This is a genomic window from Rhizobium sp. Root1203, assembly GCF_001424945.1.
Lineage (GTDB): Bacteria > Pseudomonadota > Alphaproteobacteria > Rhizobiales > Rhizobiaceae > Rhizobium.
Genome location: NZ_LMCW01000027.1, coordinates 1 through 46308 on the forward strand (window position 1 = coordinate 1; position 46308 = coordinate 46308).

At 57.0% G+C, this 46308-nt stretch carries 41 protein-coding genes and 11 pseudogenes; 26 read left to right on the plus strand and 26 right to left on the minus strand.

Annotated features, from left to right (window positions below; translation table 11 throughout):
• Window positions 1-239: 239 nt before the first annotated feature.
• On the minus strand, window positions 240-656 hold the full coding sequence (locus tag ASC97_RS33270) for a DUF2000 domain-containing protein (protein ID WP_082530107.1): 417 nt from the start codon (window positions 654-656) through the stop codon (window positions 240-242).
• A 141-nt stretch (window positions 657-797) separates the two neighbouring features.
• Between ASC97_RS33270 and ASC97_RS22775 the strand changes: the two genes are divergently transcribed.
• A complete protein-coding gene (locus tag ASC97_RS22775) occupies window positions 798-1271 on the plus strand; it encodes an Lrp/AsnC family transcriptional regulator (RefSeq protein WP_057470634.1) in 474 nt (157 codons plus the stop codon).
• Window positions 1272-1406: 135 nt separating this feature from the next.
• Here ASC97_RS22775 and ASC97_RS33275 read toward each other — a convergent pair whose 3' ends face one another.
• The gene (locus tag ASC97_RS33275) at window positions 1407-1748 is read right to left on the minus strand and encodes an ArsR/SmtB family transcription factor (protein WP_082530108.1); all 342 of its coding nucleotides are present in this window, start codon (window positions 1746-1748) and stop codon (window positions 1407-1409) included.
• A gap of 21 nt (window positions 1749-1769) precedes the next feature.
• On the opposite strand from ASC97_RS33275, the gene ASC97_RS33280 reads away from it, so the two are divergent.
• A complete protein-coding gene (locus ASC97_RS33280; protein WP_274534167.1) occupies window positions 1770-2231 on the plus strand; it encodes a helix-turn-helix domain-containing protein in 462 nt (153 codons plus the stop codon).
• Here the strand turns inward: ASC97_RS33280 and ASC97_RS22785 are convergent.
• From ASC97_RS22785 to ASC97_RS22795, 3 genes are all read right to left on the minus strand, one after another.
• Entirely contained in the window at window positions 2156-3085 is a 930-nt protein-coding gene (locus ASC97_RS22785) for an NADP-dependent oxidoreductase (RefSeq protein ID WP_057470636.1), read from the minus strand. The two genes, ASC97_RS33280 and ASC97_RS22785, sit on opposite strands and share 76 nt — an antisense overlap.
• A gap of 90 nt (window positions 3086-3175) precedes the next feature.
• Window positions 3176-3445 (minus strand): DUF2798 domain-containing protein, encoded by a 270-nt coding sequence (locus ASC97_RS22790; RefSeq protein WP_057470637.1) that lies wholly within the window; start codon window positions 3443-3445, stop codon window positions 3176-3178.
• The gene (locus tag ASC97_RS22795) at window positions 3438-4349 is read right to left on the minus strand and encodes an NmrA/HSCARG family protein (protein WP_057470638.1); all 912 of its coding nucleotides are present in this window, start codon (window positions 4347-4349) and stop codon (window positions 3438-3440) included. Before ASC97_RS22795 ends, ASC97_RS22790 begins: the two co-directional genes overlap by 8 nt.
• Before the next feature lie 120 nt (window positions 4350-4469).
• On the opposite strand from ASC97_RS22795, the gene ASC97_RS22800 reads away from it, so the two are divergent.
• Window positions 4470-5345 (plus strand): LysR family transcriptional regulator, encoded by an 876-nt coding sequence (locus ASC97_RS22800; RefSeq protein WP_274534169.1) that lies wholly within the window; start codon window positions 4470-4472, stop codon window positions 5343-5345.
• A 154-nt stretch (window positions 5346-5499) separates the two neighbouring features.
• Here the strand turns inward: ASC97_RS22800 and ASC97_RS34155 are convergent.
• Window positions 5500-5601, minus strand: a pseudogene (locus tag ASC97_RS34155) (IS5/IS1182 family transposase); the annotation flags it as partial.
• Between the two features lie 1050 nt (window positions 5602-6651).
• Between ASC97_RS34155 and ASC97_RS22810 the strand changes: the two are divergent.
• Window positions 6652-7017 carry a helix-turn-helix domain-containing protein gene (locus tag ASC97_RS22810; RefSeq protein ID WP_082530110.1) on the plus strand — a complete coding sequence of 122 codons (366 nt, stop codon included), beginning with the start codon at window positions 6652-6654 and terminating at the stop codon, window positions 7015-7017.
• A 489-nt stretch (window positions 7018-7506) separates the two neighbouring features.
• On the opposite strand, the gene ASC97_RS22815 is transcribed toward ASC97_RS22810, so the two are convergent.
• The gene (locus tag ASC97_RS22815) at window positions 7507-9054 is read right to left on the minus strand and encodes a hypothetical protein (protein WP_082530111.1); all 1548 of its coding nucleotides are present in this window, start codon (window positions 9052-9054) and stop codon (window positions 7507-7509) included.
• Between the two features lie 447 nt (window positions 9055-9501).
• Window positions 9502-9883 (minus strand): annotated as a pseudogene (locus ASC97_RS33290) (hypothetical protein); the annotation flags it as partial.
• A gap of 75 nt (window positions 9884-9958) precedes the next feature.
• Between ASC97_RS33290 and ASC97_RS35515 the strand changes: the two are divergent.
• The 5 genes and pseudogenes from ASC97_RS35515 to ASC97_RS34465 all read left to right on the plus strand — a co-directional run.
• Window positions 9959-10908, plus strand: a 950-nt coding sequence (locus ASC97_RS35515) for an ABC transporter permease (protein ID WP_443216767.1), incomplete at its 3' end; no start/stop codon positions are given.
• 4 nt (window positions 10909-10912) lie between these two features.
• On the plus strand, window positions 10913-11240 hold a 328-nt coding region (locus ASC97_RS35520), incomplete at its 3' end, for an FtsX-like permease family protein (RefSeq protein WP_443216768.1).
• A gap of 1 nt (window position 11241) precedes the next feature.
• A pseudogene (locus ASC97_RS35525) lies at window positions 11242-11443 on the plus strand (FtsX-like permease family protein); the annotation flags it as partial.
• A 118-nt stretch (window positions 11444-11561) separates the two neighbouring features.
• Window positions 11562-11814: pseudogene (locus tag ASC97_RS33295) on the plus strand (Tn3 family transposase); the annotation flags it as partial.
• A gap of 157 nt (window positions 11815-11971) precedes the next feature.
• Window positions 11972-12256, plus strand: coding sequence for a hypothetical protein (locus ASC97_RS34465; protein WP_162246709.1), 285 nt, complete (start codon window positions 11972-11974; stop codon window positions 12254-12256).
• Window positions 12257-12330: 74 nt separating this feature from the next.
• Here the strand turns inward: ASC97_RS34465 and ASC97_RS34925 are convergent.
• On the minus strand, window positions 12331-12542 hold a 212-nt coding region (locus ASC97_RS34925), incomplete at its 5' end, for a DDE-type integrase/transposase/recombinase (RefSeq protein WP_443216769.1).
• Between the two features lies 1 nt (window position 12543).
• Window positions 12544-12892: pseudogene (locus ASC97_RS34930) on the minus strand (IS6 family transposase); the annotation flags it as partial.
• Window positions 12893-12899: 7 nt separating this feature from the next.
• On the opposite strand from ASC97_RS34930, the pseudogene ASC97_RS34760 reads away from it, so the two are divergent.
• The 3 pseudogenes from ASC97_RS34760 to ASC97_RS34470 all read left to right on the plus strand — a co-directional run.
• Window positions 12900-13304 (plus strand): annotated as a pseudogene (locus tag ASC97_RS34760) (transposase); the annotation flags it as partial.
• Between the two features lie 355 nt (window positions 13305-13659).
• Window positions 13660-14107: pseudogene (locus ASC97_RS35535) on the plus strand (ISL3 family transposase); the annotation flags it as partial.
• A 1-nt stretch (window position 14108) separates the two neighbouring features.
• A pseudogene (locus ASC97_RS34470) lies at window positions 14109-14537 on the plus strand (transposase); the annotation flags it as partial.
• 370 nt (window positions 14538-14907) lie between these two features.
• Here the strand turns inward: ASC97_RS34470 and ASC97_RS22855 are convergent.
• Window positions 14908-15948 carry a LacI family DNA-binding transcriptional regulator gene (locus ASC97_RS22855; RefSeq protein WP_057470648.1) on the minus strand — a complete coding sequence of 347 codons (1041 nt, stop codon included), beginning with the start codon at window positions 15946-15948 and terminating at the stop codon, window positions 14908-14910.
• Between the two features lie 144 nt (window positions 15949-16092).
• On the opposite strand from ASC97_RS22855, the gene ASC97_RS22860 reads away from it, so the two are divergent.
• From ASC97_RS22860 to ASC97_RS22875, 4 genes are all read left to right on the plus strand, one after another.
• Entirely contained in the window at window positions 16093-17529 is a 1437-nt protein-coding gene (locus ASC97_RS22860; RefSeq protein ID WP_057470649.1) for a sulfatase family protein, read from the plus strand.
• A 121-nt stretch (window positions 17530-17650) separates the two neighbouring features.
• The gene (locus ASC97_RS22865) at window positions 17651-18385 is read left to right on the plus strand and encodes an ABC transporter permease (RefSeq protein WP_162246710.1); all 735 of its coding nucleotides are present in this window, start codon (window positions 17651-17653) and stop codon (window positions 18383-18385) included.
• Complete coding sequence (locus ASC97_RS22870; protein ID WP_057470650.1) at window positions 18382-19152, plus strand: ABC transporter ATP-binding protein; 771 nt, start codon at window positions 18382-18384, stop codon at window positions 19150-19152. Before ASC97_RS22865 ends, ASC97_RS22870 begins: the two co-directional genes overlap by 4 nt.
• Window positions 19153-19192: 40 nt before the next feature.
• Window positions 19193-20167 (plus strand): aliphatic sulfonate ABC transporter substrate-binding protein, encoded by a 975-nt coding sequence (locus ASC97_RS22875; RefSeq protein WP_156390430.1) that lies wholly within the window; start codon window positions 19193-19195, stop codon window positions 20165-20167.
• A 307-nt stretch (window positions 20168-20474) separates the two neighbouring features.
• Here the strand turns inward: ASC97_RS22875 and ASC97_RS22880 are convergent, their stop codons facing one another.
• A complete protein-coding gene (locus ASC97_RS22880) occupies window positions 20475-21791 on the minus strand; it encodes an MFS transporter (RefSeq protein ID WP_057470651.1) in 1317 nt (438 codons plus the stop codon).
• 192 nt (window positions 21792-21983) lie between these two features.
• On the opposite strand from ASC97_RS22880, the gene ASC97_RS22885 reads away from it, so the two are divergent.
• Complete coding sequence (locus ASC97_RS22885) at window positions 21984-22883, plus strand: LysR family transcriptional regulator (protein ID WP_057470675.1); 900 nt, start codon at window positions 21984-21986, stop codon at window positions 22881-22883.
• A 241-nt stretch (window positions 22884-23124) separates the two neighbouring features.
• Window positions 23125-23721 (plus strand): annotated as a pseudogene (locus tag ASC97_RS22890) (amino acid ABC transporter substrate-binding protein); the annotation flags it as partial.
• Here ASC97_RS22890 and ASC97_RS35540 read toward each other — a convergent pair.
• Window positions 23700-24569 (minus strand): ATP-binding protein, encoded by an 870-nt coding sequence (locus ASC97_RS35540; protein ID WP_274534168.1) that lies wholly within the window; start codon window positions 24567-24569, stop codon window positions 23700-23702. The pseudogene ASC97_RS22890 and the gene ASC97_RS35540 sit on opposite strands and share 22 nt — an antisense overlap.
• Window positions 24570-24957: 388 nt before the next feature.
• Between ASC97_RS35540 and ASC97_RS22900 the strand changes: the two genes are divergently transcribed.
• Complete coding sequence (locus tag ASC97_RS22900) at window positions 24958-27696, plus strand: ATP-binding protein (protein ID WP_057470653.1); 2739 nt, start codon at window positions 24958-24960, stop codon at window positions 27694-27696.
• A 10-nt stretch (window positions 27697-27706) separates the two neighbouring features.
• On the opposite strand, the gene ASC97_RS22905 is transcribed toward ASC97_RS22900, so the two are convergent.
• Genes ASC97_RS22905 through ASC97_RS22925 form a run of 5 tightly spaced genes read right to left on the minus strand, consistent with a single transcriptional unit; the run spans window position 27707 to window position 31731 of the window.
• On the minus strand, window positions 27707-28336 hold the full coding sequence (locus ASC97_RS22905; protein WP_057470654.1) for a pyridoxamine 5'-phosphate oxidase family protein: 630 nt from the start codon (window positions 28334-28336) through the stop codon (window positions 27707-27709).
• A gap of 51 nt (window positions 28337-28387) precedes the next feature.
• Window positions 28388-29065: an isochorismatase family protein gene (locus tag ASC97_RS22910; RefSeq protein WP_057470655.1), complete on the minus strand. Its 678-nt coding sequence runs from the start codon at window positions 29063-29065 to the stop codon at window positions 28388-28390.
• Window positions 29066-29089: 24 nt separating this feature from the next.
• Window positions 29090-29962, minus strand: a complete 873-nt coding sequence (locus ASC97_RS22915; RefSeq protein ID WP_057470656.1) for an alpha/beta fold hydrolase — start codon at window positions 29960-29962, stop codon at window positions 29090-29092.
• Entirely contained in the window at window positions 29959-30699 is a 741-nt protein-coding gene (locus ASC97_RS22920; RefSeq protein WP_057470657.1) for an alpha/beta hydrolase, read from the minus strand. Before ASC97_RS22920 ends, ASC97_RS22915 begins: the two co-directional genes overlap by 4 nt.
• A 60-nt stretch (window positions 30700-30759) precedes the next feature.
• The gene (locus tag ASC97_RS22925; protein WP_057470658.1) at window positions 30760-31731 is read right to left on the minus strand and encodes an alpha/beta fold hydrolase; all 972 of its coding nucleotides are present in this window, start codon (window positions 31729-31731) and stop codon (window positions 30760-30762) included.
• 231 nt (window positions 31732-31962) lie between these two features.
• On the opposite strand from ASC97_RS22925, the gene ASC97_RS22935 reads away from it, so the two are divergent.
• From ASC97_RS22935 to ASC97_RS22940, 3 genes and pseudogenes are all read left to right on the plus strand, one after another.
• A complete protein-coding gene (locus tag ASC97_RS22935) occupies window positions 31963-32700 on the plus strand; it encodes an FUSC family protein (protein WP_338012533.1) in 738 nt (245 codons plus the stop codon).
• Window positions 32672-32782: pseudogene (locus ASC97_RS35545) on the plus strand (AraC family transcriptional regulator); the annotation flags it as partial. The gene ASC97_RS22935 and the pseudogene ASC97_RS35545, both read left to right, overlap by 29 nt.
• Window positions 32783-32824: 42 nt before the next feature.
• Entirely contained in the window at window positions 32825-33226 is a 402-nt protein-coding gene (locus ASC97_RS22940) for a VOC family protein (protein WP_057470660.1), read from the plus strand.
• A 59-nt stretch (window positions 33227-33285) separates the two neighbouring features.
• Here the strand turns inward: ASC97_RS22940 and ASC97_RS22945 are convergent, their stop codons facing one another.
• The 6 genes from ASC97_RS22945 to ASC97_RS22970 form a co-directional block, all read right to left on the minus strand.
• A complete protein-coding gene (locus ASC97_RS22945; protein ID WP_057470661.1) occupies window positions 33286-34053 on the minus strand; it encodes a ribonuclease activity regulator RraA in 768 nt (255 codons plus the stop codon).
• 22 nt (window positions 34054-34075) lie between these two features.
• Window positions 34076-35239 (minus strand): mandelate racemase/muconate lactonizing enzyme family protein, encoded by a 1164-nt coding sequence (locus tag ASC97_RS22950; RefSeq protein ID WP_057470662.1) that lies wholly within the window; start codon window positions 35237-35239, stop codon window positions 34076-34078.
• 33 nt (window positions 35240-35272) lie between these two features.
• A complete protein-coding gene (locus tag ASC97_RS22955; RefSeq protein ID WP_057470663.1) occupies window positions 35273-36370 on the minus strand; it encodes an ABC transporter ATP-binding protein in 1098 nt (365 codons plus the stop codon).
• A gap of 10 nt (window positions 36371-36380) precedes the next feature.
• Entirely contained in the window at window positions 36381-37271 is an 891-nt protein-coding gene (locus tag ASC97_RS22960) for a carbohydrate ABC transporter permease (protein ID WP_057470664.1), read from the minus strand.
• The gene (locus ASC97_RS22965) at window positions 37268-38230 is read right to left on the minus strand and encodes a carbohydrate ABC transporter permease (protein ID WP_057470665.1); all 963 of its coding nucleotides are present in this window, start codon (window positions 38228-38230) and stop codon (window positions 37268-37270) included. The genes ASC97_RS22960 and ASC97_RS22965 overlap by 4 nt, the downstream gene beginning before the upstream one ends.
• A gap of 73 nt (window positions 38231-38303) precedes the next feature.
• Window positions 38304-39782 carry an ABC transporter substrate-binding protein gene (locus ASC97_RS22970; RefSeq protein WP_057470666.1) on the minus strand — a complete coding sequence of 493 codons (1479 nt, stop codon included), beginning with the start codon at window positions 39780-39782 and terminating at the stop codon, window positions 38304-38306.
• A gap of 213 nt (window positions 39783-39995) precedes the next feature.
• Here ASC97_RS22970 and ASC97_RS22975 point away from each other — a divergent pair, with 213 nt between their 5' ends.
• The 4 genes from ASC97_RS22975 to ASC97_RS22990 all read left to right on the plus strand — a co-directional run bounded on the left by ASC97_RS22975 (window position 39996) and on the right by ASC97_RS22990 (window position 44565).
• A complete protein-coding gene (locus ASC97_RS22975; RefSeq protein ID WP_443216770.1) occupies window positions 39996-40700 on the plus strand; it encodes a GntR family transcriptional regulator in 705 nt (234 codons plus the stop codon).
• Window positions 40701-40754: 54 nt separating this feature from the next.
• The gene (locus tag ASC97_RS22980; RefSeq protein WP_057470667.1) at window positions 40755-41921 is read left to right on the plus strand and encodes a mandelate racemase/muconate lactonizing enzyme family protein; all 1167 of its coding nucleotides are present in this window, start codon (window positions 40755-40757) and stop codon (window positions 41919-41921) included.
• A 68-nt stretch (window positions 41922-41989) separates the two neighbouring features.
• Complete coding sequence (locus ASC97_RS22985) at window positions 41990-43351, plus strand: mandelate racemase/muconate lactonizing enzyme family protein (protein WP_057470668.1); 1362 nt, start codon at window positions 41990-41992, stop codon at window positions 43349-43351.
• Between the two features lie 14 nt (window positions 43352-43365).
• Window positions 43366-44565 (plus strand): mandelate racemase/muconate lactonizing enzyme family protein, encoded by a 1200-nt coding sequence (locus ASC97_RS22990; RefSeq protein WP_057470669.1) that lies wholly within the window; start codon window positions 43366-43368, stop codon window positions 44563-44565.
• A gap of 204 nt (window positions 44566-44769) precedes the next feature.
• On the opposite strand, the gene ASC97_RS22995 is transcribed toward ASC97_RS22990, so the two are convergent.
• Both ASC97_RS22995 and ASC97_RS35550 read right to left on the minus strand, forming a co-directional pair.
• The gene (locus ASC97_RS22995) at window positions 44770-45063 is read right to left on the minus strand and encodes a hypothetical protein (protein ID WP_244481552.1); all 294 of its coding nucleotides are present in this window, start codon (window positions 45061-45063) and stop codon (window positions 44770-44772) included.
• A 456-nt stretch (window positions 45064-45519) separates the two neighbouring features.
• A pseudogene (locus ASC97_RS35550) lies at window positions 45520-45869 on the minus strand (aminoacyl--tRNA ligase-related protein); the annotation flags it as partial.
• Window positions 45870-46308 lie beyond the last annotated feature (439 nt).

Sequence of the window (46308 nt, forward strand, 5' to 3'; positions counted from 1 at the left end):
GGATTTGGGGTTCGCTAAATCTGCTCGTCTTCATCAAAATCTCCTCGATCATAAAGCCCGAGAAAATTCTACTTTTGAAGCCCGTTAATTTGCGGGGGGATTACCAAGCACCACTCGTTGGGATACGATCCGAATTGAAAAACGCGACCATCCGACACCAAATTTGAACTAAGTTGCCAGTGTCGCCGGGACAGCTCGAATCTCTGTGCGTTGGAAGATAGCCGCAAATCCCCGAGGTCTCACCGCAACAATTTAAGTGATCCCGTGAGCGATTTGACCCATTTCGATGGGCCAGCGATTCCAAGACCATCGATGGTTTCCTCTGCCAAGTCACGGCTCGGAAAGACAGCTTCATAGTCTGCATAGTCGTGTAGCGATCGCGCGAAAGAAGGAAATGGAACGACCGTGTGATCATCCGCCTGAGCAATAGCTTTCAACAACAGGCGAGCCATTTCCTCATATGTCGCCTGAAGGATGGGCACCGGGCGGTTCGAGCTGACGTTGATCGTCCGACCCCTCAGATCGGTTAGTTTGCTTCCACCGAGTCCGGGTCGTTTTGCTCCGAGCCCAATTGAAACCGCGCCAATAGTGTTTGCCATAAGCCCAATTGGCAAATGGGGATTAACGATAATGGCAACACGTACTTCTTCTTTCACATTTCCACCAGAAACTGGAACGCCGTTGCATAGGAGATTAATCGATCCTGGCAGGTAAATCCTGCCTTATTTACCTCGCAATAACCTATATTCGGTAAAGTCTACCTCCATAATCATTTTTGTTGGAAGGGTGCACCATCTTTGGACCTCGAACCGATTGACAAGCGAATCCTCAACACCTTGCAAGAGGATGGAAGGTTGACCAACCAGTCATTGGCCGCCGACGTGGGCCTTTCCACTTCGCCGTGCTGGCGTCGTGTCCGACAATTGGAGGAACGAGGTGTCATCAAAGGATACAAAGCCATACTAGACAGACGTCAAATCGGTCTCGGTGTCCTGGCTTTCGTACGCATCAAAATCGACAGTCATAGCGAGGCAGAGGCTGATGAATTCTCCCACGGCATCACGAAGCTTGCGGAGGTCGTGGCATGCTACTCGATAGCTGGAGATGCGGACTTTATGTTGCACGTCGTCGCACGCGACCTCGATACGTATGCTGAATTTGCAATGACTGTCATCCGACGGCTGCCTCGCATCAAGGAAATGCAAACGACCTTTGTGCTAAAGGAGATCAAACCGTTCAACGGCTTTCCACTTGATTTCGTCAGGACATAAAAGCGCCGGCGCTTCAATGCGCAATGTCGAAGCAGGAAACGCGAGCGGGTCAGGCGAGGAAGTGCTGCTGAGGACGCCCTCTTGGGCGTGGTTCAAACCACGCACCAAGAATTCGACCCGAGAAGTGTGTTTTTCTTACTTATGGCTAACGTGTCTCGGCTCTACGACATGGCCGTCGCCCGAATATTTTACAGCATGGTTGGGGAATATTTCGGCCAAAGTGGACACGATTTTCACGACCCCGGCATCATCGCAGGAGTAGTAAATCGCCTGTGCATCGCGACGGGTTGTGACCAGTCCTTGCTCTCGCAGCTTGGAGAGGTGTTGAGACAGAGCTGATTGAGAGAGCCCTACTTGCTCCGCCAACGAGCCGACGGACATCTCCCGCCGAAGAAGGTTTTTTAACATTTCTAGTCGGTGGTTATTCGAAATTGTTTTCAGAAACTCTTCCTGTCGCTTTGCCAATATTTGAGACATGGTTACCCCTCTTGGTAGATGATGTCTTTCATTGCTGAGCACGCCGAGCCAGCGAGGCGTTGGACGCTCCTCGAGCTGGCCAAACTTGCTGGAATGTCGCGGACTACCTTCGCCGAACGATTCCGAGAGGTAGTAGGACAGACGCCGCTCGACTATCTCGCCAGCTGGCGGATGCGCCTAGAGGCTGAGCGCCTGCACCGCACCGACGACAGCGTCGCCAGTATTGGCTTCTCGGTCGGTTCTGAGTCGGAAGCGGAATTCAGTACCGCGTTTCGTCGCGAGACCGGCTGTTCGCCAATGCAGTGCTGGCGTAAAGGTCCAAATGGGTACCCTGCCGACCTTGGCGGCCCTGCGCGCGACGACCGCAAAAGCCGCAAGACGGCGCCCGCTCGCGTAATGTGTGCTAACTATTGGGCTACGCGCAGTATTGTGCGACCACTCAGGCGTGCTCCTTCTCCACGCTCATGCACGCCCGCCGCTTGAGATAAATCGTAAGAGCGGATCGCAAGAGGCTTCACCACGCCAACATCGATCAAACTCGCGATCCTCGCGAGGGTCTCGCCGCTTGGCTGCGTGAAGATGAACTCGGCTTTGACGCCGTGGGTTGCAGCCTGTTCATGTGACGGCGGTTCTGTGAGCGCGACCAAGGTTCTACCCCGCATAAGCGTCTTCCAAGAAGCTTCCTGCACATTACCGCCGACGGTGTCGATCACGGCGTCCATATTGCCGGTGAGCGATGAGAAATCGGTTGTCTGGTAGTCAATCACAAAGTGAGCGCCAAGTTCTTCTACCAGCGTCTTGTCTTTGGTGGCGGCCGTGGTCGTAATGTGGGCACCGAGCCGCTTGGCAAATTGAATAGCCAGGGATCCGACGCCGCCGCCACCGCCATGGACCAGCACCTGCCGCCCGGGCTTAAGCTGCGCCGCCTCAACTGCGTTCCACGCCGCCAAGGCTGTCAGAGGCATCGATGCAGCTTCGTTGAACGACAGCGATGTCGGCATCAACGCGACCCGAGAAGCGTCGACGGCGACATACGCCGCATAAGTCCCGGTATGGTCAAAGCCCACCATCGTGTAGACAGCGTCACCTGCCTTGAACGCTGTGACGTCCTTGCCGACGGCATCTACTATCCCCGCACATTCCTGACCCAGAATCAGGGGCATATGATATCGAAGGACCTGCGACAGAAACCCAGCCCGTATCTTCCAGTCGATTGGGTTGACGCCACAGGCGGCGACGCGGATGAGTATATCGTTGTCACCACAAGTCGGCATTGGAGCCTCCTCGAGTTTCATCTCACTTGCCGCGCCATAGCTGTGGATACGGATTGCTTTCATCCGCGTTTCTCCCCTTTGTCGATCGTCAAAGTATTGTCCATGGAAGAAATCCGAGGCAAACAGAGTTCTCAGCTTCCTATAGTGCCTGGATCAGCCAGCGGGTTGCTCGACGATCGCGGATACAATCCTTCGGACGATCGGCAGAAGAAGCAAAAGGCTGGGGAACGCGATGATCCACGACGCCCCCCAAGCACCGGGCCAATTGTTTAGAAATTCAGCACCGAGCCCAACGCCTTTTATCGTGACAACGGCCGAGACGATCCCCGACATGAAAACGGACAAGACGAAAGGCGTAACAAAACGCCCCGAAGCCGGCGGAAGCCTTCTAAATCTCGCACGTGGATAGTTTCCTTCATGCATTGTTGTGGTCCTTTAGTTTGGTTCCCTCTTCAGCAAGCGTTTGACGCGCGAGCTCTGCGATATACTGAGACATTGAGCGTGGTTCGCGACCAAGGGCCGCCGCTAACGAAAGGCTGTTGCCTCCTAACCCAAATTCTCGGTAGTGCTCATGGACTTTCGACAGCAGATGGATCTGCTGATCATTGTACGGAAGAGGGGTATTCTTTGCCCATTGTTCAAAGGTGGGCTCGCGAGCGGCGATCGGACGCCCGAGTTCCTTTGTGAGAATTGATACTATCTCGAGACGACTGAACATACCGGCGCAGAGCTCCAATGTAGCGAAGTCCAGTTTTGCCTCCGTTAAGGCGATTGCGGCGACTTCGGCGACATCGCGATAATCCACTCGTGCAATCTTAGTTTCCTTCGGAAACGGCTCGGCAAATTCCCCGGTTCGCAGGATCGAAGACCACGTCAAACCGATGTTCTGCATGAAATTTGCGGGGTGCAGAATGGTGTAGTTGAGCCGAGAGGAATAAAGTGCCTCTTCCACTGGAATTTTGCTGGCGTGGTTCTTTAGGCGCGTATTCGTCGGCTGGATTACCGAAGAGAATACGAACTTACGAACACCGCCGCGCGTAGCCGCCTCAATCAGCGCGATCCCCATTGCCGCCTCGTCTGGAGCAAACGCCGGACCGATGTGAAAAATGCCATCGACGCCTTCGACAGCTCTTTTCAAGCTGTCGGGGTTTCGCAGATCGCCGATTGCAATTTGAGTTGTGCCCCAGGATCGCGCGAGGTCGCCGCGTTCGGCGTTTCTTACAAGCCCGCGAACAGTAGAATTTCGTCGGAGTAGTTCAGGGATCAGTAACCGCGCAAATTTACCCGCGGCCCCGACGACGAGAAAAATGGATTTCGAGTCTGTCATGCCTTTTATCCTTCAATCATTTCACGACTGATGATATATTTTCGCGATTATCGTAACAATCTGCGTTGATTGTGATACTCTCTCTTGATTTGCGAGATAGTTTTGAGCCGCTTGGAAGACTTGGAAGCTTTTTTGTCCGTGGTAGACCACGGGAGCCTGACGGAGGCAGCAGTCCAACTGGGGCGCTCGTTGCAAGCCATTAGCCGCTCTCTGGCTTCGGTAGAAGAAGACATTGGCGTGGTCCTTATCCACAGGACGACGAGACACTGTCAGCCCAGCGAGGCGGGCGCTGTCTTTTACGAAAGGATCAAGCCTGCAATTGGGGAGATCCGGGAAGCCAGGGAGCAAGTGGCCAATCGGCGATCGGAGCCCTCGGGGGTATTGCGAGTTGGGGCTCCCATTTTGTTTGGACCTAAGTTTCTGGTTCCGATCATTGCCGAATATATGACATCGTTTCCCCAGACGGAGATTGACCTTCAACTTTCGGACGAATTCAGTGATCTCGCGACTGAAAAGCTCGATCTAGTAATTCGGATCGCCGACCTCCCTGATTCCGGACTGCAGAGCAGGCAGCTGGGCTCTCTGCGACGAGTGGTCTTCGGTGCGCCGTCTTATTTCGCAAAAAGCGGTTGGCCAGGACATCCCCGAGATTTACGGCATCACAATTGCCTTGTTCGGACGGTCGATCGCCAGCCCGGGCAGTGGTCGTTTCAGATTGACGGGAGAGTTCGCCTCATAAAGGTGCAAGGTTCGTTTCGATCAAATTCGATGACAGCTATCTATTCTGCGGCAAGTAGCGGTTTGGGGCTCGGATATTCTCCGCTGTGGCAGATAAATCATCTCGTCGCGACATCAAAGGTACAGCTGGTTCTAGAAAATTTCGAACCCAAACCTGTTCCAATTCACGCTCTCTGGCAGGAACATAGACTCGCTCCAGCAAAGGTGCGGGCGTTCATAGATTTGCTAGCTTTGCGCTTAAAACTGAATGGTCTCTAGAAAAATCACGGAAGGTCTCGCGAGACTGTCCTGGATTTCCGACGTCTAGGAGTTCAATTGACTGCAAGCGCCTGCTCTCTGACACAAGTCAATCCTAGATAGCGTTGCTGCAGCGATCAGCAAATTTGCGGAATCTGGTTTTTGATGGGTCCGCTTATTTGGTTGCTCCCGTCGAGGCTTGGCAGCGACCGGATTTCGGGCGTCCGCAGTCGAGCATTCGGTTAAGGATGGCCACGCCGATCGCTGCCTCTGTCTGTTAAGATACCATGCCCAGCATCAGCAGACGATCCGAGATCAGGTTATCGCAAGGCCCGCAGAACACATGCGGTTCGACGAGTTGCACTGCGCCGTTATGTTGCATGAGCATCTGTTCGGCCAATCCCGAACCCTTATCCTCCACCCGGCCGTTGTGCGCACTACCAGGAGGGCCTGATACTGCTGCGAGGTAACTCCGGCCCCAGCAAGCGCGGCTTCGCTGAACGAAAGGAATCGGCGCATCGCCAGCCGGAACCCCGCCAAAGGTCGTAGACTTCGTCACTCAGCGCATAAGTCCGGCGCCCTGAACGAGGCATCAGATTAGTCCTTATAATGTCGTGATGGATATTGGTTGCGAAGCGACACCTCAGGAATGGATCGCGCGTAGCCTTGCCGGGACACGTCGTTCACTGGCGTTGGCTGCGCAGCTTATCTTCCCTTTACTCACTAGCAACTGTGTCTAAGTTGGGCTTTGATGGCTCCACGAGGCGCCATTTTTGAGGATGGCGTTCCGCAGCGGCGAATGCGGCCTGATACAAGACATGGCGAAGTGAAGTTACAGATTCTCAGGACGTTGACAACACGCCGGGCACGTATCACAACCCCGTTCTGAAATCAGTCGCACAACGAGACGGAGCAGCACGCATCGACAAGACGCTATGCTCTCGTGTTCGCGTGGCACTACGAACAGCCGGTGCTCACACGGAGGCCGAAGAAGCGCTAACAACGTTGCCGCGTCGCGTCCGACGGCTGTCCTCGCAGATCATCATCTTGGATCGCTTGGTTTTTGGCCTGCCGCACCGAACACAAATGCGCATGCCAGACGTGACTTCGGTGCGAAAATCGTGCTTGCCGCCCAACCGGCGACCGACGACGCTGTCAGAGTTCATTTCCATGAACCTCCTCAACAATAGACAATGAAAGGTAGTGGACAGGTCAATTTAAAAGTGCACTAAAATCATGAATATTAAAAGCTCAAAATTCTGCGCAGGGTGAGTGCGGCGAACGTTCGCATTGAATTCACGTCACTGGTTCAGCACGGAGGATGGAAATGCCGGCAGCGAAAAAGGGATCAGCAGATATCGAAAGAGCAATAGGGGGGCGCCTGCGCGAAATCCGCCTCATCCGCGGGATGAGCCAGACCGTCCTTGGAAAATCGGCACAGATTTCGTTTCAGCAGGTACAAAAGTACGAGAAAGGGATAAACCGCCTGTCAGTTTCGACATTGATTGGCTTTTGCAAAGTGCTGAGTGTCACGCCGACGGAGATGCTTGGCAATTTTTTCGATGATGGCACTTGCAGCACTCCTGTTGATCTCGTTCACCGGCTCTCGGACGCCGAAGCCCGCCTCAAGGCGATAGGGAAGCTTCTAAAGGGAGGGGTAGTTTCTGAAGCCAAACCGACTGAGCCGGACTAAGAAACATCTCGAGACGGTCTTCCCGCGGGGATCCGGTTCGATGCCCCCGCGGCGGCAACTACTTCAACCGCTACGGCTGGCGACGAAATGTGGTACCAATAGCGCTGCCCTTTTGCTGGATTCCGCCTAGTCTGCCCGCGGGATATGCAGGCGTCTGCCTCGAGCTCCATTTGGAGGGCATCCCCGCGGACCTAAAGGCGCACGGGTGGATGCCCCCGCGTCGCAGCTTCGGCCACATAGAGCAGACAGGTTCGGAAGTGCAACCACTCCAACCTGACGCTCCCCTGACATGCATTACATTTTTCCACTTCGTCTCTCACCGCTGACCACTGAGGTACTGGCAGAGGAAGGTCGGGACGAAGATTCGTCCCGGCCTCGTTTGTCACGGGTGTGGTTGCAACACCCGGAGAGGGTCGAGTTATCTACTCGGCAGCAACACTACAAACTATTCGACCACCGACCAGCAGCACAGAACTCTGTGGCTTCAAATTACACTACCCGAGCAAAGCCAATATCGTCACCAATAACTGTGGTTGGCCCGATCGGCAGCGGCTCAGGGTTGGCAATGTTGAGTTTTTTAAACTCAATCTTGTCTTTCCACACCTTTCTCAGGAAGTCCTCGAAGGCCTGAATGGTCAATTGCTCGCCCGGACAACGACGGTAACCGAACCCAAATGGTGCAAAGCCGGCGTAGTCGCAGACGGGTAGCATCTTGCCATCTGCCTCTCCAAACACAGTTCCAAAGCCGCTGTTGTGAAGCGAAGCCTTACGCCCGTCTTTTACGTCAAACGACGTCAAGTCGAACGGACACTTGGCGAAGCCAATCTGTTTCGCCCTAGCCTCGTCAATATCGGAACTTGTCGGGGCGTTAGCATATCGGGACGGATCGAATTTCTCCGGGTTTGTCCAATGCACTGGGTCGAGGCTCGTCGAGGTGTGCGGACTGATGATGTAACCGTGACGATCGAACCGCGGTGACTGAGTTTCTCCGAGTGCGGAAATACTGCCGCCATTCGGGGAGATCAGGCGGAACAACTCCATGACAAACGCCTCCAGGGGCGTAAAGGGGGCACCGGTTGCATTATCAGGATTGCCTTCCATAGTTTGCTTGAAGGAAGCTTTTATCTCCGGATCACCCACGCCGTTGGCCAGCCGGAGCATGATGTTGTAGATCGTGTTGCCCCACTGGCTGAACGCCACGAAGTTATGGAAGCATTCGAAGACCACGTCCTTGTGATTGAAATACTGACTGTTTTCGCCGTTCTTTATCCAATAAAAGGCGAAGGTCTTTTCGGGGTCTTTTGTCTTCCCGGACTCAATATCGGCGAGTTTTTCATCGATCCATGACTTCAAAAAATCGAGGTGGGATCGCACGGTCATATAGTTTTCATATACAATGCGTTGAGTGGGATCACGATAGGCAAGAACCGTATTGAAACTCGCGCCGATCTGGCGAACGCGCTCGGGTATCTCGTCATGTGAGACACCTAAGTGCAGGTCCCAATACAGGTCCCAAAACGAATCCAAGTATTTCCGCATCAATGGCCGTCCGGCGTTGGAATCGGACAGAAGTTGGTCGAAAAAACCTTTGACCTTATCGCCGTATTTTTCCCGGTAAAGATCCGGCGTTACCGCCGACATGTAAATGCGCTTTCGGCGATTGTCTGGTCCCCGCTTCTCCAACCCCTGAAGGAACACTGTCACCCCATCTTCAGGAGCGGGCCGCCAGGTTTGGCTGAGAAGACCCCACAAATCGTTAGGCAGAGCGTTCTCTTTGGTGAGTGCGAGATCAATCATAGGAAGAAAGGACCGCTCACCCTCGAAAACACTAACCAAAAAATGTGGGACGATTACATTTTCAATATAGGCGGGCTCGAAATCTTTCATGAATTGTTCACGCAACCGGGCCGCGGTCGCCGCCAATTCGCCCGGTGCTGGCGGATCATTTAGCGGGGGATTGTAGTGCGCCAAGGCCGGCTGCACAGATAGTGCGGCCACTGAGGTAGCGCTTCCAGTGAGAAAAGTCCTGCGTTTCATGGCAAAATTCTCCTTGCTCGCGGAAGTCGGTCACCATATTGGACGGTTGGTTGTGGATGGCGGTCGCGACTGGAAAAGTCGATCCTATTTTCCGCTGGCTCAGCTTAGCCCAAACAAGCCTTCATTTCCTTGTGCGTCAGTCCTATTTTTCAGCCGTTAGTTTTTTTAGAGCCTGCATCTCTAGCATCCGACGTATACTCTCCCCGACTCCTCTGTCGGAGCTTCTTTTTGATGCGCCAGCACCTGGCCCATCGCCGAATCCTCGATCTTCTCCTCTCAGGAATACACCTCGATACTGGGCCGGCCGCGATACACAAACGAGCCGAAAAATCTCGCCGTCAGCCCTGCTGGAACTCCGGCAGGGCTACGCCCTCCCTACGTTCCAGAAGGGCTGACAGATTCTCATCTTGATTGACGTGCATTCTCATCCTGATTGTCGCGCCGCAGCCGCGCAGAGGCGCTGTAGAGATCGGCAGGCACCTTCATGCCGATCGCCTCATGTGGCCTCTCGCGATTGAATTCACTGACGAATTCGTCGAAGCGTGCCTGCTGCTGAAGAAACGTCCGTCCGGGTGGTCGGGTTGTTTCCTTCTTCAGTGTCAGATGCATGCGCTCATGCCGGCCGTTCTGCTGCGGATGGCCGGGCTTGATGCGTTCGAGGTGTCAGATGCATGCGCTCATGCCGGCCGTTCTGCTGCGGATGGCCGGGCTTGATGCGTTCGAGCGTGATTCCGAGCCTGAGCCAGAAGACCGAGAGCTTGGAGAGATTGTAGAGCCCGTTGGGGCTGGCGAACGGCAGGCCGTTGTCGGAGCGGATCGCCTTGGGCAAGCGTTCTTGCTTTAAGATTTGGGTTCACTAATCGCCGTAATGTAACGGTCATCTAGAAGCATCAGGCTGAACTTTATGACAGAACAAGTAGCAACCGCTCCATCAGGCTCAAAGCCGTTTTCCGCCTATGAGCGCATGATCGCCTGGCGCTATCTGCGTGGCCGGCGCAAGGAAACGTTTATCTCGGTTATCGCCGGTTTCTCGTTCACGGGAATCATGCTTGGCGTGGCGACACTCATCATCGTCATGGCGGTGCTGAATGGTTTCCGGGCTGAGCTTTTGACCCGCATTCTCGGAATCAACGGCCATGTCATCATGCAGCCAATGGACGGGCCAATGGATGATTTCGACGCAGTCATCAAACGCGTCGATGCTGTGCCAGGCGTATCCTTCGCGATCCCTGTCGTCGAGGGTCAGGTTCTGGCAAAAGGCAATGTCGGGGCAGGGTCGGGTGCGCTCGTTCGCGGTTTGCGTGAAGACGACATCGCCAAGCTACAACTTGTGTCAAAGAATGTGCGGCAGGGCACATTTCAGGGCTTTAACACCGCAGGCGGCGTAGCAATAGGCACGCGCATGGCGGAAAACATGGGCTTGGGTCTCGGTGACAGGTTGATGCTGATTTCACCCGATGGCGATGTAACGCAGCTCGGGATGGCGCCGAGGGTCAAATCCTATCCGGTTACCGCCATTTTCGAGATTGGCTTGTCAGAATATGACGCCTCCATTGTGTTCATGCCGCTTGAGGAATCACAGCTCTATTTCAATCAGGACAATAAGGTTCAATCAATCGAGATATTCGCCGATAGACCGGACGATGTCGATGCATTGAAGAAGCCGATTGAAGAAGCGACGCAACGCTCGGTCATGTTGACGGACTGGGGTCAACGAAATCAGACATTTTTTTCCGCCCTGCAAGTGCAGCGTAATGTCATGTTCATGATTCTGACGCTGATCGTGCTTGTTGCGGCGCTGAACATCATCTCCGGTCTCATTATGCTTGTGAAAGACAAGGGCCGCGATATCGCNGTCATGTTCATGATTCTGACGCTGATCGTGCTTGTTGCGGCGCTGAACATCATCTCCGGTCTCATTATGCTTGTGAAAGACAAGGGCCGCGATATCGCCATCCTTCGAACCATGGGCGCAACGCGAAAATCCATTCTCCGGATATTCCTGATGACTGGGGCTGCTATCGGAGTTGCTGGCACCATTGCAGGTGTTGCCTTCGGCATCGTTATTTGCCTGAACGTCGAGCGCATCCGGCAATTCTTTTCGTGGCTGTCCGGCACAACTATATTCGATCCGAAGCTATATTTCCTGAACACACTGCCAGCCAAGATGGATCTCAGCGCAACCTNCCGGCAATTCTTTTCGTGGCTGTCCGGCACAACTATATTCGATCCGAAGCTATATTTCCTGAACACACTGCCAGCCAAGATGGATCTCAGCGCAACCTTATTGGTTATATCGATGGCGCTCGTCCTGTCATTTCTGGCGACGCTTTTCCCCGCTTGGCGCGCTGCCAAACTCGATCCTGTTGAAGCTCTGAGGTATGAATAATGGGCTCTAGGATTTGCGCAAACTGGTCGGTGGCAAGATCCGCGAGGAGTTGATCATCGCGAACTGGCCCGACCTGTTCCGCCGCGCCGCGACCATGGCCCCCGGCAAGATCAAGCCGAGCCAATAGCTTCGCAAGCTTGCCTCCTATCCACGCCAGAACGATCTGGCGGTTGCGCTGCGGGAAGTTGGCCGGTGGAGCGTACACTCTTTATTATAGAGTGGATCCTCGACATCGACATGCAGCAGCCGCAGAGCGCCGGAATGACGGACTTGATGTGCCGCCCGAACTTCTGGCGCATATCTCTCCGCTGGGTTGGGCACATATATTACTGACTGGCGAATATCTCTGGCCCAAGGAAGCAAGGGCTTAGAGTGTCATTTCGCACCCAGCCGGAACCGACCCCTGGGTTGCAAGACTGCCAGTGAGGATGGATGAGCGATCGGACAACCGGTCGTGGCTGAGCCATTCTACTTTATGTCCCTCCACCCAAGTCGGTTTGATATCACTTCCTCGATGGGAAGGGCAAAATGGTTGAGGCTTCCGGTGGTGCGATCCGTCACGGTATCACGCAGCTTGTGGCCTATGACCTCAGCATTTCTGGAAAACCATACTGGGGGCAAGGCGGTAAGATTTTCTATGTCGCCGGCCTTCATAGTGAATTCTACGCTCAGGAGGTCGGATTTGCTGCGCACGGCAGAGTCGACGATCAGCTGCAGGGCGTTGGCAAGAACTGTCGGCTCCGAGATCGGCAAGTTCTTGTCCAGCGGCTCTTCCCGGCTCCATCCCTTGGCCGAATACAGCTTAAAAAGTGATGTCGCATGGTCTGCGGGGATGATATCCAGATCCGAAGGTTCTGTCGCAAGTTTTTGGAAAGGCCGCAGAACGGCTATCGCTGGACACACTTATGCAGCGAGTGCGGCGAATTGCTGAAATGCCGATTGGCCACTGGTTGAAAATGCCGATTGCGGATCATGTGAGCTACCTCGATACCATCTAGTGTTGCTGACGCAGACTGAAAAGATTTGAAGCCCTTCATGGGGCGGGTCAGCTTCTTGATAAACCGGTGGTCCTGCTCAATCATGTTGTTGAGGTATTTGANTGAAGCCCTTCATGGGGCGGGTCAGCTTCTTGATAAACCGGTGGTCCTGCTCAATCATGTTGTTGAGGTATTTGACCTGCAGGATCTCGATCAGCCAGAACCATCCATGCAACAGCAGTAGCCAGTTGATGTTGTGTAATCCTTCCAGGTTCGCGCCGCTCTTGTCGAGGACGACCTTTTCGGGCCAGCCATTGTTCTTAATCGCGCGGGCGAAGAAGGCGCTGGCTGCGGCCTCATCGCGGTGCTCAGACAGCATGAAATCAAGGGTTTTGCCGAATTTATCGACAGCGCGGTAGAAATAGGTCCACTTGCCTTTGACCTGGATATAGGTCTCGTCCATCCGCCAGGAGCAGCGGCACCCGTCTATTGAGGTCGTCAGCCTAGATCGATGCGGGCTCTACGCGCAGGCCGCTCGTGAAGGTGCCCCACCAGCGTCTCAGGTGGCAGACCGCTTTCATCTCATCCAGAATCTTCGTCTTGCAATCGAGGAACAGATGAGCCTCTCCGGCCGAGCTACAGGCCGGCCACTGCTACCAGACGAGGACATCGAGAACGATCCCGACGATCGGGCTTTGCATGAGGGGACGCCTGAGACTCCTTGGCGCAATCAGCTTCGTCGGGCGCATCGACAGTCTCGGAAGGATGTGTTCGAAACAGTACACGCCTTGAGCAAAGAAGGCCTGACTCATCGGGTCCTGCAGGTTCGAGCCGCCGTCGCCGACGGCCGTCTCAAAAATGCAAAGCTCGACCTGGCAGCGTGACCCCCGGCTTTTTCCCGCTCTCGACGACACCATCCTTCGGCACTTGAAGCGCAGTGCTTCACGGGTCGACGCCCCCCCAGCGCGGATCATCGGAATCGACGACTGGAGTTGGAGGAAATCGTGGCGCTACGGCACGATCATCGTTGTGTTCGAAACAGTACACGCCTTGAGCAAAGAAGGCCTGACCTGCTYGGACATTGCACGTCGCACAGGATATGGCCGACGAAGCATCACGAAATGGCTGACGTTCGAAACCCCACCCGATCGACGCAGGGGCACGCTACAGCCGACATCTCCTCTATACTTCGAAGCGTTCCTCACCCAGTGTTGGAAGGATGGCAACCGCCGTGGTCGNCCCACCCGATCGACGCAGGGGCACGCTACAGCCGACATCTCCTCTATACTTCGAAGCGTTCCTCACCCAGTGTTGGAAGGATGGCAACCGCCGTGGTCGCCATTTGTTTCATGACCTAAAGCACCGMGGATACACCGGCAGCTTTTCTAATCTTGAACGTCTCCTGGCAACATGGCGCCGTGCCGAGAGGTCGCAAACGGATGAGGATAAGGATGATGCGGCGTCGGCCCGAACTGGGCTCTCGGACAGAGTACMTGACAATTTGCTTGTCCGTGATCCGCAAACCGGTCATTTGATATCACCCATTGTCGCCGCTACTCTCTGCATCAAGCCGCGCGGCGCACTGACAATCAATCAGGCGCGGAAAGTCGATGCCCTCAAACAGGGATCACGGACGTTTGCTGTATTGCGCTCTTCAGGTGATCGATCTTATTCCGCGGCCACTTTCNATCCGCAAACCGGTCATTTGATATCACCCATTGTCGCCGCTACTCTCTGCATCAAGCCGCGCGGCGCACTGACAATCAATCAGGCGCGGAAAGTCGATACCCTCAAACAGGGATCACGGACGTTTGCTGTATTGCGCAGCTTCGCCATGCGATTTCGCGGCATATTTCGTGGCCGAACGTCGGCGAAACTTGCCCATGGATCGAGGATGCCATTCATTCTGGGTTCGCTTTCTTAGCCCGTTTTGCCCGTGTACTTCGCCGTGATATCGACGCAGTCTCGCCATCGACTTGCCCTGGAGCAACGGTCAGGCAGAAGGCCAGATAAACCGACTGAAGACCATCAAGCGCGCAATGTACGGCAGGGCGGGACCAGAGCTTCTCAGAGCGCGGATGATGCCAATCAAATTGACCGATCTCCACACAAATTGAGGAAGACCCGGTTAATTGCAAACCGACAGCAGTCCAGGCGCTAACATCCTGTTAACCACACAAAGTGAGGAAGAGCCACAGAAGCAGTAAAATGCCAAGGGTTATTCCGCCTGCAATTGGTGCGGTCAGGAGCAGCAACTTGTTTTCGATCGGCGACGAACTCAGCCAGGACCCGAAGGGAATCTGAAAAATCAGGCTATGAAGCATCTTCGACACCCAGCTCATGGCGCTGACTGAGCAGCCGGCGGCGATACCCACGAGACAACCGCAGACGATGAGAATGACTTCGCTCAAGGGAGGCGGGATTGTTCATGTTTCTGTTGCTTAGGGAGAATCGTCCGTCAATCGGTGGAAGTGGCTATTCGTCTGGTCATCTCGTCTCCTTGCGAATGGCGCTTTCACGCACGACGAGCTTCCAGTCCACGAGAGTGATGCTGGGCGGCACGCCGTTAATCCGCGCGAATATTGCTTCGGCAGTCAGCTTGCCGATTGTCTCACGGTTCGGGCGGATCGTCGTGAGCGCCGGGCTGACACAACTGGCTGCTTCATTGTCGCCGAACCCGACAACGCCGATATCCTCCGGCACGCGCTTGCCAAGCTTCTTCAACGCGCGAAGCACGCCGAAGGCGACCACGTCGCTGTTGCAGGCGATCGCATCGATTTCCGGGTGGTACTCGAGAAGTTCATGTGCAAGTCGTTCTCCGAGTTCGGAGCTGCCGCCCTGCTGGTCCGTGTGCGTGACAATCCTCGGGAGACCGGCGAGGGCCGCTCCATCCTCCAGCCCCCTCAAGCGCTTCTGCGCGCGCTTGTCGTTCTCGCGGACGCTGCCGACAAAAGCCAGCCGCCGATACCCTCCCGCGATCAAGTGGTCGGCTTGCGCGGCGCCAACAGCGGTGTGATCGAACCCGACGGCCGTATCGATCACCTCACCGCCCGTGTCCCACATTTCGATGATTGGAATGCCGGATGCCTTGAGGAGTTCGACCACTTTTGGAGGGTGATCGACGCCGATGATGGCCACCGCCGTCGGACGCCAGCTGAGAAGCGAGCGAACAAGCCGCTGTTCCTGGTCGGCATCGTACCTCGTATTGGCGAGCATGACCTGCATGTCCCGCTCCAGGAGAGCGGATTGCAGGGAATCGACGATGCTCGCGAATTCCGAATAATAAAGCGAAGTCACGACGACGGCGACAATATCGGAACGCGTGCTCGAGAGCCCGCCGGCAAGGCGGTTCGGCACGTAGTTCAGCTCCTCCATTGCAGAATTGATACGGCGGCGAAGTTCCGGCCTGACCGTGTTTGGCGCGCGTAATGCACGCGAAACCGTGTTGACGGAAACGCCCACCTTCTCGGCGATGGAAGCAAGTGTCGGCGCGTTGCGCCCTCCCTTTTCGACAGTATTGAGGTCCATTGCCAAAAATGCGCCAAAGTGATCGTTGCGTTATCGATAACTTTATGTTTTTTTTGATAGAGAGGCAAGCGGAGAGGGACGACGCCTGCTTGTTTGAACGCGAAAGAAGTCCACGCCGGAGATCGGCGTGGCGGAGGAGAAGGCATGGCTGAAAGGCCGAATATTATTCTGATCATGACGGACCAGCAACGCTACGATTCCATTGCGGCGCTCGGTTTCCCTTATGCCGTGACCCCGAATATCGACGCACTCGTTGAAAAAGGCGTGGCGCTGACCAACTGCCACATCACCGCGCCGAGCTGCGTTCCCTCACGTGCGAGCCTCTTTACCGGCTACTACCCGCATACGACCGGCGTGCTAGCGAATGGGCAGAAATGGCAGCGAACATGGGTCGAGCAATTGCGGGAGGCGGGTTATCGCTGCGTCAATGTCGGCAAGATGCACACAATACCCTACAATTCCGATTCAGGTTTCCACGAGCGTTACGTCGTGGAAAACAAAGACCGCTACATGGAAGGCCGCTGGTACTTTGATGAGTGGGACAAGGCGCTTGCCGCTAACGGCCTCGTCAAGCAGCAGCGCGAATCCTACCGTACGCTTGACGATTATCGCGAGCGGCTCGGTTGCTTCGATTGGGAACTTCCCGACGCGCTGCACGCGGACGCCTTTGTCGGAAACATGGCCAAGTGGTGGGTCAATACCTATCCGCCGACCGAACCGCTATTCCTGCAGGTTGGCTTCCCGGGACCGCACCCGCCTTTCGATCCGCCGGCGCGCTACTCTGAAGCTTATATGAAGCGCAACGACCTGCCGTTACCGAAGCCCACTCCGGAGGAATTGCAATCACTGCACCAGGAACTGAAGGACAAGCGGGAGCACGACGTCGAGGTCGATCACGATTCCGTCGTCTGGAGCCTTGATCCGACACCGGACCAGATGCACCGGCTCTGGGCACACTATCTCGGAAACGTCACCTTGATCGACGAAAAGGTCGGCGAGCTTCTCTCGGCACTGAAGGATCGAGGCTATCTGGAGGACGCAATCGTCATTTTCACCTCCGACCATGGCGAGTGCCTGGGCGAGCACGGGCTGATCCAGAAGTGGTCGATGTATGACATCGTCACCCGTGTGCCGACGGTCATCTGGTCGACCGCCGGCCGCTTCGAAGGCGGCCGATCGATCGACGGACTTTGCCAACTTTTCGATCTCGGTCCGACAATCCTCGAATATGCCGGCATCGCGCCTCCGAAAACATTCGAGGCGAGGAGCCTCAAGCCGGCGCTGGAAGGCAACGACTGGAAACCCCGCGCCCATGTCTTCTGCGAGCAGATCGGCGATGTCGCAATGGCCGGAGGCGTTGAATTCATGACCGGAGTCAGAAGCGACAGGTGGAAGCTTGTCCACTTCAAGGGGTCGACGGACGGACAGCTATTTGATCTCGAGAACGATCCCAAGGAGGTGAACAACCTCTGGGGCCATCCCGATTACGCTCAACAGAAGCAGCAGCTCTTCGACGTGATGCGAGACTGGCTGATCGAGTCGAACTTCAAGACGCGCGATGTCATGGCGGACGCCCGATGACCAATCGAAACCCGCAATTCCGACAGGCTTTCGCGAGGGAGGCATGACTTTGTCGATTGCAACACATGAAGAAAATCCTGAGCCTGCGGCACGGCCATCTCTGCTGTCCGGCTCGGTGGGCATGCTGGCGATTAATATCGTTGCAGTCCTCGTCGGAATTGCGGTCTGGGCTCTGGTGACGACCCAGGGTGTCGTCGGCTTGCCGACACCGCTCGCGGTTGCGAGGCAGGCGGTCATCCAGGCGCAGAATGGGCTTTTGTGGTCCGATGCCTTGGCAAGCCTTTGCCGCGTCTTCACTGGATTTGCACTTGGCATTATCGTGGCCATCCCCGTCGGCTTCCTGATGGGCTGGTACCGGATTGCTCGCGGCATCGTCGAGCCATACGTCCAGTTTTTCCGCACGATCCCGCCGCTCGCCATCATTCCCCTGGCGATTGTGACCATGGGCATAGACGAAATGCCGAAGATCTTCGTTATCTTTCTGGCGTCGTTCTTGACGAGCGTGGTTGCTACCAATCAGGGCGTCGTCAATGTGGACAAGACGCTAATCAATGCCGCCCGTGTGCTTGGCGCTAACGACTTCACCATCTTCCGCCGCGTGATCGTGCCGGCCTCGCTGCCCTATATCATGGTCGGCATCCGCATTGGTCTCGGTTCGTCCTGGGCAACGGTTGTGGCCGCCGAGCTTATCGCGGCACAATCGGGCCTGGGTTTCCGCATGCAGCAGGCCCAACTCTACTACGATCTTCCAACGATTTTCGTCAGCCTCATCGCCATCGGCGTGCTCGGTCTCATCATGGACCGGATCGTCATCGCGATCGATGGTGTACTGACCGCATGGCAGGAAAAGCTATGAGCACGAAGATTTCGTTTCAGAACGTCAACAAGACGTTCAGCCTTGCCGGACAGACATCTTTCACTGCGCTGAAGGGTCTCAGTCTGGACATCGAGGACGGGGAGTTCATCACCGTCGTTGGCCCATCCGGTTGCGGTAAGTCGACCGCAATGAACATCGCAGCAGGCCTTACTGTCCCCTCATCCGGGCAGGTCTTGGTGGACAACGTGGCGGTAAAAGGACCAGGGCCCGAACGTGGCGTTATCTTCCAGCAATATGCACTCTTTCCCTGGTTGACGGTCCGGGAGAATGTCGAGTTCGGTCTGAAGATAGCCGGACTTGCGAAAGGAGAGCGCCACAAGATCGCCGAACATTTCATCGCTCTCGTTGGGCTCAGTGATTTTGCTGATTCCCTCCCAAAGACGCTTTCCGGCGGCATGAAGCAACGTTGCGCGATTGCGCGGGCCTATGCCGTAAACCCGAAGATCCTGCTCATGGACGAACCTTTCGGCGCCTTGGATGCTCTGACCCGGGTTCAGCTTCAGGATCAGCTCCTTGCTACATGGAGCAAGGAGCGCCGCACCGTCATGTTCATCACCCACGATGTCGACGAAGCGGTGTATCTGGCGAGCCGCGTTGTGGTCATGGCGGCACGGCCCGGCAGGCTTCACAGGATCATACCGGTCGATCTGCCTTATCCGCGCACCGAGGAGATGCGCCTTTCGCCGGAATTTTCGACATTGCGCAACGAGGTCTGGCGATCGGTTTACCATCCGGCCGCTGCTTGATCTCGCGTTCATCATCGGCTGTCACAAGGAGGAAATGAACATGCTGACGAGACGTAACCTGATGAAGACCACTGCTGCCGTGGCAGCGGTGAGTGCATTTTCGATCGGAAAAGCAGCCGCACAATCGGTCGACATGACGATCGGCTATATTCCGGATTTCCCGAATGCTAGCGTGTTGGCAATTGCTGAAGATCAGAAACTTTGGGAAGCCGAAGGCGTTACGCCCTCCATCAAGGTCTTCACCAACGGTCCGATCCAGATCCAGGCGATGGGCGCGGGCAGCCTGAATTTCGGCACAATCGGCCCGGGTGCTTTGTGGCTTCCGGCTAGCGGCAAGGCAAAGGTGCTGGGCGTCAACGATATCGGCTTCTCCGACCGCGTCATCGCTCAAGCCGGTATAGGCTCGATCCAAGGTCTGAAGGGCAAAAAGGTTGGTGTTCCCCAGGGCACGTCCGGCGACATGATTTTGCGCATGGCGCTGACCAAAGCCGGTATGACGATCGGCGATATTCAGGTCGTGCCGATGGATCCGTCGACGGTGGTTGCCGCCTTCACGTCGAAACAAATCGATGGTGCCGGCATCTGGTATCCGCTGATCGACGCGATCAAGCCACGAGTTCCCGACATGAAGGAACTGGCATCCAACCAGGACTTCTATCCCCAGACGTCGTTCATCAACACCTTCGTCGCCCGCAACGAGATCGTCGAACAAAATCCCGAACTCGTGAAGAAATTCCTCCGCGTCATGAAAAAGGCGATGGATTATCGTGCGGCAAACCTGGACCGTTCCATAGAGATCACGACAGCCTTCATCGCTGCTCCGGCAGACGCGACGGAGAAGGTCGCGCGCAGCCGGAAGATCCTGACCAGCAAGGAACTCGACGCTTTCACTAAGGATGGCACCGTCAACAAGTGGCTGTCGGATTTTAATAAGATGTTCGCGGAATTCGGTACGGTGAAGGATCCGCTGCCGCCCGAGCAGTATTTCACCAGCGATCTTTTTGTGAATGCCTGACATCGGCCGGCCGGTGCAAATCGGCCGGTTTCTTTTAATTTGCAAAAACCTATGGACGGCGGCGAAAGAGCCGGGATGGTCCATGCTTAACCGCATAATTCCTTTTGAGCCCTCTGTCGTCGGCTTAATATGACAGTCGCCGGTTCGCATCCTACCAAGGCGAGGGATATGGCGGTTTGTCATACGAGCCGGCCGGCTCAGTGGGTCCCTCGTTGATGTTTACCCCGTGGCGGCTGGACGCCGAAGACGTTCAACGCCTGCTTTCGATAGAACGCCTTCTGTCCCAAGACGGCCACGACCCGTGCCATTAAGCAGTTCGAGGTTGTCCCGCCACCTCGTAGCGAGCCCGGCTCAGGCTGACTAGGCTTGCTATTGCCGCGCAAACGCTGGCAATGACGACCGCAGATTCGAGCGCAGCCGACAACGGCAGTATTGCGAAGCTGATCGACATGCATATCCCGCCAAGGGTTTGGCCGAGAAGCCGCGCTGTGCCTTGCATGGCGCCCGCCGCGCCACTTCTGGCTTTCGGTGCAGACAGAAGTAGAATTCGGTTGTTGGGAGTCTGAAACAGTCCGAAACCGAGGCCTGCGATCACCGTTCCGCCGACGAATGCGATGCCTCTCGGGTCGGGTGGGGCGAGACCGACTACCAAGAGGCCCAGAGCCAGCAGTGCCCCGCCGATGGCGCAGAGCCATGCCGTTTTGAAGCGATTTGCCAAGCGTCCCGAAACCGGCGCAATGATGGCGGTCGCGGCGGGCCAGGGCATCATGTAGAGACCCGCCAGGATCGGCGTCATGTGGTAGGTGTGCTGAAGGTAGAAAGGCAGTGCGATGTAGCTCAGCATCTGGCCACAGAAGCAGAATACCGATGCGATCACCGCCACGCGGAATGCCGGCGCCGCAAGCAGGTCCGTCGGGACGATCGGGGCGTCGCTATTCTCTTCGACGCGCAGCAGGACGAAGAGGCAGACCAGCGCGGTGGCGATAAGAACGCTGCCGCTCATTGGTGCGGTCGCGATACGGTCTGCCCCGCAGAAGAACAAAATGAACATCAGTGTGTTGGCGAGCAAGGCCTTCGCGTTCAACTTTCGCTTGGCGCCCTCGATTTTCCCAAGCAGAGCTCCGCCGATGAGAACGATGGCGCCGAGCGGCAGATTGACCGCAAACAGCCAGGGCCAGTTCGTCACAGAGAGGATTGCGCCGGCAATGCCTGGACCGGCAGCCGCCGAGATGGCAATGACCATGGCATTGATGCCGATGATCGGTCCCAGCATTTGCTGCGGCACGGCTGTGCGCAGGTTCATCATGCCAAGCGCCATGATCGCGCCGCCCCCCAAGCCCTGCGCGAAACGGGCGAGGATCAGCAGCGGAAGGTTACCCGCCAAAGCGCACGCCGCGGAGGCTGCGGTGAATAGCGCAACGCCGACCAAAAAGACTAGCCGTGCGCCGTAGATTTCACCCAGCGCGCCACAAGGAAGAATGGCGACGAGCACGGCCAACTGATAGGCCGAGACGACCCATACGGTACTACCCGCGTGCGCGCGAAGCGAAAGCGCAATCGAGGGCAAGGCAACATTGGCGATGGCTCCGTCCAAGACGACAAGAACGATCGTCAGAAGGATCATCGCAACAGCCAGGTGCCTTCGAGGCGACGCCAGGCCATCTTGCAAAACGGGTGCGGGGGAGGTGAGGGACATTGGCAACTCCTAATCTCTGTCAATGGCTGACTGGTTAGGCTTTGTTGATTGCCTGCGCCAGACGCAACAAAGTCAAACAATCGTTGCGTCTGGCGCCATGTCTGAAGTAGAGTGGACATCATGTCTGATCTCGATCTCAACCTCTTGGTAGCTCTGGATGCCTTGCTGCGCGAGCAGAGCGTGTCGGCAGCTGCTCGCCGGCTTGGGCTGAGCACATCTGCCATGAGCCGGACGCTGTCACGGTTGAGGACCGCGCTTGGTGATCCGATCCTCGTGCCGGCCGGGCGCGGCATGGTTTCGACGCCGCATGCCTTGGCAATTGCCGAGGAGGTGCATTTGTTGAAAGAAGCTGTGAAAACGGTGCTCAGTCCACCGTCGCCGGTGGAAATCCGCAATGTGCAGCGCCACTTCACGATCCGCGCCAATGAGGCGTTCGTGCTCCTATATGCCGCAGGTTTGAGCGCCGCTGTGACGAACACTGCGCCGGGGATAAGGCTTCGCTTTGCGCCGAGATCGGATAAGGACGTTCAGCCTTTGAGGGACGCGGCGGTCGATCTGGATATTGGTGTCCTGCCGGCGGATAGCGGCGAGCTGCGTTGCCAAACCCTTTTCGAAGATCGGCATGTCGGCCTCGCCAGGGTGGGGCACCCGATCTTCGATGCAGATCAGATTACGGCTGAGCGCTATACCGCCTGGGGTCACGTCCTGTTCTCAATGCAAGCGGACTTTGCCGGTCCCGTCGACAGGGCACTCGCCGAACGGGGCGCTTATCGTGATGTGAGGCTGATCGTGCCAAGCTTTCCGGCGGTGATCGCAGTTGCGGCCGCAACCGATCTGATCGGCTCTGTTCCAAAGTCCTATTGCAAATCTTGCGCGGCAAGCCAGATCAAGACCTTTGACCTGCCGGTTGCCGTGTCGGGTTTCAAAATCGTACAGGCCTGGCACCCCAGAATGGACGCAGATCCCGTTCATCGCTGGTTGAGGTCGCTGATTTTTGAGACATTCCGCTCAATGGCCTAAGCAAGCGCGGTGCTGCAGTCGCTGTTTGTAGGCACCCGACTGCATCCTTGAGCAGGTTCGCCTTCTCGATGGTCAGTAGGCCCGCATTTAACTATTTGGGAATGCGGTTCAGGTTCTGACTGGCACCCGCCAGCAAAACGAACCAACTCTGGGGGCTATCGGTTTGGCCCTGAAAAAGGTATCGCCTTAGGTGCTGGAGGCGATGTTGTTGAGGTGTCGTCAACAGTTCGGTATTTAGCTCTGCGGCGCAGAGCCTGTGACGCTTACCCGCAGACAGGAAGTCTCCTTTTCGATACCGATCTTTCCAAGTGGTACCGGGGCCGTCGTCAGCACAAGCGCTCCAATCGCGCTACGCGAGGTGCTGGAGTACGGCCAACCGGCAAGCAGGCCGATCTGGCGCGGATCGCCCGCACGAACGGTCCTCGAGCACAAGACGTTCTCTTCGATAGCGGGAACGAGCAGTGATCGCTGGCTAACCGAGCGAATCAAGACGTTCCAGTTGTCCGCGACGTCCGTCCCGGTTGGAAGCTACCAGGAAGGAATCCAGCGCGTGCTGGATGGAAGCTCCGCGGCCGTGTTCGGCGATATCTCGCTCCTGATGGATGCCGCCGCTCGAAGCGACGCATCGGGCAACCTCATCGTCCTAAATCGATATTTTGCGTACCAGCCGCTTGCGCTGACGCCGGCGCGCAACGACGAGGAATCCCGGCTCGTCGTCGACCGCGTGCTTAGCCAATCCTACGCGTCAGCAGAGTTTCGGGAGTTCTTCACGACATGGTTCGGCCCCCCGGATGAGACTATCGTGACATTCTTCCGTCAGACTGCGCTGCCGCAGTAGATGGAAAGCGTGTCAGGAGTCGAATCTTGGAATAGGACGGGGACAAGAGCACCGGACTTGTTTTCGAGCCTGCGATCATACGCGAACAGCTCGCGCGAGTGCTTGCCAGCAGCGAATTCAGATCGAGGATCGCGACGCGTTGTCAAGCGAAGCGAAGAATTGACCCCGCATTGCCTCACGTTGATTGCTACCGATAAGGTCCCCATCCCGAGGGGATGAAGCACGTTGTTGTCATCCTGGTTCCGAGGACGGATTCGAGACGGGTTAGCATGGCGCACGGTCGGAATTGGTCGAAGCGATTGTCGGACATCAGCGCGCTCGTCAACGACCTTGAGAGCCGCGACTGGTCCATCTACTGCAATCACGTTATAGCCGAGTTCTTCCAGCATCCGAGTGTGGATCTCACGGACACTGGCGTCGTCCTCCACAAGCAGGACGACTTCGCTCGCGGTTCCGCGAGGCACGCTTTCGTCCTTCACGTGGGTCGCGATATCGTTCGTGCCATGGTCACGCGGCAGGTAGATCTTCATCGTCGTGCCGGTTCCGACCTCTGAATAGATCTTCAGATGTCCGCCAGACTGCCTGACGAAACCAAAAACCTGGCTGAGGCCAAGGCCGGTGCCCTTGCCGACAGGCTTGCTGGTGAAGAACGGGTCGAACGCCTTCTTGATGATCTCCGGCGACATGCCGCAGCCGGTATCCGTGACCGCAATCATCACATATTGACCGGGCGATCGATGGCTATGCGTCCGACATCGCTTATATCGAAGAAGCTTACGCCATTGGCACCGCGCTCTAAGCTGAACGCGCCGAATAGATATCTGCGCGAGATGAGCGCCCGCTATCACAGCGAGAGAGATCGTGCATCCACCATTTATGGAAACGCATTCGAATCGTTCCTCGTCCGCTAATAGGCTGTGGGCGGCGTTATGCAGATCGGTGAAAGCTTTGGCCTCAATGGCGTCCTCTCTTGTACGAAAGGGATTCTCAGAAGAATAGGTATCCAAGGGAGGCTCCTACGGCAGATTTTCGCCGAGAGCGGAGAATTAAAAACACAAAAATCGGAGTGCGGCCTTCCTGGTTTTTGTCCGCGCGCGGAATGCCTGCGACGCAGTGCATGAGGTTACGTACTATCCATCATCTCCGGGCGACAGAGGTGGGACCGTTGCCCACAGGTATTGAAAATTGGCCGGTGCGGTGTAACGTCGGTCTTTTTTAATGAATTGTGAGAGCAAAGTGTCACACGATGGCGTGTCCCAGGCCTTGTCGAAGCAAACGGCCTACCAGTTCGGCGACTTCCGGTTGTTACCAGAGGCCCAAGCCCTCCTGTACAAGGGGCAGTCCGTCGCGCTGGGTGGACGAGGGTTCGATATACTAACCCTGCTCGTGACGCGGGCTGGTGAGGTCGTCAGTAAGGCTGATCTGTTCTCGCACGTATGGCCTGACTATATTGTCCACGACCATAATTTGAAGGTCAACGTCGGAAACCTTCGACGATCGCTGGCCGAACTCGATCCCACCGCGGAATACATCGCAACGATCGCTGGCCGCGGTTACAAATTTGTCGCTGCGGTGGAGAATGACCGGCCAGCCGCGGCACGGCACATTGCTTCGAGCACAAGTCATCATACTGCCCCACCGAAAGTGCGGGAGCTCCTCGGCCGCGATGACGCGATCCTGCAAATCTCCGAACAACTTGATCAACCGGGTTATGTCACCATCGTCGGGCCGGGTGGAGCCGGAAAAACGTCACTGGCGGTCACAGTTGCTCAACAGTCTCGCGGCGAAGAACAAGCCGTTGCCTTTGTCGATCTGTCGACAGTCACAGATCCCCGGTTTGTCGTGCCCGCGATTGCTTCCGCTCTTGGCATCTCGCTTGGATTGGACGATCCGATCGCGGGCGTGATTGACGTCCTTCGAAGCAACAAATTGTTTCTCATCATCGACAATTGCGAGCACGTCATTGCAATGGCAGCGACGGTTGTCGAGCGGATCTCGGCAGAGGTACCGCGTGCCCGTATCCTCGTGACCAGCCGCGAGCCACTTCGGACGAGACAAGAGCAGATCCATTTTCTCTCCGGGCTCGCTTATCCGGACCAGACGACTGTGCTCTCCACGACCGACGCAATGCAGTTTCCCGCGGTCCAGCTTTTCATCTCAAAGGCACGTGGCGCCGAAGTTACGGAACCAACGGAAGACTACATTCGCAGTGCCGTCTCGATCTGCGCACGACTTGACGGGCTGGCACTCGCGATCGAATTGGCCGCCGGCACGGCGAGTGTCCTTGCTCCCTTATCACTTGAAGGCCTGTTCAAAGATGGCTTTGACGCGATGGGTCGTGGAGCACGGGATGCGCCTTTGCGTCACCAGTCGCTGGAGGCCACGCTGGACTGGAGCTACCGGCTGCTTCCCGATCGGGAGGCTATCTTGCTCGGCCTGCTTTCGGTGTTTTCGGGGCGTTTCAGCGCCGACGACGCAGAAGCGATGTATTCTGCAGGGGCCCTGGAACCGATGGCCGGACGTGATGCCTTGTCACAGCTGGTGGCCAAATCACTGCTCTCCGCGCAACACGATAGCGGCTCTATGCATTACAGGATGGCAGAGAGCACCGGCACTTATGCTGCGCGGCGCCTCTTTGGTTCACCTTACAGAGAAAAAGCCAAGCGACAATTTGCCATCCGGACTAGGGATAAGCTGCAGATCGCCGAACGGGAATGGATCTCACAGACCTCTCGCGAATGGCTGGGAAAATATCGCAGCCAGATCGACGATGTCCGTGCTGCGATCGGCTGGGCGTTTGATCCTGCCGGTGACGCTGAACTGGGGGTCGAGCTGGTGGTCAGTGCATTGCCCCTGTGGCAAGAACTCTCGGCGTTCAGGGAAATGTTGGCCGCTATCGACACCGCAAGCTCAAACAGCGCGGCGCTATCAGCCCTCGCACCGCTCGGCCGGGCAAAACTTTCCACGGCGCAGGCCTGGGCCATGACGCTGGCGCGCCACATGCACCCGCAAACCAGTGATGCCTGGCGCGAAAGCATCCTTCACGCAAGCGGGTCGCGAGACGCCGAGTTTCAAATACGTTCGGTGTGCGGGCAGGCCGTTTTCCTGGCGTATTCCGGCCGGCCGCGCAACGCGTTGCGCAGCATGAACGAATTTGCCGCAGCAAAAGGTTTGGACTGGGCAACTGCTCCCGACGGCAAGCGTCTGTTGGCGCATATCAAGATCTACGCCGGCGAGTTGGAGTCGGCGTCGCACCATTTACACGCGCTGATGAACGATTGGGGTCACCTGGAAGAGGGGCATGGATTGTCTCGGTTTCAGGTCGACCTGCCCGTTGCTATTCGTCTGTCTCAGGCTTTCCTATCCTGGTTACAGGGTGACCCGGAGCGTGCCTCCAGTCTGGCCAGCCGTGCCATCGATCGAGCCGCCGATCTCGATCATATGATTTCCCTGGGGAATGCGATCTCGCTCGCGGCTCTGCCGATCGCTTTCGTGGAGGGCGATCTGGAAACCGCTTCGCAGCTTCAGCGGCAGCTGACTGAGGTCAGCCGCCGTGAAAGCGTCGGCATTTACGAGGGGACAGCCACGTTTTTTGCCGGTGCCATCCAGTCAGCCCGAGGTGACAGCGCTGGTGTCACCATGATGCAAGACAGTATCACCGGACTGCTCCGGGGCGGCTGGCGTGCTCGCGTCCCATTCTACCGCAGTCTGATGGCGGAGGCGCATATTGCTGCAGGAGAAATGCAGCTGGCGGAGGATAGTCTGCGCGCGGTGCTTGGCGAAATCGGGATTCGTGAGGAACGTTGGTGGCATCCTGATCTCTGGCGTGTGGCGGGAATGATCGAAGCCCGTAACGCCCGTCCACACCAAGCTAGGCGTTATTTCCAGAAGTCTTTGGATAGCGGGATCGCCATGGGCGCAGGTGCCGCGATCAAACGCACCCAGCTTGCCATGGCTGCGGTGGACGTGCGCTGACCTTGGCACTTCAATCTTTTCTTCGCGTGTCGAGGCGCTCCCGCAGCGACGCATTTTCGCGCTCAAGCTGAGCAATCTTGTCGATTAGGTGCTGTGAGGCTGAAAGAAATTCGGCTTCAGTGTAGCGTGGCTCGATGTGCTGCGGACAGTTCCAATCGAACGCCTCGAGCCTGAGCCTGAAAATGCGTTCAGCCTTGGCACCATAATCACCATCGGTGATTTTCGCTGTGAGCACTGGATCCGCATCGAGTGCCAGCTTCTCGGCACGGGCGTAGATCTTCAGACGTGTGCGTGCGGGATAGTCCATCAGAAACAGGCACGTCCGGTCGTTCTCTGCCAGATTGCCGGTGCTGATATACTGGCGATTGCCGCGGTAATCGACGAAGGCAAGCGTCCGATCGTCGAGCACTTTGAGAAAGCCTGGAGGTCCGCCGCGGTGCTGGACATAGGGCCAGCCGGTCTCCGAAACCGAGGCCATGTAGAAACTGTCGCGCTGTGCGATAAACGCGGTTTCTCTTACCGAGAACTGGTCGAATTCGCGGTGCCCCTTGAAGTCCGACCACAGACGATCCGCTCCCATTTCCGCTTGCGCCCTGCGAACTGACGGAGTGATCGCGATATCCATAAAGCCATAGGTCACATCGTGTCTCCTCACTGTATTGTCGGTTCGCAGGGCATTGGGAATGCCAGGCTAAATTGCCTCTCGCGCGGCCTGTTGCGCGCGGGCATAACTTTCGGCCACAGCAGCATAGTTGGGAGCGATGACTCCATAGAGCTTGCCGAGTTCGGCAGCCTCGGGCCGTGCCCAGGTCCGGTGAAGCTCGGACAGCAACGCATTGGTCGAGGTCGGCTTGACGCCGCCCTGCACGAAGCGGGCGAGCGAAATGCGGGATGCCATTTCGCTTGGATCTCCCGATGCATCGAGAACAGCATAGACGTCGTAGCCGGCGGCGCGGGCGTCGAGAGCCGGAAACATCACGCAAACACTGGTCCAGACGCCTGCCATGATAAGAGTGTTGCGGCCGGTCGAGCGAACCATTGCGACGAAATCGTCATTGTCCCATGCATTCACTTCGCCCTTACGCGGCACATAGACTGCATGCGGAGCCAGTTCGTGGATCTCTGGCATCAGCGGACCATTGGTCCCGGCAGGTTCCGAGGCCGTGGTGATGACAGGGATATTCAAGAGGGTGGCGAGCTTGGAGATCACCTCGACATTTCGGCGCAGATCGGCGACCGGTATGTCCTTAACAGTCTGAAACAGTCCCGACTGGTGATCGAGCAGCAGGATCAGGACGTCGGAGGGATCGATGAGAGCTGCGCCGCCACCGGTCGGAAGCACACTTGGCTTGGATTTGCTGTTGTACATGGTCGGTCCTTCTTTGAGTTTCAGTTACTGAGTGAGGTTTCGCGCGAGGAAATCGCGCATCGCGGGGATCATCTCGTCCGCCTTGTCCTCGAGGGCGAAATGTCCGGTGTCGAAGAAATGCAGCTCGGCATCGGGAAGGTCGCGGAGGTAGGCGCGCGCACCGTCGGGCAGGAAGATGGGATCATTCTTGCCCCACAGGATCAGGGCGGGCGGCTGGTGCTCGCGGAAATAGGCTTGAAAAGCGGGATAGAGCGCGACGTTGGTCTGGTAGTCGTAGATGATGTCTAGCTGGATTTCGACGCTGCCCGGACGGTCGAGGAAAAGCTGGTCGTACAGCCACGACGCGGGATCGATCCGTGCCTCGTCCTTTGTGCCGGCGAGATACTGGAAGCGTGTGCCGTCGAGCGACAGAAATGGTCGCATCGCATCCCGGTTCGCCGGACCGTTGTCGGCCCAGTAAGCACGCGTCGGCGCCCAAAAGTCTCCCATGCCCTCTTCATAGGCATTGCCGTTCTGAATGATCAGAGCGGTCACTCGCTCGGGGTGCGAGAGAGCCAAGCGAAACCCGGTCGGCGCGCCATAATCCATGACATAGACAGCGTACCGCTCAACACCTAGCTGTTCGAGAAGACTGGCGACGATGGTTGAGAACGCAGCGAAGCCATATTCAAAGTCGCTAGACGAAGGCATTTCCGACAGACCGAACCCCGGAAGGTCTGGCGCAATCACACGATAGCGGTCGGCGAGCGCCGGAATGAGATTGCGGTACATGTGCGAAGAGCTTGGAAAGGCGTGCAGCAATACCACCACGGGTGCGCTGCGCTGTCCCGCTTCGCGGTAGAAGATGTTCAGGCCGCCAACGCTGATGGTTCTGTGGTAGGTGACGGGCCGGGTCATTGTCCGGCTCCCGAAATAGTGCTCACGGCTGCTGCCGCGATGAACGCTGCGACGTCCTGCGGATGCGACATCATCACGGCGTGACTGCTATCGATTTCAGTGATCGCTGCGCCTGCGCGCCGAGCCATCCGGCGCTGCGCACTCGGAGGCACCATCCTGTCGGCGGAAGCGACGAGATAGAAGCTGGGTTTGGTCTTCCACGCGGGATGCGTGAGGGGCGCAATGACCGCCGCGAGACCCCAGGGTAGCTGCGCCGCCGCCAGGAACCGCGTGGTCGCGGGATCGACATCGGCAGCAAACGCTTCCGGAAACTGGGCCGGGTCGACAACGAGGTAACCATCCTTCGGAGCCAACAACGGGGCCTTCGTTTCGCCGGGCTCTTCTGCCGCTTCATTCAGCGTTGCGACGGACTCGCCGATATCCGGCACGAAAGCTGCGATGTAGGCCAATGACTTGACCTTGGGATTGGCACCGGCTTCGGTGATGACGGCTCCGCCGTAGCTGTGGCCGACTAGCAGCACCGAATGGCGAGCCGATGCGATAAGACGCTCGATAGCGGCAACGTCACTCTCAAGTGAGGTCGTCGCGTGTTGGGCGACAAGAACTTCGAACCCGCGGCCTACAAGTTTGCCATGGACTTGTTGCCATCCGGAGCCATCGACAAAAGCGCCGTGTACGAGGACGATCGAAAGGGCTGGCGCCCCAGTTGCCTGGGTGCCCGAAAGAGGATTGGTCATGATCTTTTCCTTTGGGGTGGGGCCGCGGAGCCGTTGGCCCCCGCGGAGGGCCTGAGTGGATTAGTTGCAAACCTTGCGGTCGAGGAAGTCGCGGATGAGCGGCGCCATCACGTCGAGCTTGTCCTCAAGGGCGAAATGGCCGCTGTCGAGAATATGCATTTCGGCATTCGGGAGATCGCGAAGGTAGGGGTGTGCGCCAGGCTCGGGGAAGATCTTGTCGTTCTTGCCCCAGACGATCAGCGTCGGTGGCTGACGGTCGCGGAAGAAGGCCTGAAACTGCGGGTAAAGCGGGACGTTGCTGCCGTAGTCGCCCAGCATATCCAGCTGGATGTCCTTGTTGCCCGGTCGATCGAGCAGGGCCTGATCGACGACCCAGTTGTCGGGGCTGATATGCGCAACATCGCCCATGCCATCGGTGTACTGGAACTTCGTGGTTTCGAGCGTGACCAGGCCGGCCAGTGCTTCCCGGCGCTCCGGCGTTCTCTCGGCCCAATAGGCCTTGATCGGATCCCAGAAGGCGGCGAGGCCTTCGGTATAGGCATTGCCGTTCTGCACGATCAGCGTTTCGACCCGCTCGGGATGCTTGAGCGCTAGCCGGTATCCGATCGGTGCGCCGTAATCCATGACGTACATGCTGTAGCGGTTGGCTCCGACCTTTTCGGTCAGCTTGTCGACGATGTTGGTCATGTTCTCGAATGTGTAGGAAAACTTGGTGTGGTCGGGAGTATCACTCTGGCCATAGCCGGGATAATCGGGGGCAATCACCCGGTAGCGGTCGGCCAGCAGCGGAATAAGGTTGCGGAACATGTGCGACGAGGTCGGAAATCCGTGCAGAAGCAGGAGGACCGGTGCGTCCTTGGGGCCGGCTTCACGGTAGAAGACGTTCACGCCATCGATCACCGTGTTCTTGTACTGGATGACAGGAACTGCTTTCGCAGCGATGACTGTGCTGGCCGGCACGCAGCGGGCTTCGGCTGCAACGGGCGTGATCGCCATAAGAATTGCGACAGTGGCAAGAAGGTGCTTTTTCATGATGCTTTCCCTTTTCCAGATTGGGTGCCGATCCACATCAGCGCCTCTGGAGAAAGGATTAGCATCGCCGGTCTTCGGCCCTGGGATAAATAAGGGTAAAAAGTTGAACACCTGGCCGTGGGCGACGCGCAATGAGGAGCAACAACTGCTCAATCCCAATGAAAGCCATTCCATCAAGTCAGCGCGCCTCGATCATGGGAAAATCTGCTTCTTCCCAATGTTGCGCGGAACCTGCGGGATGTTGTTGAGGTTTCTCGCGCGTGTCAGTCCCTTCGGGACGCATTGAAGACAGAGAATGCAGCAAGATCCGCTCACCGCATTGCGTCTCCCCATCGTATTCCTGCACCGCATCGTGACATCGGCATGGCATCGCTATCGGCGTTGACGGTCGCAATCTGCCTGGCATCCTCCACGTTCTTCTGGATTGCAAGCGGCTGGATCGACGGGACGACATTTGCACAGATCTCGGGCGTGTTGTGCTGCCTTCTTGCGACCATGGACGATCCGGTGCCAGCCATGCGCAAATTCGTCGACGTGACGACCGGATCCGTCATCGCTGCGTTCGCGTACGGTTTCGCGATCCTTCCGATGATCGGTTTCGAGCCGCTTGTCGCCGCGCTCGGCCTATTCTTGATCCCTGCAGGGATATGCCTTGCCGTGCCTTTGCTCGCAATCGTTGGCATGGGGCTCTGCATAAACTTTCCGCTTCTTCTCACGCTCCAGGGACATCAGAGCAGCGACTTCATGACGTTTGCGAACTCAGGTGTGGCGACCGTTCTTGCGATCATCTGGTCTACCGTTGTATGTGGCATCTTCCGATCCGTGATGGCTGAGACGAATGCCAGAAGGCTTGTGTCCGTAGCCCAGAGGCATGTCGCCGGGATCGCGGCCTGCCGGCACGCCGAAGCACATGTCACTCGCTATCGCGTCATCGATGTGGCAGCCAGTTTCGGGCAAGCTCGGGTATGAATCTGTTTCTGCGTTCATTACGATGTTCAAGAAAGCACTCGGCACATCGCCGGCGCAATATTTACGGAAGTTTGAGCGTTAAAGGTCAGGGACCGTTACAGAAGCATCCAGCTGGAGAAGAGGCATGTTTACCCACGTCATGGTCGGCAGCAACGACCTAGAGCGCGCCAGGCGCTTCTACGACGCCACCTTTGTTGCACTGGGAGGCAATCCTGGGGAGTTTGATGCGAGAGGCCGACTTATCTACGTCCACGAGGGTGGTCGACTAATGATCACGAAACCGATCGATGGTAAGCCAGCGACAGCTGCCAACGGTGGGACGATCGGTATCGCCGCCGCGGGCCGCGACCATGTTCTTGCGTGGCATGCCGCTGGTACAGCGCACGGTGGCACTGCAATCGAGAGCCCGCCTGCGGAGCGTCCGAACGGGGCATTCGTTGCATATCTTCGCGACCCTGATGGAAACAAGCTGAGCGCACGGTCTCATCCGACGAATGAGATAGGCATGCGCAGCGGAAGAGATTGAGCTTTTTGAAAGGCACAACGGTTCTCAACGCGGCGTAGTCGGCGGGCGTCTGTCCTAAGTCACCTCGGATCGTCCATCGGCGAGCTTGTTCCCAGGTGGTTTATTTTGCGCCACTCTTCGTATTCTCCGCGGGCATCATCATGCAGCGGATAGTAGCGCTGCAACGATCCACCACCCATAAGCTTCACCCGAGAGAACTCCTCCCAATCGTGATGCTTTTGCGCTTCTTCGATTACCGTCGAGGCCATTGCGACTGGAAGCACGACCACCCCATCATCGTCGGCGACGATGATATCTCCGGGGATGACTGTTACACCGCCGCAGGCTATTGGAACGTTGACGGCGTTGGGGTAGATCCCAGTCTGCACGTGATAGTTGGGCGTCCAACCGCGCAGCCATAGAGAGAGATCTAGCTTCTCTACATTGGGCCGATCGCGCATGCACCCATCGATCACGATACCAGCGCCGCCTCTGCCTTTGAAATAAGTCGACATCATATCGCCAAAGACGCCGGAGCTCATGTCGCCGCGCGCGTCGACCACAACGACATCTCCCTCTTCCAAGCTGTAAAGCACATGCCGATGCAGCTGCGTCTCCGGATCTGCATATTCTCCCTCACTGAAGAGATCCGGTCGCTGCGGGAGAAACTGAAGTGTCAGGGCCGGACCGACGATCGACTTTCCGCGGTTCTGTGCCGTTGGACCGACCAGGTGCGGATTGCGGAAGCCCATATGCCCAAGAGTACCTGCAACAGTCGCAGCGCCAATTTCCTTCAGCGCCTCGATCAACTCTTTGGGCGGTCGCGTTATCTCGGACGTATACGTCATTTTAAGCTCCGTGGATTGAAAACTACCAATTGGTGACAGAACCGTCGCGCCGTCTTAGGTGTGGCGCTTCCCAGAAGCGAAAGCTCTGCGCCTTTACCGCCTCTTCGTTGACCTCGACGCCAAGCCCCGGCAGATCGCTGACCGGATAGTCGGAGCCGTCGAGCCGTGGTTGCACGGGAAAGAAGTCGGAATTATCGAAGCCGAGCTTTGCCTCGGGCGCCCTGGTCTCAAGCCAAGCGAAATTCGGCACTGCGGCGGCGAGATGGATGGTCGCGGCCGTGCAGACTGGGCCAAGGGGATTGTGCGGCATAAGGTCCACGTAGTGCGCCTCGCTCCAGCCAGCGATCTTCATCGCTTCAGTGAGCCCGCCAACGTTGCAGATATCGAGCCGGTTGAACTGATGGATGCCACGCTCGATGTAAGGAAGAAACTGCCACTTGCTAGCAAACTCCTCGCCGATGGCGAACGGGATGTCGGTCATGGTGCGAAGGGATTCGTATGCCTCGGGTGTCTCGTCTCTGATCGGCTCCTCGAGGAAATCAAGAACGCCGCGGCCTAGTTTGTTGCAGAAGCTCGCTGTCTCTGCCACCGACAACCGATGATGATAGTCTATGCCGAGGACGACGTCCTCGCCCAGTACATCGCGCGCCTTGTTCAGCATGCGTGCGGTCGCGCCGATGGACTCCCGCGGCTCGAAGATGTCGTTGCTGCTTTGTCCGATGGGGAAGAAGCGGATCGCCTGCCATCCTTGTGCGTGCAGTTCACGGGCGCGCTCGATGGCAACGTCGCCCTCGGCCTCGTCACCGGTCGATGCAAAGGTGGGAACTCTGTCGCGCTGTTTACCGCCCAGGAGCTCGTAGACAGGCACTCCCAGCGCCTTGCCCTTGATGTCATGGAGCGCGATATCGATCGCCGAGATCGCCGCCTGCAGGACGCGCCCGCCTTCGAAATACTGGCTGCGATACATCTCTTGCCAGATCCGGCCGATCTGCATTGAGTCGCTGCCGATGAGAAACTCTCGATAGTGTTCGATCACGCCCGCCACAGCCTTTTCGCGACCGCTCAAGCCGCTCTCACCCCAACCGAAGATGCCGGCATCGGTCTCGACCTTTACCAGCATCTGGTTTCGGGTTCCGACCCATACCGGATAGGGCTTGATCGCTGTAATTTTTAGTTCCGTCTTCATCCACGTTCTCATTTTTTGAGCTAGCAAATGGGCTCAGTCGGCCTTGAGGGCCATTTCAGTCTCGCCGTCGAACAGATGCATCCGTTCCTGATCGAACTCTAGCCAGATCTGCTCGTCGGGCATGACGTCAACGGTGGGGGGCACGCTGACGTTGACGATTGCACCGGATAGCAGAGCTTGAACGAAGGTAACGTCGCCTGTCGGCTCTACCGTGTAGGCCCTTGCGGGAACGCTACCAGGCATCGCACTCTTGTGTAGCTTGATGGTCGAGTGCCGTGCGCCCAGCACCACTTTCTTGGTCGACGCTTGCGTGACCTTTCGGACGTTGTTGGGCGAGAGATCCAGACGCCAGCCTTCTGCACTCGTCAGTACGGTATTGCCGCCGGCGGTTGACGCTTCCAGCGGAACGAGGCTCATTGCCGGGCTGCCGACGAAGCTCGCGACGAACATATTCACCGGATGGGCAAAAACCTGAGCCGGGGAATCGTATTGCTGCAGGTAACCGCCGTTCATCACCGCCATCCTGTCGGCCATGGTCACCGCCTCGAGTTGGTCGTGGGTGACGTAAATGATGGTCGCCTTCAGGTCCTGGTGGAAACGCTTGATCTCGGAGCGCATCTGCACACGCAGCTTAGCATCGAGGTTGGAGAGTGGTTCATCCATGAGGAATACCGCGGGATCGCGAACAAGCGCGCGGCCCAACGCCACGCGCTGCTGTTGCCCCCCCGAAAGTTCGCGTGGTTTGCGCTCGAGCAATTGCGTCATGTCGAGCACCCGCGCTGCTTCCCTGACCTTCTTGTCGATCTCATCCCTCGGCAGCTTGCGCATTTGCAGCGGGAACGCCAGATTTTTGTAGACCGATTTCTGCGGATAGAGTGCGTAGTTCTGGAACACCATTGCGATGTCACGGTCCTTCGGGTCGAGGTCGTTGACCACCCTGTCACCAATGGCGATATCGCCCGACGTGACGGATGTGAGCCCCGCTACAAGATTGAGCGTGGTCGTCTTACCGCAGCCCGAAGGCCCGACGAGCGCCACGAATTCGCCGTCGTTGACCGTCAGCGAAACGTTCTTCACAGCTTTGAAGCTGCCATAGTACTTGACTAGATCTCTTAGGACCACATGGGCCACAGGCAACTCCCTAGTGCTTGACTGCGCCTTCGGTGAGGGCGCGTACGAAGTATCGTTGCAGTACGAGAAAGAGGACCACGACAGGCACGCTCATCATGAAGCTTGCTGCCATTAGACCTGGAAAGTCGGTTGTATTTTCTGAAAAGAAGCGCTGGATGCCGACCGGCAATGTCAACTGCTCGTTCTTTGAGAGGAAGGTATAGGCGTAGATGTATTCGTTCCACGCGCCAATGAAGGAATAGATCGCCGTGGCGATGATGCCTGGCGCTGAGAGTGGCATTACAATCAACAAGAAAGCCTGGAACCTCGTTGCCCCGTCGATACGCGCCGCCTGCTCGAGTTGCACTGGGATGTTGTCGTAGAAACCCTTGAGCAGCCAGATGGCAAGCGGCAAGCCGAACGTCAGGTAGGTAAGGATCAGCGACCCATGGGTGTTCACCAACCCTATCGCACGCATCAGGATGAAGAGCGGCACGAGAAAGATCACTGCAGGGAACATGTTTCGAAGCAAGACGGCGAAGAACAGGAAGTTTCGGCCCGGGAAGGTAAACCGCGAAAACGCGTAGGCCGCGGGAACTGCCACGATCACCGAAAGGATGGTTGTCGCGGTGGAAACGTAGAGGCTGTTCCAGAAGAAGCGCAGGAAGTCCTGGCCGACGCTGTTTTGAGGATCGAGCAGCTTCTGGTAGCTGGCGAGGGTGGGCTGGTCGGGCCACCACTGCGGCGGGAATTGCATGGCCGCAAAGCCGGACTTGATCGAGGTGATCAGCATCCAGATCATCGGCAATGCAGTGTAGAGTAACATGAACACAAGCAAGATGCGGCCACCCCAACGCCACCCATCGACGGCCATACGACGACGCGGCTGGGCGTCACGAGCAGCGTTGGCGATTGCGGTCATTCGCTTCCGTCCTTCTGTTCGTTGCCGCTTAGTGCACGGACGTAAAAATAGCCGAACGACATAAGGATGAGGAAAAGGAGCACGGAATAGGCAGACGCCACCCCCCATCGTTGACGGCCAAAGGCGAGTTCATAAATGTGGGTGATCCAGATGTGCGATGCATTCGAAGGCCCGCCGGCGGTCATGATCCAGGGGATAATAAAAGAGTTGAAGTTTGCCACTGCCAAGAGAAGGATCGTAACTATCGATACGTTTTTCACGTGCGGAAAGGTAACGTGCCAGAACCGCTGCCACGCGCTTGCTCCATCGACCTTTGCGGCGCGCAGCAACTGTTCGGGAACCGTCTGCAGCCCAGCCATCATCATGATCATGGCAAACGGAAATTCCCGCCAGATATTGACGACGATCAGCGAAGGCAGCACCGTGCTGACGTTGTCGATGAAATTCGGTGGGTGGTCGGCCAAACCGAGGCCGACCAGCACCGCGCCGATGATCCCGAAGTCCGAATGATAGATCCACTTCCAAATATAGGACGCGGCGACCGCGCTGATGACCCATGGAATAATTAAGATAGCGCGCAGGATTGCTCGCCCGAGAAAGTCACGATGGAGTGCAAGCGCGCAAGCAAATCCCAGGACAAACGAAATGAAAGTCGATCCGACGGTCCAAATGAGCGTGTTCTTGGTCACCGTCCAAAACACCGGACTTTTGAGGATGGAGGTGTAATTGTCGAAGCCGACAAAGATCTTGTCGCGAAGCTGCAGGCCAGGAGGCGTATTAAAGAATGACAGCTCGATGGTGTAGTAGATTGGGTAGGCGATCACGATGAGCATCACCGCGATGGCCGGTAGCACGTAAGCGTAGTCAGCGCGATGCACCCAGACTTTTTGCAGCACGCCCGTCCTGTCGGGTTGTAGTCTTCGGCGCGTCTCGGCGGCCTTGCCAGTCACGATCGTCACTTTACCTTGCCCTTCTTCGTAGGAAGAAACCGGCTGCAACCGAGGCGCAGCCGGTCAGCTCGTCAAGCTTGGACTAGAGCCCGCCATCCGTTAGCTCTTTAACCTTCTTAGCTGCGTCATCCGCGGCTTGGTCGACGGTCATGGCTCCGGTGAGGGCATTTTGCAGCATGTCCGGGATGATAATGTTCATGATCTCGGGAGATTGTGGCAACGCCGGGAACGGGATGCCGTATGGCAGCATCGAGGTCGTGACATCTAGGAACTTGATACTGTCGAGGCGTTCCTTCATCCATTTGGTTTTGAAGCCGTTAAGGTTTCCTGGGTTCGAACCTGCATAAGCCATCTTCAGCGACCACTCCGGGCTCGCCCACATGCAGCCGAGTGCCTTTGCAGCAGGCTCGTCGACCTTGCCACCCTCTACATATTCGGGCTTCAGGATGTGTATGTTCGAGCCGCCAAATACGACGGCACGCTTGCCGTCTGGGCCAGTCGGTATCAGACCGTAGCGCATGTTATCGATTACGGTCTGTGCCTTGTCCTTGTCGCTGCCCGTCGTTTTCTTTTGGAGGTCCAGCATGACGTTATAGTCAGAAGGGTGTGAGACCATCATGGCAAGCTGGCCAGCGAGGAAAAGGGGCTGATTGTCCGCCTGTTGGTTGGTGAGCGCCGACACCGGAACCGACTTGTCGCGAACATACATGTCGTAGGATGCTTGCAATGCCGCTTTGCTCTGCGGGCTGTCGAGCATGACGTCCTTGTAGGTCGGGTTGGCGGTCGCTTCGTCGAAAACACCGCCCCCATAGGCCCACAACTGCGGCATGAAGCGATATGGCGTATTGCCGGCATTCTTGCGCGCCACAAGGCCGTAACCGGCAATGCCGAGTTTATCGTGGATCTGTTTGGAATATTTGACGACGTCATCCCAGGTTGCGGGAGCCTTGTCCGGATCGAGGCCCGCACGCTTGAAGACGTCGGCGTTCCAGATAAACGCCATCGTCTCGTTGTTGGTGGGAATGCCGTAGGTCACCCCATCCCAGGTTACGGCCTTCATCGCGCCCGGCCAGAAATCCTCTGTCGGATAGCCTACGTCCTCGGGTTTGAGCGGCTGCAAGTACCCTTTTGAGGCGAACTCGGTACCACCCAGGATTTGCAGGCGGACCGCCATGGGCGCAGCGTTGCCAAGCAGTGCGGTCCGGAACTTGTCCAACAGGTCGTTATAGGTGAGTGCTTGCTCCTCGAGTTGGATGTTCGGATAGGTCTTACGAAAGGTTGCGAAGAAGTCCTTGTAATATTGGCGCAGGAGATCGGGGTCGCCTTCAAACACGCCCTGATACCAGAACGTCAGTCGCCCCTTGTAGTCCAGCGGCGTGACTTTGCCACAATCGCCTGCCGTGTCGAAATCCTCCGTGCCGGCGATGGAGCGTACGTATTCCGGTGACCACTTGCTCAGGTCTACCGGCGCACCCAGCGCGGATACGGACATCAGAGATAGCATCAGGGTTGTAGATACAGTGGTACGCACGGCGGCACCGCCGAGTGAAATCCTCGTCATGGGTATCCTCCAGGTTTTCTCCCAAGCCGCTCCGCGTTGAGGCGAGCGGTCTTTGCTCCCCGGCCGTTGGACTCCACTCCCAATGTATTCCTTCGACCTAATTGTAGGTTTCCAGATTAAAGATTTGCTGTCAATCAAAGAAATCGTACATTGTTTCCGGCCTCTGCGCATGATATCCGAGAAATACGTGTACTAACCGGGGCAGTCGTTACAGTGACAAGTGAATTCAAAGCAAAGCCACCTGAGGGGATCGACGATATCGGGGCGTCCAGCGAGGGCGCTTCGGTCTATCAACTGATCAGAGAAGACATCATCGAGGGGCGGCTTGCAGCCAACGAGCGACTGATAATCACGGACCTCGCCAAGCGCCACGGCACCTCGACCAACCCGGTTCGGGAAGCTTTGCAACTGTTGCGCGGGGAGGGCTTCGTCAGCTTCTTCCCGAACCGCGGCGCGCGCGTCAGGCCCATCGATCAGGATTTTGTTCGCGACATCTACGAAATAGGGGTGGTGATCGAGCCAGTATTGACGCGATGGTTCGTGAATATGGCGACCATCGAGGACATCGCAGAACTGGAGCGCATCCAAAGCTTGATCGAAGAGAACAACTTCGCCGATCCGGTCAGGCACAGCGAGCTGGACACCGCATTCCACACGGTAATGTACCAAAAGCACTATAACCGTCATGCGGCGGAGCTTTGGTGGAAGCATCGCGAGGTGCTCCGAGCCGTAAGCCGCCGATTCAACTTCACACTTGCCCGGCGCGCGGCGATCCTCGGCGAGCATCGCGAACTCATCGCATATATAAAAGCGGGAAATGCAAATGAGGCAGCGGAACTCATTGCACGGCATGTCGAAGGCTCAGGCCGTCACATCCTCGAACACATGCGCGCACGTAACGCCGCTCGGGCAGGGTAGAGTTCGCAGCTTGAACTAGTGTTGTCCCCATCACTTCAGACCGAGGCAGTTGAGATGAAAATCACCAGCGTACGGCCGTGGCTCATCAAATCGGATGCATCTTACTGGGGAGAATTTTTGTTTGTCGAAGTGACAACGGACGAGGGAGTGAGCGGGTGGGGGGAGATCACCACCACGACAAGGCTCGCCAATCGCGCCCTCTGCACGATCTTGCGGCACATCGGTTCGGCTGTAACAGGCGAGGACGCGGCGCGTATCGAGTATCTCTGGCACAAAATATTCCGCAGCTTCACCTACATGGGCAGTCGGGGCGCGGCGGTTGAATGTGTAAGCGCGATCGACATCGCCCTATGGGATATTCGCGGCAAGGTTCTTGGCAAGCCGATCTACGAGCTTTTAGGCGGACCGCTGCGCGATGAAATCGCGTTGTACACCCATCCCAATCAGGCAAAGTTTACCAGCAAAGAGGCGGTGGTCAGAGAAATTCGCGACATCGTCGCGTCCGGCCACACCGCGCTCAAGTTCGATCCTTTCCCCCATCAGGGCCGCACCTCCGGCGGAGAGGCGCGCGAGCAGCGCGACGGCTATCTCGACGGCAGCATGACCCGCAAGGATGAGCGCGAGGCTGCCGAACTCACCGCCCTTATCCGCGAAACGGCCGGCCCCGACGTCGACGTCCTGATTGATGCGCACGGCCGGTTCGACGTTCCGACCGCCATCCGGCTTTGCCGGAGCCTTGAGGAAGCGGGCCAAATCGACTGGTTCGAAGAGCCATGCCCACCCGAGAGCCTCAATGCCCTCAAACAGGTCCGTGAGAAGGTAAGTGCCCCAATCTCGTGGGGTGAGCGCGGCCACACGAAGTGGGATTTCGTGCCGGTTCTCGAAAACAAGCTCGCCGACTACATTATGCCTGACGTGACCTGGACGGGCGGCATCACCGAACTCAAAAAGATCTCCGCCCTGTGCGAAGCCTACTACATCCCGGTATCACCGCACGACGCCGCAGGTCCGATTAACGTGGTTGCGGGAGCGCAGGTGATGATGACCGTTCCTAACTTTTACAAGCTGGAAACGTCTGAGTGGAACCTGGGCAAATACGATCATCTCATCGACAAGCCATTGGATGTCTCGAATGGCAATCTCAAGCTTGCGGCCAGGCCTGGTCTCGGCATCGAGATGAACCGCGACTACCTACAGGCTCACGAGATCGAGCTAGATTAGCTTAGCAACGCTCCAGGCCGCGTTAAGGTATGCGACGAGGAGCCCCGCCGACCAAAACGAGGATTAAGATGCAAGTGGCAAATGGAGCCGACAAGGTGCTCAATCGGGTAAACGCGCATTCCAGGCCGTCCGACCTTCGCATCATAGATATGCGGGTAGCCGAAATTGTAGGTGCGCCATTCACCTCGGCGCTCCTCAAAATTTATACCAATCAAGGGATCGTCGGGCTCGGCGAAGTGCGCGATGGCGCGAGCGCCACCTACGCGCTCATGTTGAAGAGCCGGCTGCTTGGCGAGAACCCTTGCGACATCGACCGTTTGTTTCGCCGGATTAAGCAGTTTGGCGGGCACGGGCGGCAAGGCGGCGGCGTATCGGCGGTCGAGATTGCATTGTGGGATCTCGCGGGCAAGGCCTACGGAGTGCCTGTCTATCAAATGCTCGGCGGCCGTTTTCGTGATAAAGTTCGCGTCTACTGCGATACCGACGCCACAGTGCCGAGCGGCACCGAGACCGGCAAGCGGCTCAAGGAACGCATGGATCTAGGGTTCACCTTCCTCAAGATGGATTTGGGATTGATGCAGATCGCAGAGGTGCCCGGCGCGGTCGTATTTCCTGCCGGTTCATTGGAAGGATACCGCACCGGTCCGCATCGCGGGCCGCTAAAGAGCCTTGAAGAGCGGCGCATCCGCAACGCCGCGTATGATTTGCATAACGTCCAGCACCCGTTTACCGGCCTGCATTTTTCCGACAAGGGCCTCGACCTGCTTGAGCAATATATCGCCGAAGTTCGTGACGTCATAGGTATGGACGTGCCGCTTGCGATCGACCATATCGGACATATCTCTCTTCAGAATGGCATTCGCCTCGCCAGGCGCATCGAAAAATACGTCCCCGCCTGGCTCGAGGACGTGATCCCATGGCAATACACCGATCAATACCGGCAACTGCAGGACGCCACGACAATTCCGATCTGCACTGGCGAAGATATATACCTCAAGGAGGGTTTCGAGCCTTTGCTCAAAAGTGGCGGCGTCTCGATTATCCACCCCGATCTGCTCACCAGTGGCGGTATCCTCGAGACCAAAAAGATCGGCGATATGGCACAGGGGAATGGTGTCGCAATGGCTATCCACATGGCGGAGAGCCCGATCGCCGCAATGGCCGCGGCACATGTCGCGACCGCGACCGAGAATTTCATGGCGCTTGAATATCATTCCGCGGATGTCGAATGGTGGGATGATATCGTAACAGGGCCTCCAAAACCGTTGGTGAAGGACGGCTTCATCACTGTTTCCGACAAGCCGGGTCTCGGAATTGAAGACGTCGTCGATGAGGTTATCTCACAGCATTTGCAGCCGGGGGTTACTGGTATTTGGCAGCCTACGGATCGATGGGACGATGAATATTCCTGGGATCGTACCTGGAGCTGAGCAAAGGAACGAAGATGAAAATCACCGATCTCCGCTGCGCCGTTATCGGCAAACATCCGATTGTCCGCATCGTTACCGATGAGGGCCTTCATGGCTTAGGTGAAGTCGAATTCACCAAATCCTACCTCAAGCCCTGGGTGTTGCATTTCCGCGAGGCGCTGATTGGCGAGGATCCGACCGACGTCGAAAGAGTGATGTTAAAAATCCGCCAACGCGGCTCCTTCAAGCCTTACGGTGCAGCAGTGAGCGCCATCGAGCATGCGCTGTGGGATATCGCCGGGAAGGCCGCCGGCGTGCCCGTCTATAAACTGCTCGGCGGCAAGGTGCGCGACAAGGTGCGCGTTTACAACGGCTCTATTCGCCAAAAACGCGCTGGCGACCGGCCGGAGGATTACGCCGCTGACGTCAAATGGATGATGGAGCAGCCGCAGAACTTCTTCATGGTCAAGCAGGGAATCTCGTTCCACTCCAATATGAAGGACACGGTCGAGGATTTTCACTATGGCGTGACGCAAAAGAAGGCTGGTTATCACGGTGCAATGGATCAAGGCCTGATCAGCGAGCGCGGTTTCAATCACATGCTCGACTGCGTGATCGCCATGAAGGAAGTGCTGGGCGACAAAGTCAGCCTGGCGCTTGACTGCGGCCCGGGCTGGATGTTGCCCGATGCCATCAAGTTCGCTCGCGCGGTCGAAAAGTACAATTTGATGTGGCTCGAGGACATGCTGACCGGCGACTATGTACCGTGGGTCAATCCGCAGGCCTATCGTGAGCTGACAACCTCCACATCGACGCCGATCCACACCGGTGAGCAGATCTACCTGCGGCACAATTTCAAGGAACTGATCGAGACGCAGGCAGTGCGTGTCATTGGCCCTGACCCAGCCGATATTGGCGGCATTGCCGAGCTCAAATGGGTGGCCGAGCATGCCTATATGCACTCGATCCTGATGGCACCGCACGGCACAGCTAACGGGCTGCTGGGGCTCGGTGCCTTGATCAATGTCTGTGCAACATTGCCTGCTAATTATGTTGCGTTCGAATATCCCAGCGCCTCCGATCCCTGGTGGGAAGATTTGGTCGTCGGCTTACCCTCGCAGATCGTGAAGGACAGTATGGTAGACCTGCTGGAAGCACCCGGGCTCGGCCTCGACATCGACGCCGACGGAGCAAGGAAATATCTCGCAGAAGAGGACAAGGGCTTCTTCGACTGAACTCCCGCGAGATGTAAATACGGGGCTGAATTGGTGCCGTTTGGCAGTTAAACGTAAGAATGCGTCCGTTATTTTCCAATTTGGCATTTAATTTGAGATTTTCGACCGTGAGAATCTCAAATTAAGTGCAACTGTGACGACCAAAGCGAATGACGTGAACAGTCCAATATGTCTCCTATGGCACTCTCGAAGCGGGCTTTGTTTTCACCCATCATATGGCCACTCAGCATCGGGGCCAGCATGCTGGACGATGGCCACACCTGCTAAGAGAGCGGGCCGCAAATGCAGGGGCAAGATCGGATTTGCCGGGTTCGGAAGTTTGCTGATTTCCATCTGCATAACTTCGTCCAAATCAGGAATGGTGACACCGAGCACCCTGTAGCCCGACGGTTCGTAACCGGGCAGCGACTTTGGAACGCGTCGCATTAGCAGGAGACGATCAACCGCAACCGGCGATACCCAGTTTTGGATACCATGCTCAGCCTCGTTGTCGAGCATTTGCTCTCTCATCAGCGCTGCATGGTGATAGCCGCCGAAGGGCAGTGGACCGCCAACTGTCTGCAGAATGCCTCCGCAAAGCGCGCAGGTGATCCGCCAGCCGAAAAACTGGCTTCGAAGAATGATGTGCGATCCATCGATCTTCGGGAAACAACTGCAGCAACCTTATCCTGAGAGCGGAGACGACCCGGGTGCTCGGTCGGGTCCGGCGCTACAAGAGCTGGCATCCAGTCGCTTGCTATTCAGCTGCATCGTCGCAGCCCGGATAGCCGCGCGTAGTTGATACCTTACATGTTCCCGTCGGTACGGAAATGTGCGCATGTCGTTGATATAGTATTACGCATAACTACAACGCACGATACGCTATTAGATATCGCCCTTGTCAAGCTTTGTGAACCTTCCCCCCCAACGCGGTGAGCGACGGGGCAACGGAGTGATCCACATGAGACTTTTAAACATCATCCTTCGGACGGGTTCCAAGCATGCCACATGATAGTCCATGCCCGTGTCGGCGGTGAACGCTGCCTGGAACTCCATCTGCCAGAATTCCTTCAGGCGCATGTGGGCAGTGGTCTGCTCTTGCTCTCGACGATAGGAGCGGCCGGCCTGTCAGACGCGAAGTGGCAGCTTCGTCCCTGAGTGGCTGTCAAGAAGGTGGTCCATGTATGCGTAGGTTGATGGCGTTGTCTCCGGTCGGAGGACAAGCTCGGTCTCCGTCAGGGTGATTTTTTCCTGAGCCCAGTGTCCGCGTTTTCATAGGCATTGGAGATCATGTGGCTGGGGATGAGCGTTGGTGCCTCGACCCACTGGAGCATGGATTGCTCCCATGCAATCCTGCCTCGTGGCGAGCAGTGGGTGGCAAGTATCAAGCCCCTTCGCGGAGAGCCATCGCAGATGGGCGGAACGGGCTTGATGTGCGTGAGGTGAGGGCAGAGCCATAGGTGAGCCCAAACGGCTGGTGGAGGTCAAGTGGCCCCCGGCCGTTCTCGAAAGGCAAGTCCGGCAATCCTGACGGCCGCCCTTTTGGTTCTGTCAGCATCAAAGCCGAACCGCAAAAGCTCATTCAGATCATCGTCACAGATGAGGTGAAGCCGCTTACCCAGCAACCGGAAGATATTCCAGTTGGGCGGAAGATCGCGCTTAATGTATGCGACGTCCACGCCCCATAGATTTTTCGGTTGATCTACGGGCCGTCAAATGAGCTCACCGAAGAGTATCTGACGAGCTCATTGTGAGGCTCTGATG

What these genes read in the sequence shown, in the direction of transcription:
- ASC97_RS22985 (WP_057470668.1), top strand. Translation starts at nt 41,990, where the DNA reads ATGCAAGTGGCAAATGGAGCCGACAAGGTGCTCAATCGGGTAAACGCG.
- ASC97_RS22970 (WP_057470666.1), bottom strand. Translation starts at nt 39,782, where the DNA reads ATGACGAGGATTTCACTCGGCGGTGCCGCCGTGCGTACCACTGTATCT.
- ASC97_RS22960 (WP_057470664.1), bottom strand. Translation starts at nt 37,271, where the DNA reads ATGACCGCAATCGCCAACGCTGCTCGTGACGCCCAGCCGCGTCGTCGT.
- ASC97_RS22915 (WP_057470656.1), bottom strand. Translation starts at nt 29,962, where the DNA reads ATGACCCGGCCCGTCACCTACCACAGAACCATCAGCGTTGGCGGCCTG.
- ASC97_RS22865 (WP_162246710.1), top strand. Translation starts at nt 17,651, where the DNA reads ATGCTGGCGATTAATATCGTTGCAGTCCTCGTCGGAATTGCGGTCTGG.
- ASC97_RS22925 (WP_057470658.1), bottom strand. Translation starts at nt 31,731, where the DNA reads ATGAAAAAGCACCTTCTTGCCACTGTCGCAATTCTTATGGCGATCACG.
- ASC97_RS22920 (WP_057470657.1), bottom strand. Translation starts at nt 30,699, where the DNA reads ATGACCAATCCTCTTTCGGGCACCCAGGCAACTGGGGCGCCAGCCCTT.
- ASC97_RS22860 (WP_057470649.1), top strand. Translation starts at nt 16,093, where the DNA reads ATGGCTGAAAGGCCGAATATTATTCTGATCATGACGGACCAGCAACGC.
- ASC97_RS22995 (WP_244481552.1), bottom strand. Translation starts at nt 45,063, where the DNA reads ATGCTCGACAACGAGGCTGAGCATGGTATCCAAAACTGGGTATCGCCG.
- ASC97_RS33275 (WP_082530108.1), bottom strand. Translation starts at nt 1,748, where the DNA reads ATGTCTCAAATATTGGCAAAGCGACAGGAAGAGTTTCTGAAAACAATT.
- ASC97_RS22790 (WP_057470637.1), bottom strand. Translation starts at nt 3,445, where the DNA reads ATGCATGAAGGAAACTATCCACGTGCGAGATTTAGAAGGCTTCCGCCG.
- ASC97_RS34465 (WP_162246709.1), top strand. Translation starts at nt 11,972, where the DNA reads ATGGTTGAGGCTTCCGGTGGTGCGATCCGTCACGGTATCACGCAGCTT.
- ASC97_RS22870 (WP_057470650.1), top strand. Translation starts at nt 18,382, where the DNA reads ATGAGCACGAAGATTTCGTTTCAGAACGTCAACAAGACGTTCAGCCTT.
- ASC97_RS22875 (WP_156390430.1), top strand. Translation starts at nt 19,193, where the DNA reads ATGCTGACGAGACGTAACCTGATGAAGACCACTGCTGCCGTGGCAGCG.
- ASC97_RS22990 (WP_057470669.1), top strand. Translation starts at nt 43,366, where the DNA reads ATGAAAATCACCGATCTCCGCTGCGCCGTTATCGGCAAACATCCGATT.
- ASC97_RS22950 (WP_057470662.1), bottom strand. Translation starts at nt 35,239, where the DNA reads ATGAAGACGGAACTAAAAATTACAGCGATCAAGCCCTATCCGGTATGG.
- ASC97_RS22810 (WP_082530110.1), top strand. Translation starts at nt 6,652, where the DNA reads ATGCCGGCAGCGAAAAAGGGATCAGCAGATATCGAAAGAGCAATAGGG.
- ASC97_RS22940 (WP_057470660.1), top strand. Translation starts at nt 32,825, where the DNA reads ATGTTTACCCACGTCATGGTCGGCAGCAACGACCTAGAGCGCGCCAGG.
- ASC97_RS22885 (WP_057470675.1), top strand. Translation starts at nt 21,984, where the DNA reads ATGTCTGATCTCGATCTCAACCTCTTGGTAGCTCTGGATGCCTTGCTG.
- ASC97_RS22795 (WP_057470638.1), bottom strand. Translation starts at nt 4,349, where the DNA reads ATGACAGACTCGAAATCCATTTTTCTCGTCGTCGGGGCCGCGGGTAAA.
- ASC97_RS22945 (WP_057470661.1), bottom strand. Translation starts at nt 34,053, where the DNA reads ATGACGTATACGTCCGAGATAACGCGACCGCCCAAAGAGTTGATCGAG.
- ASC97_RS22910 (WP_057470655.1), bottom strand. Translation starts at nt 29,065, where the DNA reads ATGTACAACAGCAAATCCAAGCCAAGTGTGCTTCCGACCGGTGGCGGC.
- ASC97_RS33280 (WP_274534167.1), top strand. Translation starts at nt 1,770, where the DNA reads ATGTCTTTCATTGCTGAGCACGCCGAGCCAGCGAGGCGTTGGACGCTC.
- ASC97_RS22785 (WP_057470636.1), bottom strand. Translation starts at nt 3,085, where the DNA reads ATGAAAGCAATCCGTATCCACAGCTATGGCGCGGCAAGTGAGATGAAA.
- ASC97_RS22980 (WP_057470667.1), top strand. Translation starts at nt 40,755, where the DNA reads ATGAAAATCACCAGCGTACGGCCGTGGCTCATCAAATCGGATGCATCT.
- ASC97_RS22815 (WP_082530111.1), bottom strand. Translation starts at nt 9,054, where the DNA reads ATGAAACGCAGGACTTTTCTCACTGGAAGCGCTACCTCAGTGGCCGCA.
- ASC97_RS22880 (WP_057470651.1), bottom strand. Translation starts at nt 21,791, where the DNA reads ATGATCCTTCTGACGATCGTTCTTGTCGTCTTGGACGGAGCCATCGCC.
- ASC97_RS22855 (WP_057470648.1), bottom strand. Translation starts at nt 15,948, where the DNA reads ATGGACCTCAATACTGTCGAAAAGGGAGGGCGCAACGCGCCGACACTT.